The 57,671-nt window shown below is 30.0% G+C and carries 61 protein-coding genes, 1 tRNA gene and 1 other RNA gene (1 of these 63 running past the window's edge); 44 read left to right on the top strand and 19 right to left on the bottom strand.

Going from position 1 to position 57,671, the window contains the following annotated elements; translation table 11 throughout:
* The 10 genes from pglF to L8V82_RS02115 all read left to right on the top strand — a co-directional run.
* Positions 1-1,489, top strand: partial view of a UDP-N-acetylglucosamine 4,6-dehydratase (configuration-retaining) gene (pglF, locus tag L8V82_RS02160; protein ID WP_263675116.1) — the 3' portion only. Its footprint begins 275 nt before the window's first position; 1,489 of the gene's 1,764 nt are visible here — the last part of the coding sequence; the start codon falls outside the window, past its left edge; the stop codon is at positions 1,487-1,489.
* 111 nt (positions 1,490-1,600) lie between these two features.
* Entirely contained in the window at positions 1,601-1,978 is a 378-nt protein-coding gene (locus L8V82_RS02155) for a chemotaxis response regulator CheY (RefSeq protein WP_066008527.1), read from the top strand.
* 12 nt (positions 1,979-1,990) lie between these two features.
* On the top strand, positions 1,991-2,827 hold the full coding sequence (locus L8V82_RS02150) for a 50S ribosomal protein L11 methyltransferase (RefSeq protein WP_263723840.1): 837 nt from the start codon (positions 1,991-1,993) through the stop codon (positions 2,825-2,827).
* Positions 2,827-4,749, top strand: coding sequence for an ATP-dependent zinc metalloprotease FtsH (gene ftsH, locus L8V82_RS02145; protein WP_263723839.1), 1,923 nt, complete (start codon positions 2,827-2,829; stop codon positions 4,747-4,749). The genes L8V82_RS02150 and ftsH overlap by 1 nt, the downstream gene beginning before the upstream one ends.
* Positions 4,749-5,366 carry a phosphatidylserine decarboxylase gene (locus L8V82_RS02140; RefSeq protein ID WP_087699227.1) on the top strand — a complete coding sequence of 206 codons (618 nt, stop codon included), beginning with the start codon at positions 4,749-4,751 and terminating at the stop codon, positions 5,364-5,366. Before ftsH ends, L8V82_RS02140 begins: the two co-directional genes overlap by 1 nt.
* Positions 5,363-6,073: a CDP-diacylglycerol--serine O-phosphatidyltransferase gene (pssA, locus tag L8V82_RS02135; RefSeq protein WP_173787723.1), complete on the top strand. Its 711-nt coding sequence runs from the start codon at positions 5,363-5,365 to the stop codon at positions 6,071-6,073. Before L8V82_RS02140 ends, pssA begins: the two co-directional genes overlap by 4 nt.
* A gap of 63 nt (positions 6,074-6,136) precedes the next feature.
* On the top strand, positions 6,137-6,691 hold the full coding sequence (locus L8V82_RS02130) for a PepSY-associated TM helix domain-containing protein (RefSeq protein ID WP_263677721.1): 555 nt from the start codon (positions 6,137-6,139) through the stop codon (positions 6,689-6,691).
* A gap of 49 nt (positions 6,692-6,740) precedes the next feature.
* A tRNA-Ser gene (locus L8V82_RS02125) sits at positions 6,741-6,830 on the top strand.
* Between the two features lie 85 nt (positions 6,831-6,915).
* Positions 6,916-8,385 (top strand): DNA methylase, encoded by a 1,470-nt coding sequence (locus L8V82_RS02120; RefSeq protein WP_263723838.1) that lies wholly within the window; start codon positions 6,916-6,918, stop codon positions 8,383-8,385.
* On the top strand, positions 8,378-8,572 hold the full coding sequence (locus L8V82_RS02115) for a hypothetical protein (protein WP_087690067.1): 195 nt from the start codon (positions 8,378-8,380) through the stop codon (positions 8,570-8,572). The genes L8V82_RS02120 and L8V82_RS02115 overlap by 8 nt, the downstream gene beginning before the upstream one ends.
* Positions 8,573-8,590: 18 nt before the next feature.
* Here the strand turns inward: L8V82_RS02115 and ciaB are convergent, their stop codons facing one another.
* Complete coding sequence (gene ciaB, locus L8V82_RS02110; RefSeq protein WP_263723837.1) at positions 8,591-10,426, bottom strand: invasion protein CiaB; 1,836 nt, start codon at positions 10,424-10,426, stop codon at positions 8,591-8,593.
* Positions 10,427-10,490: 64 nt separating this feature from the next.
* On the opposite strand from ciaB, the gene L8V82_RS02105 reads away from it, so the two are divergent.
* From L8V82_RS02105 to L8V82_RS02095, 3 genes are all read left to right on the top strand, one after another.
* Positions 10,491-10,895: an acyl-CoA thioesterase gene (locus L8V82_RS02105; protein WP_039619080.1), complete on the top strand. Its 405-nt coding sequence runs from the start codon at positions 10,491-10,493 to the stop codon at positions 10,893-10,895.
* Positions 10,896-10,959: 64 nt separating this feature from the next.
* Positions 10,960-11,889, top strand: a complete 930-nt coding sequence (locus L8V82_RS02100; RefSeq protein WP_039619082.1) for a ribose-phosphate pyrophosphokinase — start codon at positions 10,960-10,962, stop codon at positions 11,887-11,889.
* A 119-nt stretch (positions 11,890-12,008) separates the two neighbouring features.
* On the top strand, positions 12,009-12,230 hold the full coding sequence (locus tag L8V82_RS02095) for a hypothetical protein (RefSeq protein WP_214135152.1): 222 nt from the start codon (positions 12,009-12,011) through the stop codon (positions 12,228-12,230).
* A gap of 4 nt (positions 12,231-12,234) precedes the next feature.
* On the opposite strand, the gene ssrA is transcribed toward L8V82_RS02095, so the two are convergent.
* Positions 12,235-12,593, bottom strand: a transfer-messenger RNA (tmRNA) gene (gene ssrA / locus L8V82_RS02090).
* A gap of 1 nt (position 12,594) precedes the next feature.
* Positions 12,595-13,005: a histidine phosphotransferase gene (locus L8V82_RS02085; protein WP_263723836.1), complete on the bottom strand. Its 411-nt coding sequence runs from the start codon at positions 13,003-13,005 to the stop codon at positions 12,595-12,597.
* An 87-nt stretch (positions 13,006-13,092) separates the two neighbouring features.
* Here L8V82_RS02085 and ruvB point away from each other — a divergent pair, with 87 nt between their 5' ends.
* On the top strand, positions 13,093-14,103 hold the full coding sequence (ruvB, locus tag L8V82_RS02080) for a Holliday junction branch migration DNA helicase RuvB (protein WP_039619088.1): 1,011 nt from the start codon (positions 13,093-13,095) through the stop codon (positions 14,101-14,103).
* Positions 14,093-15,136 (top strand): AI-2E family transporter, encoded by a 1,044-nt coding sequence (locus tag L8V82_RS02075; protein WP_263723835.1) that lies wholly within the window; start codon positions 14,093-14,095, stop codon positions 15,134-15,136. Before ruvB ends, L8V82_RS02075 begins: the two co-directional genes overlap by 11 nt.
* A 6-nt stretch (positions 15,137-15,142) precedes the next feature.
* On the opposite strand, the gene L8V82_RS02070 is transcribed toward L8V82_RS02075, so the two are convergent.
* Complete coding sequence (locus L8V82_RS02070; RefSeq protein WP_263723834.1) at positions 15,143-16,444, bottom strand: MFS transporter; 1,302 nt, start codon at positions 16,442-16,444, stop codon at positions 15,143-15,145.
* Between the two features lie 76 nt (positions 16,445-16,520).
* Between L8V82_RS02070 and rdgB the strand changes: the two genes are divergently transcribed.
* Positions 16,521-17,138 (top strand): RdgB/HAM1 family non-canonical purine NTP pyrophosphatase, encoded by a 618-nt coding sequence (gene rdgB, locus L8V82_RS02065; RefSeq protein ID WP_263723833.1) that lies wholly within the window; start codon positions 16,521-16,523, stop codon positions 17,136-17,138.
* A gap of 24 nt (positions 17,139-17,162) precedes the next feature.
* Here rdgB and L8V82_RS02060 read toward each other — a convergent pair whose 3' ends face one another.
* The 3 genes from L8V82_RS02060 to L8V82_RS02050 are packed head-to-tail and all read right to left on the bottom strand — an operon-like array spanning position 17,163 to position 20,893.
* Entirely contained in the window at positions 17,163-19,628 is a 2,466-nt protein-coding gene (locus L8V82_RS02060; RefSeq protein WP_263723832.1) for an efflux RND transporter permease subunit, read from the bottom strand.
* The gene (locus tag L8V82_RS02055; RefSeq protein WP_263723831.1) at positions 19,628-20,197 is read right to left on the bottom strand and encodes an ABC transporter substrate-binding protein; all 570 of its coding nucleotides are present in this window, start codon (positions 20,195-20,197) and stop codon (positions 19,628-19,630) included. Before L8V82_RS02055 ends, L8V82_RS02060 begins: the two co-directional genes overlap by 1 nt.
* Positions 20,198-20,206: 9 nt before the next feature.
* A complete protein-coding gene (locus L8V82_RS02050; RefSeq protein ID WP_263672312.1) occupies positions 20,207-20,893 on the bottom strand; it encodes a VacJ family lipoprotein in 687 nt (228 codons plus the stop codon).
* A 220-nt stretch (positions 20,894-21,113) separates the two neighbouring features.
* Here L8V82_RS02050 and modA point away from each other — a divergent pair, with 220 nt between their 5' ends.
* The 4 genes from modA (at position 21,114) to L8V82_RS02030 (ending at position 23,599) form a co-directional block, all read left to right on the top strand.
* Positions 21,114-21,860, top strand: coding sequence for a molybdate ABC transporter substrate-binding protein (gene modA / locus L8V82_RS02045; protein WP_263723830.1), 747 nt, complete (start codon positions 21,114-21,116; stop codon positions 21,858-21,860).
* Positions 21,857-22,246 carry a hypothetical protein gene (locus L8V82_RS02040; RefSeq protein ID WP_263665390.1) on the top strand — a complete coding sequence of 130 codons (390 nt, stop codon included), beginning with the start codon at positions 21,857-21,859 and terminating at the stop codon, positions 22,244-22,246. Before modA ends, L8V82_RS02040 begins: the two co-directional genes overlap by 4 nt.
* The gene (locus tag L8V82_RS02035) at positions 22,240-23,094 is read left to right on the top strand and encodes a sulfate/molybdate ABC transporter ATP-binding protein (protein ID WP_263723829.1); all 855 of its coding nucleotides are present in this window, start codon (positions 22,240-22,242) and stop codon (positions 23,092-23,094) included. The genes L8V82_RS02040 and L8V82_RS02035 overlap by 7 nt, the downstream gene beginning before the upstream one ends.
* Before the next feature lie 190 nt (positions 23,095-23,284).
* Positions 23,285-23,599, top strand: a complete 315-nt coding sequence (locus tag L8V82_RS02030) for a DMT family transporter (RefSeq protein WP_087700472.1) — start codon at positions 23,285-23,287, stop codon at positions 23,597-23,599.
* A gap of 10 nt (positions 23,600-23,609) precedes the next feature.
* Here the strand turns inward: L8V82_RS02030 and L8V82_RS02025 are convergent, their stop codons facing one another.
* Positions 23,610-25,262: a 4Fe-4S dicluster domain-containing protein gene (locus L8V82_RS02025; protein WP_263723828.1), complete on the bottom strand. Its 1,653-nt coding sequence runs from the start codon at positions 25,260-25,262 to the stop codon at positions 23,610-23,612.
* Positions 25,263-25,351: 89 nt separating this feature from the next.
* On the opposite strand from L8V82_RS02025, the gene selA reads away from it, so the two are divergent.
* The 4 genes from selA to L8V82_RS02005 are packed head-to-tail and all read left to right on the top strand — an operon-like array spanning position 25,352 to position 29,760.
* Positions 25,352-26,683, top strand: a complete 1,332-nt coding sequence (gene selA / locus L8V82_RS02020) for an L-seryl-tRNA(Sec) selenium transferase (RefSeq protein WP_263723827.1) — start codon at positions 25,352-25,354, stop codon at positions 26,681-26,683.
* Positions 26,676-28,481, top strand: a complete 1,806-nt coding sequence (selB, locus tag L8V82_RS02015; protein ID WP_263723826.1) for a selenocysteine-specific translation elongation factor — start codon at positions 26,676-26,678, stop codon at positions 28,479-28,481. The genes selA and selB overlap by 8 nt, the downstream gene beginning before the upstream one ends.
* Positions 28,482-28,532: 51 nt before the next feature.
* Positions 28,533-29,246: a thioredoxin fold domain-containing protein gene (locus L8V82_RS02010; protein ID WP_039642184.1), complete on the top strand. Its 714-nt coding sequence runs from the start codon at positions 28,533-28,535 to the stop codon at positions 29,244-29,246.
* A complete protein-coding gene (locus L8V82_RS02005) occupies positions 29,233-29,760 on the top strand; it encodes a hypothetical protein (RefSeq protein WP_258108843.1) in 528 nt (175 codons plus the stop codon). Before L8V82_RS02010 ends, L8V82_RS02005 begins: the two co-directional genes overlap by 14 nt.
* 22 nt (positions 29,761-29,782) lie before the next feature.
* Here the strand turns inward: L8V82_RS02005 and gdhA are convergent, their stop codons facing one another.
* The 4 genes from gdhA to gltX all read right to left on the bottom strand — a co-directional run bounded on the left by gdhA (position 29,783) and on the right by gltX (position 34,703).
* Positions 29,783-31,150 (bottom strand): NADP-specific glutamate dehydrogenase, encoded by a 1,368-nt coding sequence (gene gdhA, locus L8V82_RS02000; protein WP_263682761.1) that lies wholly within the window; start codon positions 31,148-31,150, stop codon positions 29,783-29,785.
* Positions 31,151-31,162: 12 nt separating this feature from the next.
* A complete protein-coding gene (locus L8V82_RS01995) occupies positions 31,163-31,828 on the bottom strand; it encodes a 6-amino-6-deoxyfutalosine synthase (RefSeq protein ID WP_039626949.1) in 666 nt (221 codons plus the stop codon).
* Positions 31,829-32,076: 248 nt separating this feature from the next.
* Positions 32,077-33,312: a malate oxidoreductase gene (locus L8V82_RS01990; protein ID WP_039628903.1), complete on the bottom strand. Its 1,236-nt coding sequence runs from the start codon at positions 33,310-33,312 to the stop codon at positions 32,077-32,079.
* On the bottom strand, positions 33,312-34,703 hold the full coding sequence (gene gltX, locus L8V82_RS01985; protein ID WP_263723825.1) for a glutamate--tRNA ligase: 1,392 nt from the start codon (positions 34,701-34,703) through the stop codon (positions 33,312-33,314). The genes L8V82_RS01990 and gltX overlap by 1 nt, the downstream gene beginning before the upstream one ends.
* Before the next feature lie 64 nt (positions 34,704-34,767).
* Between gltX and L8V82_RS01980 the strand changes: the two genes are divergently transcribed.
* A complete protein-coding gene (locus L8V82_RS01980; protein ID WP_263723824.1) occupies positions 34,768-35,595 on the top strand; it encodes a peptidylprolyl isomerase in 828 nt (275 codons plus the stop codon).
* 18 nt (positions 35,596-35,613) lie between these two features.
* Here L8V82_RS01980 and L8V82_RS01975 read toward each other — a convergent pair whose 3' ends face one another.
* Entirely contained in the window at positions 35,614-36,945 is a 1,332-nt protein-coding gene (locus L8V82_RS01975; protein WP_039619123.1) for an acetyl-CoA carboxylase biotin carboxylase subunit, read from the bottom strand.
* Position 36,946: 1 nt separating this feature from the next.
* The gene (gene accB / locus L8V82_RS01970; protein WP_039626958.1) at positions 36,947-37,396 is read right to left on the bottom strand and encodes an acetyl-CoA carboxylase biotin carboxyl carrier protein; all 450 of its coding nucleotides are present in this window, start codon (positions 37,394-37,396) and stop codon (positions 36,947-36,949) included.
* A 130-nt stretch (positions 37,397-37,526) separates the two neighbouring features.
* Here accB and dcd point away from each other — a divergent pair, with 130 nt between their 5' ends.
* The 5 genes from dcd to L8V82_RS01945 are packed head-to-tail and all read left to right on the top strand — an operon-like array spanning position 37,527 to position 43,059.
* On the top strand, positions 37,527-38,087 hold the full coding sequence (gene dcd / locus L8V82_RS01965) for a dCTP deaminase (protein WP_147574697.1): 561 nt from the start codon (positions 37,527-37,529) through the stop codon (positions 38,085-38,087).
* 50 nt (positions 38,088-38,137) lie between these two features.
* Positions 38,138-39,145, top strand: coding sequence for a UDP-N-acetylglucosamine 4,6-dehydratase (inverting) (gene pseB, locus L8V82_RS01960; RefSeq protein WP_263723823.1), 1,008 nt, complete (start codon positions 38,138-38,140; stop codon positions 39,143-39,145).
* Positions 39,142-40,272, top strand: coding sequence for a UDP-4-amino-4,6-dideoxy-N-acetyl-beta-L-altrosamine transaminase (pseC, locus tag L8V82_RS01955; protein ID WP_263723822.1), 1,131 nt, complete (start codon positions 39,142-39,144; stop codon positions 40,270-40,272). The genes pseB and pseC overlap by 4 nt, the downstream gene beginning before the upstream one ends.
* 4 nt (positions 40,273-40,276) lie before the next feature.
* The gene (locus tag L8V82_RS01950) at positions 40,277-41,542 is read left to right on the top strand and encodes a DUF4910 domain-containing protein (protein WP_263723953.1); all 1,266 of its coding nucleotides are present in this window, start codon (positions 40,277-40,279) and stop codon (positions 41,540-41,542) included.
* Positions 41,543-41,550: 8 nt separating this feature from the next.
* Entirely contained in the window at positions 41,551-43,059 is a 1,509-nt protein-coding gene (locus L8V82_RS01945) for an amino acid adenylation domain-containing protein (RefSeq protein WP_263723821.1), read from the top strand.
* Here L8V82_RS01945 and L8V82_RS01940 read toward each other — a convergent pair.
* Positions 43,045-44,049: a hypothetical protein gene (locus L8V82_RS01940; RefSeq protein ID WP_263723820.1), complete on the bottom strand. Its 1,005-nt coding sequence runs from the start codon at positions 44,047-44,049 to the stop codon at positions 43,045-43,047. The genes L8V82_RS01945 and L8V82_RS01940 overlap by 15 nt on opposite strands.
* A gap of 74 nt (positions 44,050-44,123) precedes the next feature.
* Between L8V82_RS01940 and L8V82_RS01935 the strand changes: the two genes are divergently transcribed.
* The 12 genes from L8V82_RS01935 to pseH are packed head-to-tail and all read left to right on the top strand — an operon-like array spanning position 44,124 to position 52,362.
* Positions 44,124-44,348, top strand: a complete 225-nt coding sequence (locus L8V82_RS01935; RefSeq protein ID WP_214125013.1) for an acyl carrier protein — start codon at positions 44,124-44,126, stop codon at positions 44,346-44,348.
* Complete coding sequence (locus L8V82_RS01930; RefSeq protein ID WP_263723819.1) at positions 44,348-45,127, top strand: AAC(3) family N-acetyltransferase; 780 nt, start codon at positions 44,348-44,350, stop codon at positions 45,125-45,127. The genes L8V82_RS01935 and L8V82_RS01930 overlap by 1 nt, the downstream gene beginning before the upstream one ends.
* A 14-nt stretch (positions 45,128-45,141) precedes the next feature.
* Positions 45,142-46,230, top strand: a complete 1,089-nt coding sequence (locus tag L8V82_RS01925) for a 3-oxoacyl-[acyl-carrier-protein] synthase III C-terminal domain-containing protein (RefSeq protein WP_263723818.1) — start codon at positions 45,142-45,144, stop codon at positions 46,228-46,230.
* Positions 46,227-47,300, top strand: coding sequence for a 3-oxoacyl-[acyl-carrier-protein] synthase III C-terminal domain-containing protein (locus L8V82_RS01920; protein ID WP_263675156.1), 1,074 nt, complete (start codon positions 46,227-46,229; stop codon positions 47,298-47,300). The genes L8V82_RS01925 and L8V82_RS01920 overlap by 4 nt, the downstream gene beginning before the upstream one ends.
* A 3-nt stretch (positions 47,301-47,303) precedes the next feature.
* Positions 47,304-47,537 carry a phosphopantetheine-binding protein gene (locus tag L8V82_RS01915; protein ID WP_263675157.1) on the top strand — a complete coding sequence of 78 codons (234 nt, stop codon included), beginning with the start codon at positions 47,304-47,306 and terminating at the stop codon, positions 47,535-47,537.
* A 1-nt stretch (position 47,538) separates the two neighbouring features.
* The gene (locus L8V82_RS01910) at positions 47,539-48,309 is read left to right on the top strand and encodes an SDR family NAD(P)-dependent oxidoreductase (protein ID WP_263723817.1); all 771 of its coding nucleotides are present in this window, start codon (positions 47,539-47,541) and stop codon (positions 48,307-48,309) included.
* A gap of 4 nt (positions 48,310-48,313) precedes the next feature.
* Entirely contained in the window at positions 48,314-49,015 is a 702-nt protein-coding gene (pseF, locus tag L8V82_RS01905; RefSeq protein ID WP_263723816.1) for a pseudaminic acid cytidylyltransferase, read from the top strand.
* Positions 49,006-49,692, top strand: a complete 687-nt coding sequence (locus tag L8V82_RS01900) for a class I SAM-dependent methyltransferase (RefSeq protein WP_263723815.1) — start codon at positions 49,006-49,008, stop codon at positions 49,690-49,692. Before pseF ends, L8V82_RS01900 begins: the two co-directional genes overlap by 10 nt.
* Positions 49,693-49,695: 3 nt before the next feature.
* A complete protein-coding gene (locus L8V82_RS01895) occupies positions 49,696-50,370 on the top strand; it encodes a class I SAM-dependent methyltransferase (protein ID WP_263723814.1) in 675 nt (224 codons plus the stop codon).
* On the top strand, positions 50,367-51,080 hold the full coding sequence (locus tag L8V82_RS01890; protein WP_263723813.1) for a WbqC family protein: 714 nt from the start codon (positions 50,367-50,369) through the stop codon (positions 51,078-51,080). Before L8V82_RS01895 ends, L8V82_RS01890 begins: the two co-directional genes overlap by 4 nt.
* Positions 51,077-51,901, top strand: a complete 825-nt coding sequence (gene pseG / locus L8V82_RS01885; RefSeq protein WP_263723812.1) for a UDP-2,4-diacetamido-2,4,6-trideoxy-beta-L-altropyranose hydrolase — start codon at positions 51,077-51,079, stop codon at positions 51,899-51,901. The genes L8V82_RS01890 and pseG overlap by 4 nt, the downstream gene beginning before the upstream one ends.
* Positions 51,898-52,362 carry a UDP-4-amino-4,6-dideoxy-N-acetyl-beta-L-altrosamine N-acetyltransferase gene (pseH, locus tag L8V82_RS01880; protein ID WP_263723811.1) on the top strand — a complete coding sequence of 155 codons (465 nt, stop codon included), beginning with the start codon at positions 51,898-51,900 and terminating at the stop codon, positions 52,360-52,362. The genes pseG and pseH overlap by 4 nt, the downstream gene beginning before the upstream one ends.
* On the opposite strand, the gene L8V82_RS01875 is transcribed toward pseH, so the two are convergent.
* From L8V82_RS01875 to L8V82_RS01865, 3 genes are read right to left on the bottom strand one after another with little or no spacing between them, the layout of a single operon-like run.
* Positions 52,330-53,067 carry a HisA/HisF-related TIM barrel protein gene (locus L8V82_RS01875; RefSeq protein WP_263723810.1) on the bottom strand — a complete coding sequence of 246 codons (738 nt, stop codon included), beginning with the start codon at positions 53,065-53,067 and terminating at the stop codon, positions 52,330-52,332. The two genes, pseH and L8V82_RS01875, sit on opposite strands and share 33 nt — an antisense overlap.
* A gap of 1 nt (position 53,068) precedes the next feature.
* Positions 53,069-53,680 (bottom strand): imidazole glycerol phosphate synthase subunit HisH, encoded by a 612-nt coding sequence (gene hisH, locus L8V82_RS01870; protein ID WP_263723809.1) that lies wholly within the window; start codon positions 53,678-53,680, stop codon positions 53,069-53,071.
* Positions 53,677-54,813 carry an N-acetyl sugar amidotransferase gene (locus tag L8V82_RS01865; RefSeq protein WP_263723808.1) on the bottom strand — a complete coding sequence of 379 codons (1,137 nt, stop codon included), beginning with the start codon at positions 54,811-54,813 and terminating at the stop codon, positions 53,677-53,679. Before L8V82_RS01865 ends, hisH begins: the two co-directional genes overlap by 4 nt.
* A 114-nt stretch (positions 54,814-54,927) precedes the next feature.
* Between L8V82_RS01865 and L8V82_RS01860 the strand changes: the two genes are divergently transcribed.
* Complete coding sequence (locus L8V82_RS01860) at positions 54,928-55,668, top strand: hypothetical protein (protein WP_263723807.1); 741 nt, start codon at positions 54,928-54,930, stop codon at positions 55,666-55,668.
* Between the two features lie 12 nt (positions 55,669-55,680).
* Entirely contained in the window at positions 55,681-56,460 is a 780-nt protein-coding gene (locus L8V82_RS01855) for a sulfite exporter TauE/SafE family protein (RefSeq protein WP_257942766.1), read from the top strand.
* On the opposite strand, the gene flhB is transcribed toward L8V82_RS01855, so the two are convergent.
* Positions 56,452-57,528, bottom strand: a complete 1,077-nt coding sequence (gene flhB, locus L8V82_RS01850; protein WP_263723806.1) for a flagellar biosynthesis protein FlhB — start codon at positions 57,526-57,528, stop codon at positions 56,452-56,454. The genes L8V82_RS01855 and flhB overlap by 9 nt on opposite strands.
* Positions 57,529-57,671: the final 143 nt, after the last annotated feature.

The raw sequence follows: 57,671 nt of genomic DNA, 5'->3' as shown, positions 1-57,671 counted from the left end.
AATTTATTATTTTTATGATGATTTTTTTAATCCTTTTCCAAGAAGCGTTATAGGGATAGACTTTGTTTTATCCTGTATGCTAATTGGAAGTTTGCGTATAAGCAAAAGAATGATAGTTGATTTTAGAAAGCCAAAATACAACGAAGAACACCCTTGTATAGTAGTTGGTGCTACTTCAAAGGCTTTGCATTTATTAAAAGGAGCCAAAGAAGGAAGCTTAGGGCTTTTCCCTGTAGCTGTGGTAGATGAGCGTAAAAATTTAATAGGTACTTATTGTGATAAATTTATAGTTGAAGAAAAAGAAGCTATTAGAAAATATACCGCTGAAGGTATTCATACTGCTATCATTGCTTTAAAACTTGAGCAAGAAGAACTCAAAAAGCTTTTTGATGAACTCATTGCTTATGGGATTAATGATATAAAACTTTTTTCTTTTACACAAAATGAAGCAAGAGATATAAGCATCGAAGATTTATTAGCGCGTAAGCCAAAAGATTTAGATAATGCTTGCGTGATTGATTTTATCAAAGATAAGGTAGTTTTAGTTAGTGGGGCTGGCGGGACTATAGGAAGTGAGCTTTGTAAACAATGCATTAAATTTGGTGCAAAACATTTAATCATGCTTGATCATAGTGAGTATAATTTATATAAAATCAATGAAGAATTAAGCTTGCATAAAGAAAAAATCGAGCCTATTATGATGAGTATATTAGACAAAGAGGCTCTAGAAAAACTTTTACAAGAAAAAAACATAGATTTGATTTTGCATGCAGCAGCTTACAAGCATGTACCTTTGTGTGAGCAAAATCCACACTCAGCTATTTTAAATAATATCATAGGTACTAAAAATTTAATCGATCTTGCAAAAACTTACAAGGTTGCTAAATTTGTTATGATAAGCACTGATAAAGCTGTAAGACCAACTAATATCATGGGTTGTACAAAAAGAATTTGCGAGCTTTATGCGCTAAGTTCAAGTTGTGAAAATTTTGAAGTAGCTTGTGTGCGTTTTGGTAATGTTTTAGGATCAAGTGGAAGTGTTATACCTAAATTTAAAGCTCAAATTGCAGCTAATGAGCCACTTACTCTTACTCATCCTGATATAGTACGTTATTTTATGCTTGTGGATGAGGCTGTGCAACTTGTTTTACAAGCTGCTGCTATTGCAAAAGGCGGGGAATTATTTGTACTTGATATGGGCGAGCCTGTTAAAATCATGGATTTAGCTAAAAAAATGCTTTTACTTTCTAATAAAAAATTAGAAATTAAAATCACTGGACTAAGAAAAGGCGAAAAACTTTATGAAGAGCTTTTAATCCATGAAGATGATTTAAAAACTCAATATGAAAGTATTTTTGTTACCACTAGCGAAATTAAAGATTTAAAAATTTTAAATCAAGAAATAGAAAAATTACTCCAAAGCACAGATCCTGCAAAAGTTTTAAAGGAAATTGTGCCTGAGTTTAATCATAACAAAAATGGAGAGTGATTAAATTCTAATTTTATTTTAAAATGGTATAATATATACTTTTAATTGATTAATAAAAATAAAAACGATACAATTACACTTATGTAATTACATCGAAATAAAGGAAAAAAAGTGAAGTTATTAGTAGTTGATGATAGTTCTACCATGAGAAGAATAATCAAAAACACTCTTGTAAGATTAGGTCATAAAGATGTTTTAGAAGCTGAACATGGAGTTGAAGCTTGGGATTTACTTTCACAAAATGATGATATTAAAATTTTAATTACCGACTGGAATATGCCCGAAATGAACGGCTTAGAACTAGTAAAAAAAGTAAGAGCAGAAGAAAAATACACTGATATGCCTATTATCATGGTAACTACAGAAGGTGGTAAGGCAGAAGTTATTACAGCTTTAAAAGCAGGTGTAAATAACTATATCGTAAAACCTTTTACACCTCAAGTATTAAAAGAAAAACTTGAAGATGTTTTAGGAACAAACGAAGGCTAATTATAAGTTTTTATGCAAACACATTATTACGAACTTTTTTTTCAAACAGACAAGGAATATTTAGATTTATTCCTTGATCTTATTTTTTCTCTAGATATAGACGCCATAGAAGAAAAAAACGATGGCATTTATATACGATCAGAAGAAGATATAGAACTCATTCAAATAGCCTTACAAAATTTTCATCAAAAATTATGTGAAAAATTTAACACTAAGATTTATTTTCATTCTACTTTAGAAAAAAAAGAAAATAAAAACTGGATAGAAGAGTATAAAAAAGGCATACAAGCTTTAACCATTGACAATATCCACATTCATACCACTTGGCAAAAACCTATGCAAGATAAAATCAATATCATTATAGATCCTGCCTTAGCTTTTGGCTCAGGACATCATGAAAGCACTTATACTTGTATAGAATTTTTACAAAAATACACAGATGATTCCAAATTTTGCTTAGATGTAGGCTGTGGAAGTGGGATTTTAAGTATCATCATGGCAAAGCTTGGAGCTAAAGTGCAAGCTTGCGATACAGATGAACTAGCCATAGTTGCAAGCAAGGAAAATGCAAAATTAAATCAAGTTAACTTTGACGATATTTGGGTAGGTTCTATTAATAAAAGCTTACATAAATATGATATAGTTGTAGCAAATATCATTGCTGATATTTTAATCATACTAGAAAAAGATCTTAAAGAAAAAACCAAAGAAGGTGGAATTTTAATCTTATCTGGTATTTTAAACAAATACGAAGAAAGAATTAAAGATAAATTCAAAGATTTGACTTTGTTAGAATGCAAACACAAAGGAGAGTGGTTGAGTTTAGCTTACAAAAAGGAAACAAAATAATGAATAAAAAACCAAACGAACCAAAAGATAATCCAAACAATAATAGCTTTTTCAATAAAAACCCTATTTTTATTTTTGCTATTTTTGCCATTGTGATGATTCTTTTATTTAAAGGATTTTCAGATGATGGTAGCATGGGTATTATGGGCGGAGAAAATACCAAAAAAGTTACTTATTCTGAATTAAAATCTTTAATTGAAAACAATCAAATTGCCCAAGTTAATATAGGCCAAACTACCATAAAAGCAGTGTCTAAAGCAGGAAATATGGTATATATTACTAAAAAAGTTCCAAATGATGCTACTTTTGTGCCTTTACTTGATTCAAAAGGCGTTTCTTATGGAGCTTTTAATGAAAGTAATTGGTTTATAGATATCTTGCTTTCTTGGGTTTTACCGGTATTTATTTTCTTTGGTATATGGATGTTTTTAGCCTCTCGTATGCAAAAAAATATGGGTGGATCCATACTTGGTATAGGAAGCTCCAAAAAACTTGTAAACTCAGAAAAACCAAAAGTTAAATTCAATGATGTTGCAGGTGTTGAGGAAGCAAAAGAAGAAGTTAAAGAAATAGTTGATTTTCTAAAATATCCTGAAAGATATATCAATCTTGGAGCAAAAATTCCAAAAGGACTTTTGCTTGTAGGCCCTCCAGGTACGGGTAAAACTTTACTTGCAAAAGCAGTGGCAGGCGAAGCTGATGTACCATTTTTTAGCGTCTCAGGTTCATCTTTTATAGAAATGTTTGTGGGTGTTGGAGCTAGTAGGGTTAGAGATTTATTTGAAAATGCTAAAAAAGAAGCTCCAGCTATTGTATTTATAGATGAAATTGATGCTATAGGTAAATCCCGTGCTGCAAGTGGCATGATGGGTGGAAACGATGAAAGAGAGCAAACTTTAAATCAACTTCTAGCAGAAATGGATGGCTTTGGTACTGAAAGCTCACCAGTAATCGTACTAGCAGCGACAAACCGTCCTGAAGTACTTGATGCAGCATTACTTAGACCGGGACGTTTTGATAGACAAGTTTTAGTAGATAAGCCTGATTTTAAAGGCAGATGTGATATTTTAAAAGTTCATATGAAAGATGTTAAAATTTCGCCTGAAGTAAAGGTAGAAGATATCGCAAGATTAACAGCAGGACTTGCGGGTGCTGATTTAGCAAATATCATTAACGAAGCAGCTTTGCTTGCAGGTAGGGATTCTAAAAAACATGTAGAACAAAAAGACTTAGTTGAAGCAGTAGAAAGAGCTATAGCGGGACTTGAGAAAAAATCACGTAGAATTAATGATAAAGAGAAAAAAATAGTAACTTACCACGAATGTGGTCATGCCTTAATCGCTGAAACCACAAAAGGTGCCAAAAAAGTAAGTAAAGTTTCTGTTATACCGCGTGGTTTAGCAGCTTTAGGATATACACTCAATACTCCTGAAGAAAATAAATTTTTAATGCAAAAACACGAGCTTTTAGCTGAAGTTGATGTACTTTTAGGCGGGCGTGCAGCTGAAGAAATTTTCATTAAAGAAATTTCAACTGGTGCAAGTAATGACCTTGAACGCGCAACTGATATCATAAAAGCTATGATTTCTATGTATGGTATGAGTGAAATCGCGGGTTTAATGGTGCTTGAAAAACAAAGAAATACTTTCTTAAGTGGTGGACAAACTATCAAAGATTATTCTGATAAAATGGCGCAAGATTTAGATGAGTATGTGAAGAAAACCTTAGATGAACGCTACGCGGGTGTAAAAGAAATTTTAAAAACTTATAGCGGTGCTATAGAAGTAATGGTACAAGCACTCTATGAAGAAGAAACTATTGATGGTGCTAAAGTTAGAGAGATTATTAAAAATTATGAAGAAGAAAATAATCTTCCAACGCGCTTAGAAGAAAAAGAGCAAGAAGCTACTAAGGATAACTAATGAAAACAAATTTTATTGCAAAGGCAGGCTGGAATTTACTCATAGTTCTAGCTATAGTTTTTGCAATAGCTCAATTTATATGGGGATTTTCTTGGCTTTTATGGTGTATTTTTATACTTTTTGCTTGTCTTTTTAGAACTAGTAAAATCGATTATATAGCAGATCCAAATACTATCATAGCCCCCATAGAAGGAAAAATAAAAAGCATTAAAACAAGCTCATATAAAGAGCTTGGCGAATGTATAGAAGTGCAAATTATAAACAATATCATTCATCAAGGCAACATCATAGCTCCACTTGATATGGATATAGAAGAAACTAGACTAAGACACGGACTTTTTTTATGTCCATTTATGAAAAATACAAATTTAATGGGTGAAAGAATGCTATTTTTAGCACGCTCCAAAGGCAAACAATGGGCATTACGCATCATTTTTGGCGCTTTAAATAGAAAAGCTCATATTGATGATTTTGGTCATCATTTAAACCATGGACAAAATATAGGTTTTATGTTTGATGGTAGTGTGAGTTTATTGCTTCCAAAAGATACTAGAATTTGCGTAAATGAAAATGACAAAGTACGCATTGGTGCATTGATAGGGTATTTAAATCCATGAATTTTAAACTAATTTATATTTTACCTAATCTTTTTACAGCTGCTTCTATATTTTTAGGCATTATTTCAGTGATTGCTTCTATTAATCAAAATTTTGATAAAGCATTAATTTATATCATTTTATCATTAATTTGTGATGGTTTAGATGGACGCGTTGCAAGAGCTACAAATTCAACTTCTAAATTTGGAGTTGAGTTTGACTCACTAGCAGATCTAATAGCCTTTGGCGTAGCACCTGCTATGCTTTTTTATATGAGTATAGGTTATGAATATGGTCGTTTTGGCTCCTTAATAGCAGGTTTGTTTGTAGTTTTTGGTGCCATACGCTTAGCAAGATTTAATGTTACCACAGGTACTTATGAACCTTCAGTTTTTATAGGACTTCCTATACCAACAGCAGCAGTTGTAAGCGCTTTATGGGTAAGTGCTTATTTATATTATGATTTTTTGCGTGATTTTTCTTTGATGATAGTATGTATTCAAATGCTTTTAGCTTTTTTAATGGTAAGCAATATAAGATATCCAAGCTTTAAAAAAATCGATTTAAAACGCGCAAATGTTTTAAAAGTGTTAATCCTTTTAGTAATCTTATTTTCAATGCTTTATTTGTATTTTTTAGAAAGTGCGTTAATCGTCGCAAGTTTATATGTACTTTATGGAATCATTCGAAGCTTTTTTACCCTAGCCCGTAAATTTAAAAAAGATTAAATTTTATTTTCACTTCATTTTTTAATAATATACTTTTCATTATTTTTAAAAAAGGAGTTAAAAATGAATAAAAACAAATTATTCAGACAAATTCACATTTACATTAGCTTATTTTTCTTGCCACTAGCATTTTTATATGCTGTTACTGGTTTTGCCTATATAGCTGGTTTTGATGGAGAAAGTGGAGCTAAAATTCAAAGTCAAAAAGTTCAAGCCATTATCCAAGAAGGTGCTGAAGCTGAATTTTTAATTGATTTTTTAAAGAAAAATAACTTAAAACTTCCTTCATCTTTAGAACCAAAACTTAACAAAAAAGGTGATGGTATAGAGCTTGGCACTATAAGCTATACTGCAAGTATTATTAAAATAGATGAAAACAATTATGAAATCATCACAAAAGAAAGAAGTTTACTTGGAAATATGATTTTGCTTCATAAAGACAAAGGTATGTGGTATTTTTCTGTGCTTGGGCTAGCTTTTGCACTTGCTATGATAATCCTTTATATTTCAGGACTTTTAATCACTATCATAGCTATACGTAAAGACAGAGGTAAACAAATAGCGGTTTTAGGTGCTGGTTTTGTTATAACTTTAATCATAGCTTATCTTAGTGTATAAATTTAAGGTATATCTTATAAACAATAAGATATACTTTCCCTTTTAATACGGACAGATGGGTGAGTGGCTGAAACCACACCCCTGCTAAGGGTGCAGATCTTAACGGGTCTCGAGGGTTCAAATCCCTCTCTGTCCGCCACCTTATAAAATTCATTTCCTTTCATCTATTTTAATAATTTTTACTGTTATAATTATAATAAATTTAAAGGCAAACTTCACATACTATGAAAATTTATGCTTCTATTGATTTGAAATCTTTTTACGCTTCAGCTGAATGTGTTTTAAGAAATCTAGATCCTTTAACAACTAATCTCATTGTAGCAGATGAATCAAGAACAGATAAAACCATCATACTAGCAGTTTCACCTGCGCTGAAAACTTACAATATACCCGGCAGACTAAGGCTTTTTGAGTTTAAACAAAAAATCCATTCAATCAATCAAGAAAGATTAAAACAAGCTCAAAAACACCGCTTTCAAGCTAAAAGTTTTGATACATTAGAACTTGAAAATGATTTAAATTTAGAACTAGATTACATCATCGCTAAACCTAGAATGGCAACTTATATAGAATTTAGCACAAAAATATACAGCATTTATTTAAAGTATTTTGATGCAAAAGATATCCATATATACTCTATTGATGAAGTTTTTATCGATCTTAGTTCTTATCTTGAAAAATACAAACTATCAGCTTATGAGTTACTTACTAAGGTTTTACTTGATATTTTACATACAAGTAAAATCACCGCAACAGCAGGCATAGGCACAAATTTATACTTAGCTAAAATTGCCATGGATATACTTGCTAAAAGACAACAAGTAGATGAAAATGGCTTACTTATAGCCTTTTTAGATGAAAAATTATACAGATATAAATTATGGCAGCATAAACCTTTAAAAGATTTTTGGCGTATAGGTAAAGGCATTGCCTTAAAACTTGCAGATTTAAACATTCATACTATGGGAGATCTTGCAAGATTTTCTTTAAAACACGAAGCTTTGCTTTATAAACACTTTGGTGTTAATGCTGAATTATTAATCGATCATGCATGGGGTGTTGAAACTTGCACGATGAAAGATATCAAAAACTATAAATCGCAAAATCACTCTAAAGTCATGGCTAAGGTTTTACCCTTTGCATATGATAATAATCAAACAATAAAAGTTTTAAAAGAACTTGTGGATTATTTAGTACTTGAACTTATACAAAATAACCTTAAAACAAATCATATCACGCTAGATATACAATATGATAAAAGCAATTTAGAAAATTCAAACCTTTTAGCTTCTTATAAAGGAGCTATTACTAAAGATAATTATGGAAGAACTATACCTAAAAATGCTCATGGAAGTATAAATTTAGAAAATTTTACCCATTCTTTAAAAATCATCAATAAAAAAGCCTTGGAACTTTTTTGCAAAATCAGCGATAAAAACTTAAGTATTAGAAAAATCAGTCTAAGTTTAAATAATATCACAGATAAAGCACAAGAAAATTTCCAAGAATTAAATTTATTTAGTGATTTTAATGCAATTTTGCAAGAAAAAAATCAACTTGAAAAAGAAGAAAAGATCCAAAAAGCAAGACTTCAAATCATACAAAAATTTGGTAAAAAAGCTATTTTAAAAGCTTCAAGCTTAGATAATGAAACCAAAGAAATTACTTCTTTAATAGGAGGTCATAATGCATGATGAGTATAAAGATATAATAGATAAAAAATATCAAAAATCAAAACAATTCCCGCCAATGCCAAGAGAAAAAAGAGCGGCGCAATTTGCTCCATTTTCAGTGCTAAATGGTTTTAGTAAAGCGATTTTAAAAACACAAAAAGACATGGAAAAAGCATTAGAAAATAGCAAATATCAAGAAGAAAGCTAAGGTCTTCTTGATAAAATTTTATTTTGCATTAGAGTATTTTTCAAACTCTCCACTTTCATCGATTTCATTACCATAAAGTTTGTGTAATTCATAGTAGTATTTTACAAATTCCTTACACTCTTCATCAAGTGGTAAAAACACCTCATCTTCTAAAACACAAAACTCATCTAAATAATTTTTAGCATCTTCTTTTAGCATATAATGTCTTGCTAATTTATAGTAATTTTGCATAAACACAGCCTTAAAGGCTTCATAAGCTTCCTCATCAAATTTAATGTTTAATTTCTCATTTGCAAAAGATAACACCCCTGATTTAAACAACAACGATAAATGAATCAAACCTTCTGTATAATAAGGCTTAACCTCCTCTACTCTTTGCCAAGCAATCAATCCTATAGCTCTTTTAATAAGCTCATAAAACACAGGAAGCTTTAAATCATCTTCTTCATGTAAAAAGAAATTCACAAGCCCACCCGCAGTAGCTTTAAACTCTTCTATATTTTTAAATACACCGCTTTCATTCATTTTCTTTTCACTATCATTTGCTACAAAGAAAATATGCCCAAACTCATGACCTATGGTAGAAACTTCATAAATTCTTTTCCATAATTTTTCATTATAAAATAAAATTTCTCTACCATAATCTAAAAATTCTTTTTCAAACACCATAGAAGAGAGTTTCATGAAAGGCTTGGTTTTAGCATTTTCATAAACATAATTTAAAAAAGCAAAGATCTTTTTGCCTGCTATATTGCTTACATACTCATCATTTGGCACTACTTGAGCAGAAAAAAGTCCCTTAAGCTCTGCTCCATAAAAAATCATAGGCATACAAATATAAAGCTGAGTTTTCTCAAGATTAAAATTTACCTCATCAAACAAAGCTTCATCTTCTTCATCTAAATTCACATACACCATTGCAAAGCTTTCTTTGATTTTATCTTTAAACTCACTCGCATTAAAATCACTCACATCTTCTAAGCGTATATCCCACTCAAGTGCTACTGCATGCGTATAAGAGTCCTCATAGTATTCTAAAGGATGGCCAATTTGTAATGGGCATTTTACTTCCATCCACGCAAGCTCTGCCTCTTGCCATTTTTTAACCACTTCATTATTATCTTTTTCACAAAAAGCAAATTTTAATTTTTCTATATAGTCAATATAAGCATTTTTTTCATCATCTAACGCACAATTTCTTAGTTTTTCTAAAAGTTTATCAAACTCATATTCAAGCTTTAAAACCTCATTTTCAAAAGCTTTTGCATAAGGCAAAAATCTCCAAAGTGTTCCTATTTTAACTAAAGCTCCATAACTTCTTTCACAAATTTCGCCATCTTGATTAAGCTGATAAAGCTCATTTTGCTTTAAAAACTCCAAAGCATCACTTAAATTTGGAAATTGTTCTTTTAAGATTTTATTATTTGTATCTAAAATTTGCTTGCTCCAAACAAGCTCAAAAGAATTCATAACTACGCCTATATTATGCACACCTTGAACTAAAGCCAAATAAAACTCATCAAGTAAATTTTTACTCTTAATCTCATCGATTAAATCTTGATGTTCTACTTCATAAAAGGCTCTTACTAAAGAAAAAACTTTATATTTTATTTGAGAAATTTCTTCTTCATTTAAACCTTTTTTCTCAAGCTCTTGGACTAAATTTTCCTCTTTTAAATCCACCAAACGACGTAACATTGCTAAAATATTGCTTTTTTCGTTTTCAAGATTAGCTAGTTCTAAAGCTCTATCTATCAAAGGATGACTTTGATTAGTTTGAAGTATATTATAAAGACTATTGATATTTTGTTTTCTATTTTTCACAATTTTTGCTATTTGCTTAAAATCATTCATTTTTTACCTTTCTTTATTTTTAAAACTTAATTATAATGTTTTTTTTAAAACACAAGGAGAATGTATGAAAGATATGGGAGAACCTAAGCTAAGAGTTATAGCTATGCCAAGCAATACAAACCCCGCTGGTAATATCTTTGGTGGTTGGATCATGTCACAAATTGATCTAGCTGGAGCCATTGCCGCAAGAGAACTTTCCCCACAAAGAGTTGTCACGGTTGCGGTAGATAAAATCATTTTTAAAGAGCCAATTTTCGTAGGTGATTTGGTATCTTGCTATGCAAAAATCATCAAAGCAGGTAATACATCCATCACCGTAGAAGTAGAAGTAGTTACTCAAAGAGCTAATGAATATGGCCGTGTGTATTGTATGCATGTAACTTCAGCTGTAGTAACTTATGTGAGCGTAGATAAAGATGGAAATAAATTTCCTATTGACGCGGATTTAAAAAGATTGCACGGCTTTTAATATGTTTTATTGTATTTTTAAAAAACTTTTTATATCATCACAAAAAACTTTCTAAGGCTTATATATGCGTGGATATAAAATATTTTCTGGTTCAGCAAATGAGGAATTTGCTAAAAAAATCTCAAAATACCTTTCACTACCTCTAAGCAATGCAGGTGTGAAGCGTTTTAGCGATGGTGAAATTAGCATTCAAATAGATGAAAGCGTGCGTGGTAAAGATGTATTTATCATACAAAGTACTTGTGCTCCAACAAATGATAATCTAATGGAACTTTTAATCATGACAGATGCATTGCGTCGCTCAAGTGCAAGCTCTATCACAGCTATCATCCCTTATTTTGGTTATGCTAGACAAGATAGAAAAGCAAGCCCTAGGGTGCCTATTACTGCAAAATTAGTAGCAAATCTTATAGAATCAGCAGGAGTAGATAGAGTAGCTACCATAGATTTACATGCTGGACAAATTCAAGGCTTTTTTGATATACCTGTGGATAATCTTTATGGAAGTATTATTTTTAATGATTATATTAAAAATAAAAACTATAAAAACCCTATCATCGCAAGTCCTGATATAGGCGGTATAGCAAGAGCTAGAAGCGTAGCAAAAGCTTTAGGACTTGATATAGTTATAGTAGATAAAAGACGCGAAAAAGCTAACGAAAGCGAAGTGATGAATGTCATCGGTGATGTAAAAGATAAAGAAGTGATTTTAGTAGATGATATCATCGATACAGCAGGAACCATAGTAAAAGCTGCTGAAGTATTTAAAAGCAAAGGCGCAAAGTCAGTTATAGCTTGCTGTACCCACCCTGTACTTAGCGGTGTAGCTTATGAAAGAATAGCTAAAGATGCGCTTGATGAGCTAGTAGTAACTGATACTATACCTTTAAAACAACAAATGGATAAAATCAAAGTCCTAAGCGTAGCACCTATTTTTGGCGAGGTAATACGCAGAGTTTATCACAATGAAAGCGTGAATTCTTTATTTGTATAAATTCTTTGCAAGAATTATCTTGCAAAGAAAATCTAAACTTCAAATAATTCTACAATTTTATATTAATTAAAACTATATTTTGCTATAATTAATAAATTATTATTAATTAAGGAGCTATTATGATTAAAAATTTAATCTTAAATTTTGGTAGAACTATACTTGATATAGCGGCTGCATTAAGCTTTATTATAGCGATTATTTATTCTATTGCGCTGATGTTTACTCTAGGATTTATAGTAGGTCTAGTAACACTTATTGGATCTTTAGTTGCGATATTTTTAAGCTTTTTTGTAATTTATCTTGTCATAGATATAAGAGATGCACTAGTTAATAAAAACTAATTACTGGTGGAGACGAGGGGAATTGAACCCCTGTCCAAAAATAAAACAACCACGGCATCTACATGCTTAGCAAAGGTGAAAATTTCATCTAGCCAAACTCACCTTCCAAAATTTCAAGCTAGACTAAGACTTTAACTTCAATCAAAACTTGTCAAATTTCAATCTACACTATCAAAAATGACCAAATTCTAAGCTAGATAGTATCACTTAAAATTCAGGCTCAACTGAACTTACGCAGCTTTAGCGTAAGCAGGAGCAAATTTAACGTTGTTTGCGTTTAATTTTAATTTGAGCTTTATACGCTTTGCTCAAAGCGACATGCCACCAAGGCCACTCTACTCCTGTCGAAGCCAAGTCGTCCCCATTATTTAGAAATTTTATCAGGAACATTTGCAATTTGAGGGTTAAATACGCTTAAAAAAGAAGCATTTTTTTCATAATCACTGCAATATCTATCAAGCTGCTCACCCACTAAAAACATCCAATCCACAAATTCATCGCTAGCAGGACCATCAAATTTAGCTGCTTCTTGCATAATTTCCTCACAGAATATGCAAAAATTTGCAATCTCATCTAAATTTAATCTTTTAGCAGCCCAAACCACATTGTGGATATTTTGCTCTAAGTCTTTTAAAGCTTCTTTGTATTTTGAGCTATCACTGCTTAGCTTTACTATCAAAGGCTCTAAAACATCGCAAAGACTTCTAAAAAAATACAAAAAACGCTCGATTTCTTCAAGCTCGTAATCTAACTCTAATTGCTCTAAAATTCCCATAAAAACTTCTATAATCTAAGTTTAAATGTTTATTTTAGCAAATTTTAGATAAAATTAAAATTTCTTACAAAATAAAATGGAAAAAATATGGATAGAATCGTAGAGATTGAAAAATTCTCCCCTGATGAAACTTATGAAACAAGCCTTAGACCTTCAAATTTTGACGGCTACATAGGACAAGAAAACATTAAAAAAAATTTAGAAATTTTCATCAAAGCTGCTAAAAAAAGAAATGAATGTCTAGATCATATCCTTTTTAGTGGGCCTGCAGGACTTGGTAAAACAACTTTAGCAAACATTATCTCATATGAAATGAATGCAAATATCAAAACCACCGCTGCGCCCATGATAGAAAAAAGCGGGGATTTAGCTGCGATTTTAACTAATCTTAGCGAGGGAGATATTTTATTTATCGATGAAATTCATCGCTTAAGCCCTGCCATAGAAGAAGTGCTTTACCCTGCTATGGAGGATTTTCGTCTTGATATCATCATCGGCAGTGGACCTGCTGCACAAACAATCAAAATCGATTTGCCCAAATTTACTCTAATAGGTGCTACTACAAGAGCAGGTATGCTAAGCAATCCTTTACGCGATCGCTTTGGTATGCAATTTCGCTTGGAATTTTATAAAAATGAAGAACTTGCTATCATTTTAGAAAAAGCAGCTCTAAAGCTTAATAAAACTTGTGAAAAAAAAGCTTCTTTAGAAATAGCCAAACGCAGTCGCTCAACCCCAAGGATTGCATTAAGATTACTTAAGCGTGTAAGAGACTTTGCTGATGTAAATGATGAAGAAATTATTAGCGAAAAAAGAGCTAAAGAAGCGCTTGATTCTTTAGGGGTAAATGAGCTTGGTTTTGACGCGATGGATTTGCGGTATTTAGAGCTTTTAACTGAAGCTAAAAGAAAACCTATAGGACTTTCTAGTATAGCTGCAGCATTAAGTGAGGATGAAAACACCATAGAAGATGTGATAGAGCCATATTTACTAGCAAATGGCTATATAGAAAGAACAGCCAAAGGTCGTATTGCGAGCTTAAAAAGTTTTGATGTTTTAAAATTAAAATACAACAAGGGTTTATTTGATGAAAAGTAGTAATTTTTTCTTGATTAGTTTTATTTTAATCATTTTATTTTGGGTACTTTTTTTATTTAAACCTTTTTTGATGAATATAGCCATAGCAAGCTTAATGGCTGTTTCTACTTCTAATGTTAATGTTAAATTCTTAAATATATTCAAAGGTAAAAAAGTCGTTGCTGCAGCAGCTACTACTGCTTTTATGCTGGCTTTATTTTTTATACCTTTTGTATATGCTATTATAGAGCTAGCAAAGGCTGCAAAAGGTTTTGATATAAGCTATTTTCACAATACCATAGAATATTTTAAAAATTATTCTTTACACCTACCTGAATCTTTAAGTTTTATAGAACCCAAAATCAAAGAAGCACTAGCAAGTATTGACTTAAATTCTATCTCTAAAAATGTTTTAACCTATCTTTCAAGCGCAACTAAATTTGGCACTAAATTTCTAACTGATATGGTGTTAATTTGTGTGTTTTATTTCTTTGCTAATCTGTATGGAGCCCAACTCATTGGCTATATCAAAAGCATAGTGCCTATGAAAAAAGAAGAAACTCAAGGCATTTTAAGTGAAGTGAGCAATGTAATGTCTGTGGTGTTTTATTCTATGGTGCTAAATGCCATTTTACAAGGGGTGCTTTTTGCTATTATTACTAAATTTTATGGTTATGATGCGATTTTAATGGGGATATTATTTTGCTTTAGCTCTTTAATCCCTGTGGTAGGTGGGGCCTTAGTTTATGTGCCTGTCTCTTTATATGAATTTGCAAATAACAATCTAAGTGGCGCTTTAGTGATTTTCATTTATAGCGTGGTGATGATATCTTTTATCGCAGATACTTTAGTAAAGCCTTACATCATTAAATGGATCAATGAAAAACTTGTTCAAATTCCAACACAAATTAACGAACTTTTAATTTTCTTTGCGATGATAGCAGGAATTTCAAGTTTTGGCTTTTGGGGTATTATCCTTGGACCTGCTATTTTAACTTTCTTTATTTCTACTTTAAAATTATATGTAATTTTAAAAGAAAAGCATTTTGTATAAAGGCGATTATTTTTCAATAATCGCTAAAATTTCTTCTTCGCTTGTAAGTTTTTTGTTGTATTTAATCACTAAAAATTTAGAGTTTTTATACACATCTAAAACTCCATTTATGCCTTTAATATTATTTAAATCATGTTTTGTTTCTAAAGATAAATAGACATTTTTAAAATCTGCTGGACTTTGTAAAAACAAAAGCAACACAAACCAAATCAAAGACAAAGCTATCAAAATAAAAGCAAGAGCAACTAAACTAAAATGGTGTAAAAAATACCCTCCAACAACACCACCTAAAAAGCTTCCAAAATAGCCAAAAGCATTAAACACACCCAAAGCTGCGCCTTTTTCATTTACCTTAGCAAATTTACTCGCACAGCTTTGCATAATAGGCTCATGTAAATTAAATCCTATAAAAAACACTACAACACCCACCATAAACACTAAAGCATTATGCGAAAAAGCAAATATAATATAAGCTATGATAAAAAACGCCACACCTAAAAGCAATATCTCTTTACTTAAGCCTCTTTTTTCTCCCAAAGATCCTGATAAACCCATAGCTAAAAACCCAAGCACCATAGAACTAACATAAACATGCCATAAATTCTCACTTGGGTAATTAAACTCATGTACTAAAACCAAAGGAATACTTAAAAACGCAATACTCATAAGCATTTTTTGCATACAATTAGTAAGATTCATCAAAGCTAAGTTTTTTTCTTTTAAAAGTTTTTTTAATGGGGTTTTAGTATTTTCATGTACTATTGTATGCTCTTTTGGCACAACGCTAAATAAAAGCACGATACAAATTAAACTCAAAATAGCACTTAAATCAAACAAACTTGAAAGTCCAAATTTAGCACTCATTAAAGGAGAAAGCACCAAAGAAGCTGCAAAAGAAAGTCCTATAAATGAACCCATGATAGCCATAGCCTTACCGCGATTTTCTTCATTGATAAAATCACTTATCATAGCAGTAGCTACTGCTCCTATGGCTCCTGCTCCTTGTAAAAGCCTTCCAAACATCATCGTATAAATATCATCAGCATATGAACATACCAAAGAACCTATGATAAACACCACAAGTCCTATTAGCATAGTTTTTTTACGTCCTATTTTATCTGAAATGATTCCAAAAGGAACTTGCAATGCCATTTGAGTTAGAGCATACACACCTACTAAAAGCCCTACTAAAAACTCATTGGCTCCTTTTAAATTTAAAGCATATAAACTTAAAACCGGCAAAACTATAAACAATCCAAAAAATCTAGTTCCTACAATAAAAGACAAAGGTAAAACGGTTTTTAACATCTTTTCTCCTTATAAAGGATAATTTTACTATGATTTTGATAAACTTTTTTTAAAGTCAAAACAAAAAGAGTAATTTATGAAGAAAAAATTAAAAATCATTCTAGCAACTTCTAACGCACACAAAGTAGAAGAAATCAAAAAATTTTTAACTACTTATGAAATTTATGCCTTAAATGAAATCATCACCCCTTTTGAAGTCATCGAAGATGGCACAAGTTTTAAAGAAAATGCTTTGATAAAATCTAAAGCTATTTTTAATGCTTTAGGCAAAAAGCAAGATGAATTTATCACCTTAAGTGATGATAGTGGTATAAGCGTAGAGGCTTTAGACAATGCACCAGGGATTTTTTCTGCAAGATACTCTCAAGAAGGCACTGATGAGGCCAATAGAAACAAGCTCATCCAAGCCTTACATGAAAAAAATCTACATCAAAGCAAAGCTTTTTACACTGCAGCCATAGCCATAAGCTCAAAATATGGACATTTTAGTACGCATGGATATATGCATGGCCTTGCTATTGATACTCCAAGGGGTAATAATGGCTTTGGATATGATCCTTTATTTATCCCAAAAGGTTTTGATAAAACCTTGGGCGAATTAGATGAACAAGTAAAATTAAAAATTTCACACCGCTCACAAGCACTAATGTTTGCTACTTATATTTTAAGAGTATTAGAAAAAATGGAGTATTAATGAAACAATTTATAAAATATATGCTTATTGCTTTTGGGCTTTATGTGATTTGGATGTTGCTTTATTATAATTTTGCTTAAGATAATGATAGCTTAAAATAAAACTTGGCAATAAAAAAAGCGAACCAAACAAAAGCAAACTCATAGCTAAAACTGTAAGCAAGCCAAAATAAATCGTTGGGATAAAATTACTACTAATCATCACTAAAAAGCCTAAAATAATCGTAACACTAGTATAATAAATCGCACTTCCTATACCCATATGTGAAGCTTTTATAGCCTCTTCTAAGCTTTTATGTTTTAATTCTTCTTTAAAACGATGAATATAATGTATCATATCATCAACCCCTATTCCTATACAAATAGCAGCTATGGTAATGCTCATAACATCGAGTGGTATATTTAAAATACCCATTAAGCCAAATACTAAAGCCAAAGGTATGAGATTAGCTAAAATCGCCACAAAAGCATAAACAAAACTTCTAAAAATCACCACAAACAAAGCAAAAATCACAAGCACCACAAAGGCTAAAGTGTCAAATTGTGATGAAAAAAGACTTTGAAGCATATTATTATACAAAGGCATAATACCACTGATTTTAACCTCTACATTATCATTTTGCAAAAGTTCTTTTAAGTCTTTTTCAAGCTGTTTTAAAAAAGCATCGCGTCTTAAATTTGGATCACTATCTAGCATACGCACGCTAAATCGCAACTCATTATTTTCTACATTTACAAAAGGGGTTAAAACTTGCTTTTTAAAATTCTCATCTAAATTTTCATATAAAAACGCTAAGGCAAAATCATCTAAAGCCTTGCCATTATTAATGCTTTTTCCAAGCTCTAGCAAACTTTGTAAGCTAAGCACAGAGCCTACATATTTTTGCTTACTTAAAAACTCATGAACCTTAGCAGCTATTCTTGTTTTTTCACTACTAAAAAAATACCTATCATCTTTGGCCAAATCATCAAATTCTTGTTCAAACTCATCTAAACTTTCATTTTGTTTTAGATCTTGCTTAAACTTAACAATCACATCTAAAGGCATAGTTCCGCCTAGTTCTTTATCTATAATCAATAAACCTTGTTTAATCCTAGAACTATCTTTAAAATAACTCACAAAGCTATTTTCTACTTTAATTTGTAAAATTCCATACAAAGCAAAAGCCACACAAAATAAACTTATGCCATAGATAACTTTTCTATGTTTTAAACTTACATTTGCACAAAAACTTAAAAATTTTAACGGATTTTGATTAAGCTCTTTAAAATTTAAACGCGGCATTAGTACCAAAATACTTGCAAAATAAATATAAGCTAAAATCAAACTCACACTGATACCAAGACTCATCATAATACCAAGTTTGATAATAGGCTCAATATCTGAAAAGACAAAACTTAAAAACCCAACAACTGTGGTTAAAATAGCAAAAAAACTAGGACTTGCTTTATCAAGTAAGGTTGAGAGTAAAAGCTTATAAACGCTAGCTTTTGGGTGTTTGTGTAAATTTTCTATAAAATGCACGATTAAGTGTATCACAACAGAAACAGTGATAATAAGCACTAAAGCTACATAGTTTGAAGACACTACGGTAATATCAAAGCCCAAAAGTGCGAAAATCCCGCTTGAAGTAAAAAGCGAAACCACACAAATTCCCAAAGCCAAAAACACCAAACGCAAAGAGCCAAAAAACCACCAAAGTGCTATAAATAAAAGTCCTATTAAACTAAGACCATAAATTTTTAAATCACTTTTTACATAATTAATCATATCATTAGCGATCATTTCTACACCGCCAAGGTGCAAAAAGTCTCCATTTTGACTATACTTAGATACTATTTTAGTAATTTCTTCTAATCTTTTTGCGCTAAATTCTCTTGAATTTTCTTGGTGTTTTTTAATCAAGACTCTAAAATGCTCTTTTTCATTTTCACTTTTTGCATTATCTCTTGAATTAATCAAGTCATTATAAACAAGATCAGGCGCTAGATAAATCAAAATTCCTGTTGTTTTTCCATCTTTTGAGATGATATTATTTTTATAAAAGGGTTGGTTTAAAATTTCTTTTTTAGCTAGATTAATATCCACATCTTGACTAAAAATATTAGGTATATTTTGGATAAGCTCTTTTAATTCTTTACCTTTAGAACTTGCAAGTAAAGGCGCATTAGTGATAGAAAATACCTTTTGCACACCATTGATTTTTTCTAAATCAAGAGTTAAATTTTTTATAGTTTCTAAATTTTCTTTAGCAAAAATATCTTTATCTTTAGGAGCAAAAGCAAGCATTAAAAAATTATCATTGCCATAACGTGCTGAAACTTCTCTATATAGCTTCAAACCCTCATCATGCTCTAAAAGCAAGCTTTCAGCACTTGCATCAACACTTAAATTTTTAGCAAAAAAACTAAAAAATATACAAAAGATTAAAGTAATCCCCAAAGTTAGCTTTGGGAAATTAAGAAAGATTTTTAAAATTTTACTTAGCATTATTTAGAAAAATCAACACTAGAAAGCTTTTCAAGCAAGGTTTTAAAATCGCCATTTTGTAAGACATCTTTAAATTGTGAGCGATAAGTTTGTATGATACTTATACCAAAAATATCTACATCATAAATTTGCCAATCATTATTTTTATCATAAAATTTAAAAATTACAAAATTTTCTTTGCCATCTACTATCATAGAAGTTTTTAAAAAGGCTCTTTTATTTTTTTCTTCTAAATTAATCACTTCTAATTTTTGAGAATCATACAAAGCAAGCTTATCTGTGAAACTTTTTTTAAGGTTTTTTTCAAAAGCTTTGTTAAATTCATTTTTTTCATTTTCACTTAATTTTTCATATCTTGTAGAAAGACTAAGTTTAGCCATAAGCTCATAATCAAAAACACCATCAAATAAAGCAAAAATTTTTTCCGCTGCTTTGGTTTTATCGTTTTTATTTTGATCTAAAATTTTTAAGCTCTCATCAATTTTTTCTTGCATGGTTTTAGAAATATCTTGCAAATTTAGAGCAAAAACAAATACTACACTAAAAAATAATACTATGATTTTTTTCATTTTATCTCCTTATTTGATGAGTTCTTGGCGTCTTTGTTCATACGCATCGCGTATAAAAGTATAATAATCTACACTATTTTGGTAAATATCATCTATTTTTTCATACTCAAAACTTAATTCATTAAGTTTTAATGCAGCATTTACACCCACACCAACCCAAAAATTCTCAATATACCCCTCAGGCACCATAAACCAATTTACAGGCAAAGCCAAAGCATCTCTTACATTATAAGGACCTAAAAGCGGAAGCACTAGGTGTGGTCCACTGCCCACTCCCCATTTACCCAAAGTCGTTCCAAAATCAGCCTCATAACTTTTTAAAGGAGTTTTACTTGCACTATCTAACAAACCAAATCCAAAAATCACATTCACACAAAATCTTCCAAATTCCTCGCCAGCTTTTCTAAATTCTAAACTTAAAAGGTGATTGATAAATCTAAAAGGCGATCTTGTGGTATCAAAAGCATTTTTTACCCCTGTTCTTATAAAACTTGGAGTAATACTTTTATAAGAAAGTGCAACCGGTCTTAAAAAATAAGTATAAAGATCATAATTAAACTTACTCATAGCTTTATTATAGGTATAAAAGCTATCTTTGACTTCTTTTTTTTGATATTCTTGTTCAAAATCTTCAAAGTCATTTGCTAAAATCAAAGTGTTAAAAAATAAACACAAACTTAGTATGTATTTTAACAAGCTTTTTCCTTTTAAAATTTCATAAATTAAAATCTTAAATTATACAAAAATTAAAATAAATTTTTACATTAAAATGCTTTTAAAATATTCTTTAAAAAAATTAAAATTTTTTATTTGCTTATGAAATAAGTCTTAGAAAATATGCAAAAAATACAAATTTATTTTTGCTTTTAAAAATAAGCTATAATTTTTTCAAAATTTACTACTAAAAGGATAAAAAATGAAAAAAATTTTCACCCTACTTTTTTTGTGCATTTTTGGTTATAGCGCTGATGTAAATATCGCTGCAGCTGCAAATGTAGCTTATGCTTTTAAAGCCTTGCAAAAAGAATTTCAAAAAGAAAACCCTGATATTAGTATCAATGTAAGCTTAGGCGCTAGTGGAAATTTAGTCTCACAAATTAAAAATGGAGCGCCATTTGATATATTTATGGCTGCAAATATGAAATTTGCACAAAGCTTATATGATGATAATTTTGCTAGTACAAAACCTGTTATTTATGCTCAAGGAGCTTTGGCTTTACTCAGTGTTAGAATGGATTTAAGCAAAGGATTAGACACACTTAAAGAAGAAAAAATAAAAATCATCACCATAGCTAATCCCAAAGCTGCTCCTTATGGTCAAGCTAGTATAGAAACTTTACAAAATGCTAAAATTTATGAGCAAACAAAAGCTAAAATCATCGAAGCAAAATCCATAGGAGAAGCACTTACTCAAACATTAAAAGCAGCCGATGTGGGTTTTATAGCAGCAAGTGCTTTATATGAAGATACACTAAAATCTTATAAACTCCAAGAAGGAAAAAATTATATTTTAATCGATCCAAATCTTTATGAGCCAATCAATCAAGGTATTATCATCACTTCTTATGGTAAAGATAATGCCAAAGCTAAGAAATTTTATGATTTTATTTTAAGCAAAAAGGCTAAGGAAATTTTCAAAGCTTATGGCTATAATATCCCATGATTAAAGCTAAAATAAACACTATAAAAAATCATGAAAATATAAACTGGGTAGAATTTCTTATAAAAAAACATAAATTATTTATGCTTGCTTTAGAACTTGATGAAAAAGCAAGCATTAATCAAGAAGTTTTGCTTGCTTTTAAAAGTAGCGAATGCCTGCTTAGTAAAAAAAATTTAGAAAACTCATTTTTAAATACCTTTTATGCAAAAATCATTGATATTTTTCAAGGACAAATCATCACTATCGTAAGATTAGAAAATGAAATTTGCACTTTCGAAGCTCAAATTAGCACCCATGAGTTTTTAGAGCAAAATTATCAAAAAAATGATTTTGTATTTGCTTATGTACATCCTAGTGCTTTATTTATCAAAGAGTATTTATGCTAAAACTTGACTTTGAAAAAATCTTTAAAAATAAAGAAAAAGAATTTAAACTTAATGTTAAATTTGAAGTTAAAGAAGGGGATTTTTGTGCTATTTTTGGAAAAAGTGGTAGTGGTAAAACTACGCTTTTGAGAATTTTAGCAGGTTTTGAAAAAGCACAAGGAATTTGCACTTTTAATAATACGATATTTTTTGATGATAAAAACTTTCTAAGTCCACAAAAAAGAAAGCTTGGCTTTGTTTTTCAAGATTATGCTTTATTTGAAAATATGAATGTAGAGCAAAACTTACTTTTTGCCAAAAAAGATCTAAAATTTGCTAATGAACTTTTAGAACTTTTAGATTTAAGCAAACACAAAAAAAGTCATATTTTAGAACTAAGCGGGGGACAAAAACAACGCGTAGCTTTAGCAAGAGCCATTATGCAAAAACCCAAACTTTTACTTTTAGATGAGCCATTTAGCGCCTTAGATGATGAGATAAAACTACACTTGCATGATTATCTTTTAAATATACATAAAACTTATAAAATCACTACTATTTTAATCAGCCATGATGTAAGTGAAGTTTATAAACTAGCCAATAAAGTCATCATTTTAGAAAATGGAACTATCATTAAAGAAGGCTCACCTAATGAAGTTTTTTTAAAGACACAAGGCTCACAAAAATTTGCTATAAAAGCACGCATTTTAAAACTACAAAAACAAGATAGCATATTTATAGCCATACTTGCCATAGGTAATCAAATCAGTCAAGTAGCACTAAGCCCTTTAGAAGCTAAAGATTTCAAAGAAAATGATGAAGTGCTTTTAAGTCAAAAAGCTTTTGCGCTAAATTTAACTAAGATATAAAAAACAATGCTAAAATAAGATAAATTATTGCAAGGTTATAAATGACTTATGGATTTTTTATCTTAAAATTTTATACTAGCTTATGGACAAAATGGAAGATAAAAACTGCATATGGTTATTTTTTCTACGCCATAGCTCCACCTTTTATCCTTTTGTAGTTTCATTTTTAATTAATTTAAAAGGATATAAAATGCATTGGTTAGTATTAGCAATTAGTATAGTTTTTGAAGTGATTGCAACAAGCTCGATGAAGTATGCAAGCATAAGTAAAAATAATCTTTATTTAATCGTTTTTGCGGTGTTTTTTTCATTTTCTTTAGTAGGTTTATTTTATGCTTTGAAAAAAATTGATTTAAGTATAGCTTATGCAACTTGGGCAGGTTGTGGTTTGGCATTAGTTAGTGTGGTGGGATTTTTAATCTTTAAAGAAGCAATTACTCTTAATAAAATCATTTTTATTATTTTAATCATCACTGGAGTGGTGGGATTAAAACTTAGTGCTTAAGCCTTTTGGCTTAAAGCACATTCATACTTTGTATCATTACTTTTGCTTTACATTCAGCACAGCAATATAGTGTTTTTATCTTAGCTTCATCACCCATAAATCTTGGCTTCATAATGCTAGCGATTTTCTCAATAGCTTTTTTAGTAGCAAATTCTTTTCCACACTCTACACAGGCAAAAAGTTCATCTTGGGCTAAAACCATAAAAGAAAAATACTCTTTTTCTAAATCTATCCCACTTCTTTGAAGCATTAAAGTATCTTTTTCAGCACAACTTGCCTCACAATATCCACAGGTAGTACATAAGCTTGCATTAAATTTCAAAGAATTATCCTTAGTATCAGCTACTAAAGCTCCTACATTACAAGCTCCCACGCAAGACAGACATAAGGTACAGGTATCTGTATTGATAGTGATTTTTCCATAGCGTATCCATTCTTTGCTTGGGATATTGCCTAAATTTTCTTCTTTTATAAGCTCTCTTAATCTTATAGCAAAATCTTCTCTTTTTAAAAGTGCAGGATTATAAGATATAAATTTAAGATTTTCTATAAAATGTGCTTGATTTATAGCCTCCAAAAGTTCTTTTTCATCTTTAGCTAGAAAAATTGCATTTTGTTTAAATTTTCTTTGAAAAATTTCATTCATCAAAGCTATCACTTCTAAAGCACCTTGCGATAAGCCATCACTATAAAAAACCACACTCGCACCACTTGTTTGAAGCATAGCTAAAAAATGCGCTTGATCAAGATAGTTTTCGCCTTTAATCATAAAAGGCATTACATCTTCTTTTAAAGTGATATTTAAATTTTCTATAGACATTTTCTCAGGGATTATTAAAATGATTTTATCTTCATAAAATTTTAAAATTTCATAAAAGCTATTACGTGGCATAGGTGCATAATCAAGCGCCCCGCTAGGACAAATCCCCACACAATCACCACAGCTTAAACAATCTACATGAGAAAATTCTAATTTTCTTTGCTCATCATCTTTTAAAATAGCTACACTAGGACAAATTTCAGCACATTTTCCACAATGAACACTTCTTCTTTCATGGTATTGACAAATGCTATCATCATAACTAATATAATTTCTAAATTTATATTTTGGAGAATTAGAATTTAAAAGTTTTATAATTTCTTCTTGACTTAAAGTAGTTAAATCATAGCAACCACTTTGTTGATCAAAACTTTCTTTTTTTACATCATATAAGAAAAAATCACAATCAATCTCTACTTGCTCATTATCTTTTAAAGCTATCACGCAAAGCTCGCCCACGCAACCTAAAACACCCAAGCATTGCTCATTACTTAGTTTTAAAACCTTGTATTCTTGTTTTTTTAAACTTTCTATAAGCTCATTTTGATCCTCATTGCTTACAATAATTACATTTTTACCCACTTCTTTGGTGTATTCCAAATCAAGTCCTAAATCATAAACTTTAGATCTAATCTTATATAAAGACTCAATAGTTTTAGCTTTTTTTAGCACATCATCTTGTGAGTTTTTAAGGTAAAAATTAATCTCAGGTGCATAAACCTCAGGGTTTAAAAGCTTTGAATTTCCTATAAAAACTTCTTCATTACAGGCTTTTTGAACTATACTAATATCATCACTTAAAGGAATTAAATCTTCATTTTCTAAAAATACAAAATCTTTCATAACACTCTCTTTTAAATTTTTTAATCTTAATTATATAAATTTCATTATAAAAAAGTTATAATTTTACTAATTTATTCTTAAGGTTTAAGATGAACAAATTTAGAAATTTTCCACCCATAAACACACTTATAAACAATGAAAACTTGGCTAATTACCCTTTATATTTAAGATCTCATTTTGCAAAAATAGTTGTTTCAAATTGTAAAAAAGAACTAAGTAAAAATGAAAATTTAAATTTTAGCTTGCAAGATTTGCTAAGTAAAATTACTCAAAGTATTGATGAGTTTTTAAACATGCAAAGTCAAAGTTTGATCAATGCTACTGGAGTTATCATTCATACTAATCTTGGTCGTAGTATTATTGACGAGAGTATTTTTGAAAGAACTAAAGAAATCATCTGCTCTTATTCAAATTTAGAGTTTAGCATGCAAAGTGGCAAAAGAGGCTCAAGGTATGACGCACTTAGTGCGAATTTAAAAATATTATTTGATTGTGAAGATTGCTTGATTGTTAATAATAACGCTTCAGCTGTATTTTTAATCTTAAATACCTTAGCAAAAAATGAGGAAGTTATTACTTCAAGAAGTGAGTTAGTTGAGATTGGGGGAAATTTTAGAATTCCTGAAGTTATGCTAGCAGCTGGTGTTAGGCTAAAAGAAATAGGCACGACTAATAAAACTCATTTATATGATTATGAAAAAGCTATCAATGAAAATACTAAGATGATTTTAAAAACTCATCGCTCTAATTTTGCTTTTAAAGGATTTTTTGAAGAAGTAAGCTTAAGTGAAATTCATGCTTTAACAAAAAAGAAAAAACTCATATCTTATTATGATTTGGGTGCTGGCTGGTGTGAAAAGATTAATAAACAACTTAGTAAAAATGAGCCAAGTGTAAAAGAGCTTTTAAAACATTGTGATATTTTAAGTTTTAGTGGCGATAAGCTTTTTGGCTCTACTCAAGCAGGCATTATACTTGGAAAGAAAAAATACATTCAACAATTAAAGAAAAATCAACTTCTAAGAATGCTAAGGGTTGATAAAATCACTCTAGCTTTTTTAAATGAAACTGCTAAAGCATACCTAGAAAAAGAATATGAAAAAATCCCTACACTAAAACTTTTAAATGATGATTTAAAAACCATAGAAAAAAAGGCTTTTTTTGTCAAAGAAAAAATTCCTATTAAGTGTGAATTAAAAGCTTCTAAAAGTTTAGTAGGTGGTGGCTCTATGCCCGATAAAAGCTTAGATACTTTTGTATTAAGTTTTGATGAGAAAGCTTTACCTTTACAAGAAAAATTTAGAAAAAAAGGTGTGATTGGCCGTGTTGAAAATGGACATTTTGTGCTAGATTTTAGAAGTATTTTAGAAAAAGATTTAAACCGTTTAATCCACGCTATCAAAGAGGTATTTCATGCATAGTATTATCATAGGCACCGCTGGGCATATTGACCATGGTAAAACTTCTCTTATTAAAGCTTTAAATGGTTTTGAAGGTGATAATTTAAAAGAAGAACAAGAAAAAGGTATTACGATTAATCTTAGCTTTTCAAATTTAAAAAGTGAAAATTTAAATATTGCTTTTATCGATGTGCCTGGACATGAAAGTTTGATTAAAACTATGATAAGTGGTGCTTTTGGCTTTAGAGTATGTATGTTTGTCATAGATATAAATGAGGGTTTAAAGGCTCAAAGTATAGAGCATTTAAGGGTTTTGGAATTTTTAGGCGTAAAAGATGTGGTGCTTATTTTAAGTAAGGTTGATTTATGTAAAAATTTAACACAAAAACAAGAAGAGCTTTTAAAAGAATTAAAAGCCTTTAAAATCAATATCTTAAAAGTTTTTCCAACAAGTATTTATGATGAGCAAAGTATATTAAATTTAAAAAACTATCTGCTTAGTTTAAAGCCTAAAGAAAATGATGAAAATTTGATTTTTAGATACTACATTGATAGAGTTTTTTCTTTAAAAGGTATAGGCACGGTAGTAACAGGGAGCTTAAATGAAGGAAAAATCAGTAAAAATGAAAAAATCTTTTGCCTTGAAAATCAAAAAGATATCATTGTAAAAAATATACAAATTCATGAAGAAAATGTTTTAGAAGCAAAGGCTTATAATAGGGTTGCTTTGAGTTTAAATTGTGATTATCATGAGTTAAAAAAAGGCTATGTATTAAGCAAAAAAGGTGTTTTTAAAAGCTTTAAAAGTATCGATGGGGTTGTTTTTAATACAGAGATTAAACACGGAAGTATTTTAGAATTTTGTAGTGGCTCAAAAAAGCTTAATACAAAAATTAGTGTAATCAAAGAATTTGAAGATAAAACTTATATTAGCTTAGAGTTTGATAAAAGCTTACCTTTGTGTTTTGATGATAAATTTATCTTGCTTGAAAATGGGCGTATTAAAAGTGGTGGTGTAGTATTAAATGCAGTGAGTGAGCCTTTAAAAAAAGATATAAAAGCTAAGTATTTAGCACTTTTAGAACAAAAAGATTTTAAAAAAGTATTTGAGTTTTTAAAACAAACTCACAAACTTGGCTTTGGCTTACTTTCAAGCTATCAACGCTTTAAACTCACTCATGAGCAAGCCCTAAACCTAGCAAAAAGCTTAGATCATGTTTTTGTCGATGAGCAAGCTTTAAATATATATGATTTAAATGCTATGCAAACTTTGAAAGAATTTATTGATTTTATTTTCTCTAAAAATCCCTATGCTTTAATCTCGCCTCATTCTATCGCCTTAAGGCTTAGCTGGGCAAGTGAGAGCTTTTGTGCTTATGTACTCAAGCAAATGCAAGAAAAATTAGATTTTAAAGACGGCATATGGTTTTTAAAAGGACAAAATTTTGAAAAATTACAAGAAAAGGCTCATTGTGAGCTTTATGAAATTTTAAAAAAAGAAGGCATAAAACCTACCGCACCTTATAATCTTTATGAATATTTAGAGCTTGATAGGAAAAATGGAGATCTTATCTTAAAAAAACTCACCAAAGAAAACAAAGTCAAAAGATTAGCGCATAATCTTTTTATAGAAAAAAATGCCCTTGAAAATATAATGCAAGAGTTTTTAAAGCTTTTGCAAGATCATCATTTAGATGTCGCTTTTGTAAAAAATCATTTTCAAATTTCAAGAAAATACGCCATAGCTTATTTAGAATACCTTGATAAAAACTATCCTCAAGTGATAAAAATCGAGGAAAAAAGAATGCTAAAAGTCTAAGTGTTAAAATTTACATTTTATAATGATACAAATTTAAATTAAAGGAAAAAAATGAAAAAATCTCTAGCTCTTTTAACTCTTGCTAGCTCTTTATTTGCTGCAAGTAATGAAGAAATTATTAATTTTTTTAAGAAAAATCCAAATTTATCAAATGCAAATATTAGTGTTTCTAGTAGAGAAAAAATTCCTGATACTAACTTTGAAGCTGTGATAGTTAATTTTGAAATTAGTGGTAAAAATTTCCAAGAAATCGTTTTCACTCAAGATAATATCATCACAACCGAAGTAATTGATGTAAAAAAAGGTGAGTTTTATTCTCAAGTTTATCAAGCAAAACTCATGGAAAAACAACAAGCTGAATTTTCAAAAAAAGCTTTAGTAGAACTTAAAAAAGAAAAAATGTTTGTTTCTTTAGGTGATAAAAACAAACCTTTGCTTTATGTTTTTAGCGATCCTGAATGTCCATATTGTAGAATGCATTTAGATAAGATAGAAGAAACACTAAAAACTCATCAAGTTAAATTTATCTTAACCCCTATCCATGATACAAGCGCATTTGAAAAATCTGCATTAATTTATAAAGAAAGTAAAAATGCTAAAGATGATGCACAAAAAATTGCTATCATGAAAAAATACTATGATAAAAATTTAAAAGATTATAAAAAGCCTAGTGAAGCTGAAGTTAAAGCAGTAAGAGAAACTTTTGCAAAATACTCTAAACTTGGTCTTCGTGCCGTACCAACCATAATCGATGCTCAAAAATAATTTTTTCTTACTTGTGCTTGCACTGTTTTTAAGTGCTTGCACAGGTCCTATGCAAACTTTTATCCAAACAAACAATGAGGGTATTTTCCTACATGCTAATAAAAATCAAAGTTTTTCTTTACACATCAACAATCCTTCAAAATTAAACACAAATTTAGAAGCCAAACTCACTCAAAAATTACAAAATTTAGGATTGGTTTTAGATAATACTCAAAGTGATTATAAAATTTATATCAATATAGTAGATTTTAAAAAATTTTCTTACGCACAAAGACTAATTGCTTCTAATGCGAGATTTTTTTATAATGACTTTGATAAAATAGATGATGTTTTTGAAATGGAAGTAGAAAATTATTATCTTTTGCAAGTTAATTTACAAATTAGCTCCAAAAACTCTACTCAAAGCACCTCACTTTTAGCAAGAACTGCTTATCTTAGCAATATAGATAGAGCCAAAGAATCTTTAGAAGAAAAAATTGCTAATCAAATAACAAGCTTTTTTTATATGCATTAAAGATGGCATTTAAGCCATCTTTTTAAATATAACCATGATCAATCATCGCATCAGCTACTTTTTTAAAGCCTGCTATGTTTGAACCTACTACTAAATTTCCTTCATGATTATAAGCTTTTGCACACTCATATGAATTTTCAAAAATATTTTTCATAATCTTATGCAATTTTGCATCAACTTCCTCAAAACTCCATTGACACATACTTGCATTTTGTTGCATTTCAAGTTGAGAAGTCGCTACACCGCCTGCATTTGCAGCCTTAGCTGGAGCAAATAAAAAGTCTTTTTGATTTAACATAAAATCAATCGCTTCAAGTGTGCTTGGCATATTAGCTCCCTCTGCTACCATACGACAACCATTGTGATATAAGGTTTTAATATCTTCTAAATTTAACTCATTTTGTGTAGCACTTGGAAATGCTATATCACAAGGTATACTCCATACTCCATTACAACCTTGTTTATACGCACTTTTTGGAGTAAAAATAGCACCTTTTTTAAGCGCTGCATAATCACTCACCCTAGCTCTTTTTACTTCTTTAATTTCTTTTAATAAATCTAAATCTATCCCATCTTTATCATAAACAAATCCATCGCTATCGCTTATTGTGATTGCTTTTGCACCAAGTTGGTGTAATTTTTCTATGGTATAAATTGCCACATTTCCACTACCTGAGACTGCACACTCTTTTCCTTCTAATGCATTGTTATATTTTGCTAGCATTTCTTGGGTAAAATACACGCAACCATATCCTGTTGCTTCTGTTCTTGCTAAACTTCCACCCCATGGAATTTTCTTTCCCGTTAAAGTTCCATCAAAATTAGAGCTAATTTTCTTATAAGCTCCAAACATATATCCAATTTCCCTAGCACCAACCCCTATATCGCCTGCTGGCACATCAGTGCTTGCACCTATGATTTTTGAAAGTTCAGCCATAAAAGCTTGACAAAAACGCATAATTTCTGCTTCGCTTTTACCTTTAGGATCAAAATTTGCTCCACCTTTAGCACCGCCTATCATCAAACCCGTTAAAGAGTTTTTGAAAATTTGCTCAAAACCTAAAAATTTTAAAACATCCAAATTTACACTAGGATGAAATCTAAGTCCACCTTTATAAGGACCTAAACTAGAATTAAACTGCACTCTATAGCCAAAATGTGTTTGAGCTTTACCTGCATCATTGATATATACAACTCTAAATATAGTTGTTTTTTCAGGCATTACAATACGCTCTAATATTGCATGATCTTGATAGGTTTTATTAGATTCAAGTAAAGGTTCTAAAGAATTTAATACCTCAGTTGCTGCTTGAAAAAATATAGGTTGTCTTGGGGAAATTGTTTGAATTTTTTCTAAAGTTTCATTGATATATTGTTTAGCCATACTCATAAATTGTCCTTTTTATAGTATCTTGCTGTTTGTTTTAGCTAAAAATTTTTTTAGCGCCATTTGCTCCTTTGTTCCTATTTTGTAATAAATTAGCTTTAAGTATGCGCTAATTTCCTTTTGAGAAAGATTTCTTGATTTAGAATAATCTAGCAAAATATATTGTGGAATGAAAATTTTACTTTTTGTGAAATTTTTCATCATTTTTTTATAAATAGAAAAATTTTTAACACAAGAAAAACGTGCAAAAACAAAAGGTAATTTTGTTTTTTCATACCATAATTCACACAAATCAATATAATCTTTTGGATTTTGCAAATAAAGTTTTAAAGCCTTATCACCGATGATAACCTCCCCTTTTTGCTTTAAAACTTTTGCAAGAGCATTAGAAGTTGCAGAACTTGCATCTTCTTTGCTTTGAGAATGTTTTTTCACTAAAACGCTTTTTACCTTTTTGCTTGCGCAAATTCCCACATTTAAGGTTTTGTATTTTTTTCTACGACTTTCAATACTTGAAATAATCGCTGCGTCAATGCGTCTAAAATACAAATGGCGATTTAGCTTACTAGGAACCCCTTTTTTGTATTCTGTAGTTTGCTTAACATAGCTAGGAAAAGCTGTTTTTTTAAGATAGATATGCAAAGGGAGTAAATTAAGATAATCTATCTTTCCAAAAACCATCTTAGCCTTTCTATGATTAAGTATTAGTATCCTATAAAAAAATATCTTAAATATAAATTAATTTAATTAAAAATATAATCAATACTAAAATTTATATCAAAATTTAACATTTATTGTAAAAAATTATTTTGTAATCTTAGATTATTAAGTAAAAAATTAAAATAATAGAAAAGTCAAATTGAAAGATTAAAAATAAAAATTAAGTTTTATTCAAAAAAATATTTTAAATAAAACTTAATCTATAAAAACTATTGTAAGCTTGCTAGATATTTTTGATAGTCAAATTCTTTCACCAAAGCCACTCCATCTTCAACTGCAGCTTTTGCCACAGCAGCACTAACTACAGCTTTTACCCTACTATCAAATGGTTTTGGTATCACATAATCTCTACCAAAGCTAAGCTCCTCTACTCCATAAGCTTGTTTTACCTCATCAGTTACTTCAAGCTTAGCTAAATCAGCCAAAGCTTTAGCAGCAGCTACTTTCATATTTTCAGTGATTTTAGTCGCTTTTACATCTAAGGCTCCTCTAAAAATAAAAGGAAAACCTAAAACATTGTTAATTTGATTTGGATAATCACTTCTACCTGTTCCAACTATAGCATCATTTCTAACCCTTTTAACATCTTCAGGCATTACTTCAGGCACAGGATTAGCTAGTGCAAAAATCACAGGATCTTTAGCCATACTTAAAATCATCTCATCATCTAAAATCTTAGGTGCACTTAAACCCAAAAACACATCAGCACCTTTTAAAGCCTCTCTTAAAGTGCTATCTTTAGTATCACTTACAAATTCTAGTTTGTATTTATTTAAATCATCTCTTTGGGTATTAATCACGCCTTTACTATCTACTAAAACGATATTTTTAACCCCTAAATTTCTATACATTCTAGCACTTGCAATACCTGCTGCACCCGCACCACTTACTACTACTTTAATATCTTCAAATTTTTTACCACTAATTTCCATAGCATTCATTAATCCTGCTGTAGAAATGATCGCAGTACCATGTTGATCATCATGCATTACAGGAATTCCAAGATCTTGTAAAGCAGCTTCTATTTCAAAACATTTTGGTGCTGAAATATCTTCTAAATTAATTCCTCCAAAAGTAGGTGCTATAGCTTTACAAAAGGTAACAATCTCATCTACACTATGAGCATTAATTTCTAAATCATAAGCATTAACATTAGCAAATTTTTTAAACAAACAAGCCTTTCCTTCCATCACGGGCTTACTTGCACTTGCTCCTATATTGCCAAGTCCCAAAACTGCACTACCATCACTTACTATGGCAACTAAATTAGCTTTATTAGTGTATTTATAAGCTAAGGTTTCATCTTTTGCTATCTCAACACAAGGTTCAGCAACCCCTGGAGAATAAGCTAAAGACAAATCATGCGCACTATCCATAGGCTTTCTAGCAATAATATCTACTTTACCACCTAGGTGGTACTCTAAAGCCTCTTCTTTTAAATTCATTATTTCTCCTTCATGTAAGTTAGTAAATTTTCTATTCTAAGCTTAGCTTTTTGCACTCCTAAAAATTCTAATACTTCAAATATACTAGGACTTACCGAGCTTCCAGTGAGTGCAATGCGTATAGCTTGGGCTAGATCTTTTAACTTAAGATTATTTTCTTCTAAGAATTGATTAGTTAATTCTTCAAATTCGCAAGCATTTTTTTGCTCACTTAAAACCATAGCGTATTTTTCCAAATAAGTTAAATTTGTTACATTAAGAAATTTATCTACAGCCTTTTGATCATATTCTTTTGGGTCATTTAGTAACACTTTAGCCCCGCTAATAATATCATGCAAAGTTTTAGCTCTCTCTCTTAACATATCTAGCAAAAAGCCTGCTTTTTCATACTGACTTAAATCAAAACCTAAATCTTTTAATTGTCTATTGATTTCTTCAAAAGGCAAGGTTTTAATATAATGAGCATTAAGCCATTCTAGCTTTTTAAAATTATAGCAAGAAGCACTTTTATTAATATGATTTGGATCAAAAAGCTCTTGCATGCTTTCTAAAGAAAAAATTTCATCATCGCCATGACTCCAACCAAGACGCACTAAGAAATTTAGCAGGGCTTGAGGTAAAATCCCCATATTTTTATACTCCATCACATCAGTTGCTCCATGACGCTTAGAAAGTTTTTTACCATCTTCACCATGTATCATAGCCACATGATAAAATTTAGGTATTTTAAAGCCTAGTGCCTCATAAAGAACGATTTGTTTTGGAGTATTTGACAAATGATCATCCCCTCTTATAACATCACTCACACCCATTAGCGCATCATCAATTACAACGGTTAAATTATAAATTGGGCTACCATCGCTTCTTGCAATTACAAAATCATCCAAAATATCTTCAGCCTTAAAACTAACCTCGCCTTTAATACCATCTATAAATTTAATCTCTCCGCTTTGTGGTGCTTTTATACGCACTACAGGCTCAATACCACTTGGGGGAGTTCCTTTAAAATCTCTATATCTACCATCATATTTTGGACGCTCTTTAGCTGCTTCTTGCTTAGCTCTTAACTCATCAAGCTCTTCTTTGCTCATATAACAATAATAAGCCTTGCCCTCATCTAGTAATTTTTGAATGTATTTTTTGTAAATATCAAATCTTTGGGATTGATACTCAATCGTCCCATCATAATCAAGCCCACACCATTTAAATGCTTCTATAATAGCTTGTGTAGCTTCTTGTGAATTTCTTTTTAAATCCGTATCTTCAATACGCAATAAAAATTTACCCTTATTTTTTCTTGCATAAAGATAATTATATAAAGCCGTTCTAAGCCCTCCTATGTGCAAATATCCTGTTGGAGAAGGAGCAAAACGCGTTGTGATTTCTTGCATATTTTTACCTTTTTTAAATTTTTATTGTTATAATGCTATATTTACACTTAAATAAAGGTTTTATATGAGAAAATTTTTAATATCTTGTTGTTTTGCTGCAAATATTTTATATGCTCAAACCCTTGGTGGCGTAGCAATGGTAGTAGAAAATCAACCTATTACTCTTTATGATATAGAACAAACCATGAAAGAATTAAAAACCAACGATAGACAAAAAGCTATAGCATTTTTAGTAGATGATAAAATTCAACAAAGTGAAGCTAAAAAGTTAGGAATTTATGTAAGTACTTTTGAACTTAATGAAAAATTAGCCCAAATAGCAAAAGGCAATAAAACTGACATTAATGGTTTGCAAGCAAAGATAGAAAAAGACGGTTTAAGTTTTGAAGTTTTTAAAAACAAGATTAAAAAAGATCTTGAAAGAGAAAAACTTTATAGAAGTATAATGCAAAATGCAAAAATCAATATCGATGATGAAACACTAAAACATTTTTATGAAAGCAATCTTGATAAATTTAGCACTTTTTCAAATATAGACTTAGTTGTTTATAATTCTACTAATCCAGAACTTTTACAACAGCTTGCACAAAATCCTATGTATAAAAATTCTCAAATTAAATCAAAAGCCATTAGTTTAAACGCAGCTAGCATAGATCCAAGATTACTTGCTTTATTAAACAATACAAAAATAGGAGAATTTACTCCGGTATTAAATGGCGAAAATGCTTATATAGTGTATTTTGTAAAAGAAAAATATGGTAAAAATCCTATCGAATTTGACTTAATCAAAGATCAAGTTAGCAATGTCTATACTCTAACCCAAAGAGAACAAGCCTTAAAAAATCATCTTGATAAAATAAGAGCAAATGCTCATATAGAAGAATTAAGATAGGTTTAAAACCTATCTTAATTAATGTCTTGAAAGATAATTTGTATCATAATTATTATTGATAAAATCTGCATTATCCATCATCGCTAAATGAAAATCTTTAGTTGTTTTTATCCCACCTACAATAAGCTCTTGCAAGGCTATTTTCATTTTAGCTATAGCCGTGTTTCTATCTTCTCCCCAAACGACTAATTTTCCAATCATAGAATCATAATAAGGAGGTACGCTATAATCTTGATAACAATGGCTTTCCATTCTTACATTGCGTCCTGCTGGAGCTACGTATTTTGTGATTTTACCTGGACAAGGTAAGAAAGTTTTAGAATCTTCGGCAGTGATTCTACATTCTATAGAATGGCCTTTAAGTTTAATTTCTTCTTGTTTTGGTAAAGGATACCCTTCTGCTACTTTAATCATAAGCTCGATAATATCTACCCCGCTTACCATCTCACTCACACAATGCTCAACCTGCAAACGCGTATTCATTTCAATAAAATAAAAATCTAAATTTTTATCCACTAAAAATTCAAAAGTTCCCGCACCCTCATAATCAATAGCCTTAGCAGCTTTAACTGCTGTTTCATGAAGTCTTGCTCTTGTTTTTTCATCTAGTAAAATTGCAGGAGATTCTTCTATAAGCTTTTGATGGCGTCTTTGCATAGAGCAATCTCTCTCACCCAAATGTATCACATTACCAAAGCTATCTCCTATGATTTGCACTTCTATATGGCGTGGGTTTTGGATGTATTTTTCCATATACATAGTGCCATCGCCAAAAGCACTCATAGCTTCACTTTCTGCCGACCAATAAGCTTTTTCCAAATCTTTTTCATCTTCAACTACACGCATACCACGGCCACCACCACCTGCTGCTGCTTTTAAAATCACAGGATAGCCTATTTCTTTAGCAAGTTTTTTAGCTGCTTCAACCCCACCTAAAGCTCCATCGCTTCCTGGGATTACAGGCACGCCTGCTCTTTGCATTACTTGTTTTGCTTTGCTTTTATCACTCATTAGTGCCATAGCAGCTACTGAAGGGCCTATGAATTTAATATTATGTTTTGCACAAATTTCAACAAAATTTTGATTTTCACTTAAAAATCCATATCCTGGAAAAATCGCATCCGCTTCGCTAATTTCAGCCGCACTAATAATAGCTGGGATATTTAAATAGCTTTCTGAACTTCTAGCATTTCCTATACAAATACTCGCATCAGCATATTTTAAATACAAAGCATCTTTATCTGCAGTAGAATACACACAAATTGCTTTTTTTCCCATTTCTTTTACAGTTCTTAAAGCTCTTAATGCAATTTCTCCACGATTTGCTATTAAAACTTTTTTAATTTCCATTTTATAATTTCTCCACCACAAATAAAGGCATACCAAATTCTACAGGCTGACCATCTGCAACTAATACTTCTACTATCCTACAATCATATTCAGCTTCGATTTCATTCATGATTTTCATCGCTTCAATAATTGCTATAGTACTTCCTTTTTTAATAGTTTGTCCTGCTTTAGCAAAAGGTGCTGCACCCGGACTTGGAGCTTGATAGAAAGTACCTACCATAGGACTGTTGATAGTTGGTTTATTAGAAGAGTTTGAGCTTGCTTTGGTTTCATTAACTACATTTACATTAATTGGCTGTGGAGCTGGAGCAACAGGAGCTGGAGCTGGTAATTCACAGCACATATCTCTTTCAAGTTCTATTTCAAATCCGTCTTGTTCTTTTATTTTAATCTTGCTTATATTTGCTTCTGCAAAAAGTTGCATTAGTTCTTTGATTTCTTCTTTTGTCATATATTCTCCTTGTTTATAAGACTTAATTTATAATTATATATAAAAATACTAAAAATAACTTCAATTATTTATTTTTTACTTTTATTTTAAGATATAATTTAAAAATTCACTTTAATTATAAAGGACAAAAATGGGCTTAAAAGCAGATAATTGGATCAAAAAAATGGCATTAGAGCACAATATGATAGAGCCATTTTGTGAAGCAAATATAGGTAAAGGTATAGTTAGTTATGGGCTTTCAAGCTATGGATATGATATAAGAGTTGGAAGAGAATTTAAGATTTTTACTAATGTAAATTCCACTGTTGTAGATCCTAAAAATTTTGTAGAAGAAAATGTAGTAGATTTTATAGGCGATGTATGTATAGTACCTGCAAATTCTTTCGCGCTTGCAAGAACGGTTGAGTATTTTAAAATGCCAAATGATGTTTTAGCAATTTGTCTTGGCAAAAGCACTTATGCAAGATGTGGTATTATAGTAAATGTAACCCCTTTTGAGCCAGGTTTTGAAGGACATATCACTATAGAAATTTCAAACACAACCCCACTACCTGCTAAAATTTATGCTAATGAAGGTATAGCTCAAGTTTTATTTTTACAAGGAGATGAACCTTGTGATGTAACATATGCTGATAAAAAAGGTAAATATCAAGCTCAAACAGGTATAACTTTACCAAGAATTTTAAAATAATTTTATTTTCAGCCGATATAAAAACTTAGTCAAGTAATAGGAAAATAAATATGTTTAATGGAAAAAGCATTTTAATCACCGGTGGCACAGGAAGTTTTGGAAAAACCTATACTAAAACTTTACTTCAAAAATACAAACCTAAAAAAATCATCATTTATTCAAGAGATGAGTTAAAACAATTTGAAATGGCAAGAAAATTTAATGATAATTGCATGCGTTATTTTATAGGCGATGTAAGAGATAAAGAAAGACTAAATATAGCAATGAAAGATGTTGATTTTGTCATTCATGCAGCTGCTATGAAACATGTGCCAATTGCAGAATATAATCCAATGGAATGTATAAAAACTAATATCCATGGAGCACAAAATGTAATCGATGCGTGTTTGGAAAATAATGTAGAAAAATGTATCGCTCTTTCAACCGATAAAGCATGCAATCCTATTAATTTATACGGAGCTACAAAGCTTGCAAGTGATAAGCTTTTTGTAGCAGCAAATAACATCGCAGGAAATTCTCATACCAAATTTAGCGTTACAAGATATGGCAATGTAGTGGGCTCAAGAGGCTCTGTTATACCATTTTTTAAAAAGCTAATTAATGAAGGTGCTAAAGAACTTCCTATCACAGATGAGAGAATGACAAGATTTTGGATATCTTTAGAAGATGGGGTTAATTTCGTGCTGAATAATTTTGCCTATATGCATGGAGGGGAAATTTTCGTACCAAAAATTCCTTCTATGAAAATTGTAGATTTAGCTAAAACCATGGCTCCTAATTTAACTCATAAAATCATAGGTATAAGAGCAGGTGAAAAACTACATGAAATTATGATTTCAAGTGATGATAGTCATTTAACTTATGAATTTGAAAATTATTATGCCATTAGTCCAAGTATTCAATTTAATAATATTAATGTTGATTTTAGCATAAATGCAAAAGGGCAAAAGGGCAAAAAAGTTTCTAATGGCTTTTCTTATAGCTCAGATAATAATCCATCATGGATTAGCCAAGAAGAGCTTTTAAATATAATAAATCATACAGAGCTTGAAAAATGATAACTTATTCTCATCAAAATATCGACGAGCAAGACATACAAGTAGTTTGCGAGGCTTTAAAAGATGATTTTTTAACCGGTGGAAGAAAGGTTGAAGAATTTGAACAAGCCCTTTGTGAATATGTGGGTGTAAAATATGCTTGCGTGCTAAATTCAGCCACTTCTGCTTTACACCTTGCGTATTTATCTTTAAAAGTAAAAGAAAAAATTGTCTTAACAACTCCCATTACCTTTGCTGCAACTGCAAATGCTGCTTTAATGGCAGGTGCTAGGGTTGAGTTTATAGATGTAAAAAGTGATGGAAATATTGATGAGAAAAAACTTGCTTTAAGATTAAGCCAAGATAGCTCTAATATAGGAGCAATTTGCGTGGTTGATTTTGCGGGAAATAGCGTAGAAATGGATGAAATTTTAGCCTTAGCTAAACAACACAACATCCCACTAATTGATGATGCAAGTCATGCCCTGGGTGCTATTTATAAAGATCAAAAAGTAGGTTCTATGGGGGATTTGAGCATATTTTCTTTTCATCCGGTTAAACCTATTACAACCTTTGAGGGTGGTGCAGTCGTTAGCAATGATGAGGAATTAATCTCAAAAATCAAGCTTTTAAGAAGTCATGGCATAGTCAAAAAAAGGCTTTGGGATAGTGATATGATTGAACTAGGCTATAATTATCGTTTAAGTGATGTTGCTTGTGCTTTAGGTATAAACCAACTTAAAAAACTTGATAATATGCTAGAAAAAAGAGAAATCATCACAAGTTTTTATGATAAAGAATTTGAAAAAAATCCTTATTTTAGCACTATAAAAATCAAAGATTATAAAAAAAGCTCAAGGCATTTATACCCTATTTTGCTTTTTCCTGAATTTTATTGCCAAAAAGAAATCATTTTTGAAAAATTATTAAATTTAGGCATAGGTGTACAAGTGCATTATAAGCCAACTTATGAGTTTAGTTTTTATAAAAATTTATATGGAAATTTATTTTTAGAAAATGCAGATAATTTTTACAAAGCCGAGCTTAGCATACCTGCTCATCAAGAAATGAGTTTAAAAGAAGCACAATTTATTAAAGATAATTTATTTAAGATCTTAGAAGAAACTAAAAAGGCTTGTTGTGAGTAAAAGTATGTATGAGCTAGCTTGTGAGCTTTTTCCTATATGTAGAAGTATTACAGGGGCTGGCTTTAGACAAAGCTTAAAAATACTTGATGAAGCTATGGGGGGGGGTATATTAAAAATTCACTCTATAGCAAGTGGAAGTAAAGTGTTTGACTGGGAAGTACCTGCTGAATGGGAGATAAATGATGCTTATATCATCACTCCAGATGGAGAAAAAATTTGTGATTTTAAGCAAAATAATTTACATGTATTAAACTACAGCACAGGCATAGACACAGAGCTTAATCTAGCAAGCTTACAAGAACATCTTTACTCTATAGAGGATATACCTGATGCCATACCTTATGTGACAAGCTATTATAAAAGGCGTTGGGGTTTTTGCATAAAACATGAAGATAGAGTTAAACTAAAAGAAGGAAAATATAAAGTTTTCATAGACGCAAAGCACCATGAAAACGGGGTTTTAAACTATGCTGATTTACTCATACCTAGCACGCAAGAAACAAAAGATGAAATTTTAATCTCTACTTACCTTTGTCATCCATCTATGGCAAATAACGAGTTAAGTGGCCCTGTGGTAGCTGCATTTTTAGCTAAATGGCTTTTAGAACTAAAAGAGAGAAAATACAATTATCGTTTTATTTTTACCCCTGAAACTATAGGAAGTATAGTTTATCTTAGTAAACATTTAAAGCACTTGCAAAAACATATCAAAGCAGGTTTTGTACTCTCTTGTATAGGTGATGATAATGCTTACTCGCTCATTCACACTCCAAGTGAAAATACCCTAGCAGATAAAGTAGCCTTGCATACTTTAAAAGATAAAAATAATTTTAAAGAATTTAGCTTTTTAGATAGAGGAAGCGATGAAAGACAATACTGCGCTCCTTTAGTAAATTTACCTGTAGTTTGTGTATGTAGGACTAGATTTGGCGATTATAAAGAATACCACACTAGCAAAGATGATTTAAATTTCATCAGCGAAGAAGGATTGCAAGGTGGCTTAAAAGCCATGCAAGAAATCATTATGAATTTAGAAGTGAATGAAATTTATCAAAATACAGTATTTTGCGAACCCAATTTAGGCAAAAGAGACTTATATATAGACCATTGCAAAAGAGAAGGAAGAGTTGAAAATATACTTAGTTTTTTAGCATATTGTGATGGCAAAAATGATGTTTTAGATATAGCTTCAAAGCTTAACATACAAGCTTATGAGTTAAAAGATTTAATAGAAAAATTAAAAACCAACCAACTGATAAAGATTATCTAAGGAGGCTCATGATAACCCACATCAATGATTTTTTACAAGAAAGCGTTGCTAAATTTGGAAGTAAAAATGCTTTTGTTGAGTTTAATGGTAAAAGTATAAGTTATAAAGAATTTGATGATTTAAGTAAAAAAATATCAAGTAAAATTCTTTCTAAACTTCCCACTAAAAGTACACAAGATCCTGTATTAATCATACTTCCTAAAGGGATTGATTGTTTGCTTTCTTTTTTTGGTGTAGCAAAAAGTGGGAATTTTTATACACTTTTAGATGAAAAAAGTCCTAAAGAGCGTGTAGAAAAAGTTATAGAAGTTTTAAAACCAAAACTTTTAATTACTTCTAAAAAATTAAATTTAGATTTTAATCTTGATACTATCTTCACAGAAGATTTTGAAAGTTTTGATATAAATGAAAATGCTTTAGAAAAAGCTTTAGATAATCACATAGATACAAACTTACTTTATGTGCTTTTTACAAGTGGAAGCACAGGAACTCCAAAAGGAGTAAGTATAAGTCATAAAAGTGTGATTGATTATACTTTTTGGGTATGTGAGACTTTTAAACTAAATCATGAAGATATACTTGCTAATCAAGCACCATTTTACTTTGATAATAGCATATTAGATATATTTAGCTCTGTTAAAATAGGAGCTACACTTCATATACTGCCAAATCATCTTTTTGCCTTTCCAAATAAAATTTTGGAGTATCTAGAACAAGAAAAAATAACAACAATTTTTTGGGTACCTTCAGTGCTGATTTATTTTGCTAATACTAATGCGGTAGATAGCACCAAATTAAAAAATTTAAATAAAATTCTTTTTTGTGGCGAAATCATGCCAAATAAACAACTCAACATTTGGCGCAAATACCTTCCTAGTGCTTTATTTGCTAATCTTTATGGACCTACTGAAATTACCGATGTATGCTCTTTTTACATAGTTGATAGGCAATTTAGCGATGATGAGCTTTTACCTATAGGAAAAGCTTGCAAAAATACTCAGCTTTTAGTATTTGATGAAAATTTAAATTTAATTACTCCAAGTCAAATAGGAATTAAAGGCGAGCTTTATGTAAGAGGAACTTGTCTTTCTTTAGGGTATTACAACGATAAAGAAAAAACAAAGCAAGCTTTTATGCAAAATCCTTTGCATGATAATTACCTAGACTTGCTTTATAAAACAGGTGATGTGGTAGCTTATAATGAATTTGGCGAACTTTTATGCTATGGAAGGATAGATCATCAAATCAAATATATGGGTCATCGCATAGAGCTTGGAGAGATAGAAAGTATTATAAATTCTCATGAGAATATAAAAAATTGTGCTTGTATTTTTAAAGAAGAAATTATTTGTTTTTATGAAAGCAAGGAAGAGTTAGATTTTAAAAACTTTTTAAAAGACAAACTCCCTGTTTACATGATACCTAAGAAATTTGTTAAAATAGAACAATTTGCTTTAAATGCAAATGGAAAAATTGATAGGAAGATTTTACAAAAAGCTTATTCAAAACTCCTTTAAAAATTTAATAGTATTGTTTTTTAAACGCACAATTTCTAAAACAAAATCCACAATATCATCATAATCAATATCTTTAAAACCAACTCTATCATTTGCTTCCACAATACCTTGATTTTTAAATAATTCTTTTTTATGTGGAAAAAAATTACACCTTACCCATTTATTGGAATTACTAAAAAATTTTTCATAGTTTTCACATAATTGCGCTTTTAATGAAAACTTCAAATGAGAATGAAACGAGTCTAACTCAAAATATTTTTCTATTATTTTGGATAAAAATTTTATTGTATTAGGATCTTTGCTTTTTTGATTAATTCTTTTTAACAATTCTATCCCTAATAAATTCAAGCTTTTGTTTTGATTTTGAGGAATTAAAAACTCATTCTTATTAACTTCCAAATCAATACAGTGTAAAAAATCTTCTATTAAATCTTGATTAAAAAAATCATCTTTTTCAAAAATTCTTATCTTTAAGTTTTCTATACCAAAAACACTTGCATAACTTTGACATAACCATTTATAATCAAAGATATGTTTTTTAGAATGCATATTAGGATCTATAGGTGTTAAATCAATCTGTAAATTATTTTTTATCTCTTGTGAATATAACGAATTTAAAAGATCACTGATATTGCGCAAATATAATATAATATATATTTTATCAAAACCTAAATTTTCTAAAAAAATTTTCAACTGCTGTATATACTCTATTTTAGAAAATTCCCATACAATACCCTCACAGGAAAATATAAATTTTTTATCACAATGTGCTTTAAACTCTTTTCCGTTCAACCCTTTTAGCACTTGCACATTTTTATCTTTATTAGGACTTAAAATTTGCTCCACCAAACCCCAATGTCTAGAAGTAATACGAAAGGATTGAGGGTAAATACAACCTTTTTCTAATAATTTATTTTCATTCAATGCACAAAAATTTTGTATAGTAGTAGTTCCTGTTTTTACATTACCTATATGCAAATAAGCTACCATTTTACCTCATTTTAAGTTTATAAAAATTTTTTTTAAATATAATATCATAAATTGCTTTCAAAAAAAGGTCAAAAATGAAAATTATTCAACAATTTTTTATTAATATAGAAAGAGATGATATTGACTCTTCTATGAAAAATTTAGTGAGTGATGGTACTATTAATAGTATAGATATAATGTCTTTAGTGATGGAGATAGAAAAATACTACCAAAAACCACTAAATGCTGATTTTATTACTCCTGAAAATTTTGATAATTTTGAAAACATAAAAAAAATGCTAGATGAAGCCATGAAATAATGCAAGCTTTATTTAAAAATCAAGATAAAATATTTTATAAACAAGACCTTATCAAAGCACTTAAAAATTTAGGAATTAAACAAGGAGATATATTATTTGTCCATTCTGAAATTTATAATTTTGGAATTCCTCTAGTAGCTCCTAAAGAATTATTGCGTATTTTTTTAGATTGTTTTTTTGAAGTTATAGATAAAGAAGGTACGCTGATCATGCCTACATTTACATATAGCTTTTGTGATGGAAAAGATTATGATAAAATAAATTCTAAAACAAAAGTTGGCGTATTGAATGAATTTTTTAGGCTTCAGCCTGGAGTTAAACGCACTAATGATCCTATTTTTTCTTGTGCAATAAAAGGAGCTCAAGAAAATCTTTTCCTCCAAGAGTGCGATAGTTGTTTTGGCAAAAATAGCGTATTTGATATACTCACAAAAAATAACGGAAAGATTATTCTTTTTGGAAATGAAAATTTAGGTATTACATACATACACCATATTGAAGAAAAATTTAATGTTCCTTATAGATATTTTAAAACTTTCTATGGAAATATAATAGATGAATATGGCATACAAAAACAAAAAAATATCAAATACTACGTTAGAGATATAGACAAAAAATCAAAAGCACAACCCAAAAAATATTTTGAAATTTTAAGAGAAAACGATATAATAAGGGAAATTCAGTTTGCAAATGCAAAGATAGCATCTATTAATGCAAGGAGTTTTTTAAATATTGCTATTGAATATTTAAAAAACGATGAAAATTATTTTGTAGTATAAACATAGGATTTATCATGAAAACTTCTTTTTCACATGCTAAGATTTCAGCCATGGCTATGGTGGTTCCGCAGAATAGGTATAATATCGATGATGAACTTCATACAAGATATCAAGGAGATATTAAGAAGTTAAACCGTATTAAAAAATCTGTAGGATTGCAATATAAGTATATAGTAGATGAAGAAACTTCTGTAAGCGATCTAGCAGAGTATGGAGCAAATATATTATTTAACGAGTATGGACTAGATAAAAATACTATTGATGCTATAGTAGTTATTACCCAAACTCCTGATTTTTTTATACCTGCTACAGCTTGTTATCTTCATGGTAAGCTAGATTTACCACAAACAACTTTAGCTTTTGACATCAATCAATCATGCGCAGGTTTTGTATATGGACTTTACACGCTTTTTTCTATGATAGAAAATGGGGGATGCAAAAGAATTTTGATGGTATGTGGTGATGCCAACAGTAAAAGTGAAACTGAAAAAATACGTGAAAAAAACAAATTTAAAACTAATGTTACAGGTGATGGAGTAAGTATTAGCTTACTAGAATATACCCAAGAAAAAACGCAAAGCTTTTTTGAACTTGGAAATGATGGCAAAGGTGTAAAGTATCTTTTTAAACCTTTTGGTGCTTTTAAAAATCCCAAACCACATGAATTTGACGAACCTGAATGGTATAATACAGAACCTAAAGAATCTTATATGAATGGTTTGGAAATTTTTAATTTTGCCACACAAAAAGAACCTGAAGCTTTTGAGTCTATATTAGAATATGCAAAGTGTAAAAAAGAAGATCTAGACTATATTTTCTTGCATCAAGCAAATAAAAGCATAGTTGATACCATCATAAAAAAACTTGAACTTGATCCATTAAAAACTCCAAATGATACCATCACAAAATATGGTAATGTAAATGGAGCGACTATACCAGCTACCATATGCGATACCCTAAATACCGTTATAAACCCTTTAAGTAAAAAACTAAAAGTAGAATTAGGCGGTTTTGGAGCTGGACTTAGCTGGGCAAATGCTATATTAGAACTAGATCAAAACTTTTGGTGTAAACAAACTCAAATTTATAAGAAATATTTATGAAAACTTCTTTTTCACATGCTAAGATTTCAGCCATGGCTATGGTGGTTCCGCAGAATAGGTATAATATCGATGATGAACTTCATACAAGATATCAAGGAGATATTAAGAAGTTAAACCGTATTAAAAAATCTGTAGGATTGCAATATAAGTATATAGTAGATGAAGAAACTTCTGTAAGCGATCTAGCAGAGTATGGAGCAAATATATTATTTAACGAGTATGGACTAGATAAAAATACTATTGATGCTATAGTAGTTATTACCCAAACTCCTGATTTTTTTATACCTGCTACAGCTTGTTATCTTCATGGTAAGCTAGATTTACCACAAACAACTTTAGCTTTTGACATCAATCAATCATGCGCAGGTTTTGTATATGGACTTTACACGCTTTTTTCTATGATAGAAAATGGGGGATGCAAAAGAATTTTGATGGTATGTGGAAATACTTGCTCTAAAATAGAAAAAGATGCTCCTCAACACCATACCAGAATTCGTGGCGATAGTGTAAATGTTAGCTTACTAGAATATACCCAAGAAAAAACGCAAAGTTTTTTTGAGCTCAATAATGATGGAAAAGGCGTAAAAGACCTATTTGTCCCTTTTGGCGCCTATAAAACTCCAAGACCACATGAATTTGACGAACCTGAATGGTACAATAACAAACCAAAACAAGTATATATGAATGGATTAAGTATTTTCAACTTTGCCACACAAAAAGAACCTGAAGCTTTTGAGTCTATATTAGAATATGCAAAGTGCAAAAAAGAAGATCTAGACTATATTTTCTTGCATCAAGCAAATAAAGGAATGATAGACCTAATCATAAATAGATTAAAACTAAACCCTAGCAAAACACCAAATAATACCATCAGCCTTTATGCAAATCTAAGCCTAGCTTCTATACCAGCTACCATTTGTGATACTCTAGACACTGCCACAAACCCTTTAAGTAAAAAGCTCAAAGTAGAATTAGGCGGTTTTGGAGCTGGACTTGGCTGGGCAAATGCTATATTAGAACTAGATCAAAACTTTTGGTGTAAACAAACTCAAATTTACAAGAAAGGATAAAAAATGACAAAAGAAAAATTTTTAGAACACTTAGAGGATGCTTTACAGCTTGATTATAAATTATCCAAAGATATGATTCTTGAAGATATTGAAGAATATGATAGTTTGGGATTGATCTCTGTTATAGCCTTATATAACCATCTTTTTAATGTCAATATACCAGGTAAAACACTAAGAGAATGTAAAAATATAAACGATCTAATCGCTCTAATACCTAGCGAACATTTAGAGTCTTAATATGATTTTCAAAGAAAATTTATTTAAAGATAAAAGCTATGTCGTTACTGGAGCTAGTAGTGGCATAGGAGCTCATGCAGCTTTAATGCTAAATGAGCTTGGTGCTAGAATCATAGCCATAGGTAGAGATGAAAATAAGCTCTTAACTCAAAAAGAACAAGCTAAAAACCCAGACAACTTCATCACAATCTCAAAAAACTTATCAAATTTTGAGTATCTAGACAAATGGACTTTAGAACTTGCTAAAGAATATGGTAGTTTTGATGGTTGCTTATTAAGCGCTGGAACAGTAAATACCATGCCTTTAAGTGCTCCCAATTTTGCTAATTTTGGAGTCAAACTATTTAATATTAATTATTTTGGAAATTTGCAAATTCTTAAAGGTTTAACGGATAAAAGGGCTAAAAGCAAAGATGGCTCTAGCTTTGTTTGGATAAGTTCTGCTGCCTTCGATAGACCTGGAGCTGGACTTGGAAACTATGCAGCTAGTAAAGGAGCTATTGTCTCTGCTATAAAATCCTTTGCTTTAGAATTTGCTCCAAAATATAGAATCAATGCTATATGTCCCGGTCTTGTTTTAACTCCAATGATTGATGTTTCAGATAGTACAACAGGAAAAGATTATGTTGCTATTGCAAATTCAAGATATCCTTTAGGTGTTGGAACTACCGATGATACTTCAAATTTAATTTGTTTTTTACTTAGTGATGCATCAAGATGGTTTACCGGGCAAGAGTTTATTGTTGATGGCGGGGGTCATTTAAAATTTTAATACCATGAAGAATCTTTGTGTTATCCCTGCGCGCGGTGGATCTAAACGTATTCCTAGAAAAAATATCATTGATTTTTTAGGAAAGCCTTTAATTGCTTATAGCATAAAAAGTGCTTTAAATTCAGGTATTTTTGATGATGTGATCATTTCAAGTGATGATGATGAAATCATCGAAGTAGCTTTAAAATACGGAGCCAAAGCTCCTTTTGTACGTAAAAAAGAACTAAGTGATGATTATGCAAGCTCAACCGCTGTAATCCAAAATGCCATTACTACTCTAGAAAAGCAAGGTAAAACCTATGAAAATGTGTGTTGTTTATACGCTACTGCACCGCTTATAGATGAGTTTATCTTACAAAAAGCTTTTGAGCAATTTAGTCAAGAAGAATGTAAATTTTTATTTTCAGCTTGCGAGTTTGAATACCCTATACAAAGAGGTTTTTACCTTGATGAACAAAACAAAGTTTATATGTTTGATGAGTCAAACTATAACAAACGCTCACAAGATCTTACCAAAGCTTATCATGATGGTGGAGCATTTTACTTTGGTAAAAAAGAAGCGTGGCTAGAAGAAGATTTTATGTTTAAACCTCACTCTAAAGCTTTTTTGCTTCCTAGAAATAAAATTTGTGATATTGACACTTTTGAAGACTTAGAATTTGCTAAAATACTATATCAGTTTCACAAAGGCAATAAATGTTTATAAATAAAATCAAAGGTTTTAAGTATCCTGATATGGAGCTTGTAAGATGGTTTTTTAAAAACAAGCTTGATACCTTAAAAAATGCAAAAGTCTTAGAATTTGCCTCTCATAATGGCAATAATCTTTCTTTATTTGCAAATTATGATTATGAGTGTATTGGTGTAGAACTTAGCAAGCAAAATCATGAAAATGCTATTTATAATTTTAAAGAAATTATGCATTATCAAAAGGCAAGTTTTTTTAATGAAAATATGCTTGATTTTGCTAAAAATCATCAAAATATAAATGCAGATGTATTTTTAATACCTAATGTAATTAATTACATTAGCAAAGATGAATTTAAAAATTTACTGCAAGATGCAAAACAAAATAACTTATATCAAACAAATAAATTAGGATATACTCATTTTTTCTTAAGAGCAAGAAGCGTTAAAGATCATCGTTATGGACTTGGAGAAAGATTAAAAAACGATAGTTTTATTTTAAGCTATGATGAATTTAGTGGCGAGAAAAATTGTCTTTGCACCGCTTATCAAGAACATGAACTTGTAGAAATTTTAAAAGAATATTTAAATCTATATGATTTTGAAGTTATCACAAGTGAAAATATCAATATAAAAAATAAAGTTTATATCAAAGATAGCGATATAATCATCTATGGTAAAATCACTAAGGAGTAAAAAATGTACTTAAGAGATTTAAAAGGTTTAAAATTTCCAGATTTAGCTATAATTAAATTCTTTTTTAAACAAGAACTACATCAAAAAAGCAACCAAAAAGTTTTAGAATTTGCTTGTTCTAACGGCAATAATCTTTCTTTGTTTGCAAATTATGATTATGAATGTATCGGAGTTGATTTAAATCAAGAAAATATTAACAATGCTAATTACAATTTCAAAGAAGTAATTCAATGCAAAAACTATCAGTTTTTTCATGATAATATCTTAGAATTTCCTTTAAAAAATCCAAATCTTAATGCAGATATTTTTATGATTCCTAATGTGATTAACTATCTTTTGAAAGAAGATTTTTTAAAATTATTAAAAATTTCCAAAGAAAATTCTATGTATAAAGAAAATGCTTTGTTTTTTTTAAGAACAAGAAGTATAAAAGATTATAGATATGGCTATGGAGAAAAAATAGCTCATAATTGTTTTAAAATCACAAATGATAATACCACAGGAGAGCTTGGATGTATCAATACTCTCTACCAAGAATACGAACTTGTAGAAATTTTAAAAGAATATTTAAATTTATATGATTTTAAAGTACTTACTTATGAAAATACCAATATCATGGGAGAAGATGAAAGATTAGTTAATGATAGTGATATTGTAATTTATGGAAAAATTAAGTGAAAATAGCCATCATGCAGCCAACCTTTAATCCATGGCTTGGCTACATGTATATGATACAAAGTGTTGATACTTTTGTCTTTTTGGATAATGTTCAATTTGAACGCAGATCGTGGCAAAATAGAAATAAAATCAAATTACAAGATAAAACCTTTTTACTAGGACTAAACTTACAAAAAGCACCACAAAAAACATCACTCCAAGATATATTATTTGAAAAAGATGACAAATGGAAAATTAAATTTTTAAAAACCATTCAACATGCCTATTCTAAAAGTGCTAATTTTGAAAAATATTACAGTGTCTTAGAAAAAGCTTTATTTAAACATACACATTTGGTACAATTTAATATGGAGTTAATCAGAATTTACTGTGAGCATTTAAACATCAAAACACCCATTTTGCAAAGTTCTTCTTTAAACTTAAAAAATGAAAAAAAAGAAAAATTACTACTTGAAATTTGTCAAACATTAAAAGCTAATTATTATCTTTCTCCAGAAGGTTCAAAAAATTATCTTGAGAAAGACACAGCAAAAGAAATTTTTAAAAATGCAAATATAAAAATTGAATATTTTGATTTTATCCATCCAACCTATACACAATTAGGTGCAAATTTTATAGCTTATTTGGGAATTTTAGACTTTTTATTTAATGAAAAAAATCCTTGTATAAAATTTCAAGAATGTATCAAAATAAACGAGCATAATATATGAAAGTTCTTTTTAGAAGTGATAGTTCTAGCGCTATAGGACATGGACACATTAAAAGAGATCTTTTACTAGCTAAGCAATATCATGATGTATCTTTTGCTTGTTTGCCACTAAAAGGCTCTTTAATAGATGAAATTCCTTATCCTGTATATGAACTAACAAGTGCTAGCATATATGAGCTAATCAATCTCATCAAAAAGGAAAAATTTGATCTTTTAATCATCGATCATTATGAAATTACCGCTGATGATGAAAAACTCATAAAATTAGAAACAGGAATTAAAATTCTCAGTTTTGATGATGAGTTAAAAGAACATTTTTGTGACATTTTATTAAATGTCAATGCTTATGCTAAAGAAAGTGATTATGAGAATTTAGTGCCAAGATATTGTGAGTTAAGATGTGGCTTTTCCTATGCTCTAATACGCGATGAATTTTATGAAGAAAGCAAGATAAAAAGAGAAAAAATTTATGATTATTTTATCTGTATAGGAGGAAGTGATCCAAAAAATATTTCCTTTGATATAGCAAACAAGCTTAACAAAAACAAAACCATCATCATAGCTACCACAAAAGCAAATTCCCATCTAAACTTGCTTCAAAAATTAAGCCAAAAAAACCCTAATATACAAATTCTAATAGACCATCCTAATCTTGCTAGATTGATGAATGAAAGCAAAAAACTCATCATTAGTGCAAGCTCATTGGTGAACGAAGCTTTGATTTTAAAAGCAAATTTTAAAGCCATAGCCTATGCTAAAAATCAAGAAAAACTTGCAACATGGCTTGCTAAAAAAGGTTATGAGGTGGAGAGTTTTATATGATAGTTTTAAAAGATTTTATCCACTTAAACCAAGAAGAAATAGAGCTTGTTTTAAAATGGCGTAACGATGAAAATATTGCTAAATTTATGAAAACGCAAAATATCACTTTAAAAGAGCACTTAAGTTTTTTATCTAGTCTAAAAACGGATACAACTAAAAAATATTTTTTAGTTTATGATGATAAAAATATCATAGGTGTAATTGATTTTATTAATATAACCAACCATTCATGCGAATTTGGACTTTATGGCATAAAAAAAGGCGTAGGCAATCTTTTAATGCAAGAAGTTAAAAACTATGCTTTTAGTGTTTTAAAAGTTCAAACTTTAAACGCTTGTGTTTTTAAAGAAAATACAAAAGCTTTAAATTTATATTTAAAGCATGGTTTTAAGGTTATTAAAGAAGATAATAATTTTTATTTTGTAAATTTAAACAATCCTCACAGGGATATTATTTTTTAAAAGCTCATTTTTAACATCATTTGGAGTATATTGACTAAAATGAAATATAAAAGCACCAGCTAATGCATTTGCACCAAGTTGTATAGCTTTTACCCCATCTTGAGGCTTAGAAAGCCCTCCATTGATAATAAGTGGAATTTTTAATTTACCTTTGAAATACTCTAATAATTCCCAATCATATCCCAAAGAACTTCCTTCTTTATCAACACTTGTTAAAAGTATCTCCCCTGCTCCTAAAGATTCGTATTTTAATGCAAGTTCTAGGGGATCAATATCTAAAATTTCATTATTAAAAACTTTAAATTTATTTTTATCTTTTTTTACATCAACCGAGCATACTACACAAGAACTTCCAAAAGTATTTGCCACCTTTTTGACAAAATTTGGATCTTGCAAAGCCATAGAATTAATACTAATTTTATCAGCACCTATATCTAACACTTTTCTAATATCTTCTAAAGTTCTAATCCCACCTCCAATAGTTAAAGGCATAAAGCACTCATTAGCTATATCTTCTAAACTTTCAAAATCTATAACGCCGTTTTTATTAATATCCAAAACTATAAGCTCATCAACATTTCTAGCATTATATATCCTAGCTGTGCTTATTACATGCCCGATAGTTCTAAAAGAAGAAAAATTGATACTTTTTACAAGCTGATGATCTTTTAATAACACACAAGGTATAATTCTTGTTTTAAGCATATTAGACCTTTAAATTTGCAAAATTTTCTAAAAGTTTCAAACCTACATTTTGGCTTTTTTCAGGATGAAATTGCACAGCAAAAATATTATCTTTTTCAAAACTTGCACAAAAAGGTTTTTCATACTCACAAAAAGAAGTTTCCACTCTCTCTAAACATTCTACATAATAAGAATGCACAAAATAAAAATCACTTTTTTCTAAAATTCCATCAAATAGCTTGCTTTTTTTATCACTAAATTGCAAATCATCCCAACCACTGTGCAATAATTTTTCTTTACTTAAATCAAATTTCAAAACCTTTGCTTTTATAAAATCAAGCCCTTCACACTCTCCGCCCTCATATCCCTTGCTAGCAAAAAGTTGCATACCAAGACAAATCCCCAAAATAGGCTTTTTATCTTTTAAAACACATTCTTTTAAAAGCTCATCTAGTGCAAGTTTTTTTAAATTTTCCATACCTTGCTTAAAAGACCCAACACCTGGTAAAACTAATTTAGAGGCATTTTTTATATCTTCTTTTTTAGAACTTATAATCACTTCTTGATTAAGTTTTTCAAAAGCTTTTAAAACAGATTTAAAATTTCCAAGATGATAATCAACAATACAAATCATTTCAAAATAAACTCATCTTTTTTTATCAATGATCCATCGCTATCTCTTAAGAATTTACCATTTTCATCGCGTTTAAATATCTTTTTATTAGTATAAGAATCTACAATTTTTTCAAATTCTTTTTCACTAAAACCACTAAATTCCAAATACTTCTTAATAGCCTTTTTAGGTGGCTTTCCATCATATTTATTTACAAGTCTCACACCCTCTTCACGGCTAATATAGCCAAGTCTTATATCCAAGCACGCATTATCCGTAGCTCTTCCAAAACCATATTTGCAGTATTTTAAATAATCATGCACATGGTTTGAATAACAATCTAAATTTTCAAAATTCTCATAAGTAGTTTCAACTGGTTTTGTACTAGTTTTAAAGCCATTTTCTTGAGCTAATTTTAAATTATACTTATAATCCCATTTAAAATAATATCCCAAAAATAACCCTGTAACTCCTACTCTTTGAAGCTCTTCATTACTTGGATAAGTATAAAAATATAAATCCTTTTCTCTAATACCATCAACACCAATCATATCAGAAATTCTATTACCCAAAAGTCCGCCAAATTCTTCAAGCCACTCTCTACCTAAAGTGTTTTTTTCTTTAGAACTAGCTGGCCCACCATACTCAATCTGCGGACTTTCCCCCCAAATAATCAAAGGAATACCAAAAGCAACAGCTACCTTTGGAACACAAGTAAAAATTCCCAAATGGTTTTGCCATTCATTATCGCCCGTTCTTATAAAAGCTTCGCGGGCTAATTTTTTATACACCAAAGGATTTCTTTTAATATGAATTAAATCAACACCAAGATTGTTTAAATTTTTTAAATTTTTTTTACCTATTTTAGTAGGAATACTTGGTTCAAAACAAACACACAAAGGATTAAGCCCAAGCTCAAGACATTTTAAAACTTGAAAAGTAGAATCCTTACCACCACTTACCCCTATCACACAATCATACACAGGATGTTTTTTATATTTTTTCACAAGTTCTAGAAATTCTTTTTCACGCTCTTGCCAATTTATCTCATGATTTTTAGCTTCTTGCGAGCAACACGCATCGCAAATCCCCTCATCATTAAAATGCAAATCAGGCTTAGTATCTGGCATAACGCATTTTTTACAAAATTTCATATTAACTCCAAAAACTATTTATAGTCATCATAAATCGACTATGATTATATTTTCTAAAGCTAAATAAATTTTTCTTTTGTTACAATAAAAGCAAATTAAACTAAGGATTAAAATATGAATATATTTAAAAAAATACATTCTATGGAATTTATCTTTACAAAGGAATGTTATAAAACTTGCAATAGTTATTGTTGTAAAAACCCTTATTTTAAATATTTATCATCTGCCAAGAGTGATAATATAGTTTTACCCATGTTAGAAACTGAATTTCTAGCATTAGATAATCAAATACAATTTAAAAACACAAAGAATGTAATTTTTACTTTAAAAAATAATAAAAAAATAAAAATATATTTCGTTGAATGTGATTTTAAAGGTTTATGTTCACCACATAATCTAAGACCATTAATATGCAAACTATATCCTTATTTTCCTATAGTAAGTAATGATGGTAATTTTATTAGAGTCAGAGAATCTACAATATATGATTTATTCTATAAAGATGAAAAAAACCATCCCTGCACCTTGATACGAACAAATAAAATTAATGTAATTGATCAACTTAAAATAACCACAGAAGAAATAAGAAAAGTTCCTATCATGATTTTTATTTTCAAATCTCTTCAATATATAGATAAAGCTCTACAAAAATATTTTAAAAATATATTTGGCAAAAAAATATTTATAGATACATTAGATAGGGGGGGGGTTATAGAGTTTTTCAAACATTATGAAAAAAATTCCTTCACTATGCAAGCTTTTAAGGAACAAGAATTTATAGAAAATATAAATTCTTTATATAATACACTAGAACAAAAATATGGCGAAGAATTTACTCAATATTTTTTTGATTAAAGCGTATAGAATATGGATTTAACTTTACTTCCTTATATGATTATAGGGATTTTTTCAGGTATGGCTTCGGGGGTTTTTGGCATAGGTGGTGGTATGATTATCGTTCCTTTCATGCTTACTTTAGGGCTTAGCTCTCACCATGCTGTTGCAATTTCTGTTGTACAAATGATTTTTGCTTCTATTTTTGGTTCTTATTTAAACTATAAAAATAAAAATTTAATCTTAAAAGATGGTCTTATCATAGGCTTTGGAGGCTTTTTGGGTGCAATGTTTAGCGGGCTTTTACTCTCTTATTTTTCAGATATAACCTTAACAAGTATTTTTCTATGCGTGAGTATTGTATTCTTTTTAAAATTTGCTTTTAATCAAAAAAGCACCATTGGAAACATCAACCACTCTAATATCTTAAAAAATTCTATTTTGCTAATTTGTGGTGTATTTACAGGAATTTTTGCTATATCTTTAGGGATTGGTGGTGGGCTTTTAATCACCCCTATTTTAGCTTATTTTTTAGGCTATGATACTAAAAAAGTAGTGCCACTTAGTTTATTTTTTGTAATATTTGCTTCCATTTCAGGAATTAGTTCTTTTGTATATAATGACATCATTGATAAAGAAGTCTTGCAAAATGGAAGCTTAGTAGGACTTAGCTCTATGCTAGGGGTTTATCTTGGTATTAAAATCATGGAAAAAATCAACCTTAAATCCCACCGCATAGCACTTTTGGGCATCTACACTCTTTCTATAACTATGACTATTATAAGTTTGATTAAAAAGCTAAATTTATTTTAATCTATCAGCAAATTTTTGTCTGTTAGAGGTATAGACAAAACTTAAAACCTCTGCCACTGCTTTAAAAAGCTCTGGTGGGATAAGATCATTAACTTCACAAGTTTTATAAAGCTCTCTTGCTAAAGGAGGATTTTCATAAATCATCACATTATACTCATAAGCCATATCTTTTATACGCAAAGCTAAAAAGTCCACCCCTTTAGCTAAAACTTTTGGCGCAGCTTCTTTAGAACTATCATAACGTAAAGCAACTGCATAGTGGGTAGGGTTAGTAATCACCACATCAGCACTAGCAACATCTTGCACCATTCTACGCCTTGCTGCTTCCATTTGCAAACGACGAATTCTTCCTTTTACTAAAGGATCTCCTTCGCTTTGCTTGTATTCATCTTTGATTTCTTGTTTACTCATACGTAAATTTTTAAAATACTGATACCTTACTAAAAGCACATCTAAAAGTCCAATAATCAAAAAAGCTATAATCACAATAGCCGCAAGAATAATAGCTTTATCTCTAAGCCATAAAAGTTGTGGATAAATCGTATAAAGTTCTACCCTAGGAAGCTCTTTCATAAATTGTAATAAAAAAATAAAAGCTATGCCAAAAACCACTCCAACTTTAAGAGTAATTTTTAAAGCTTCAATGATTTTTTTTAAAGAAAAAAGATTTTTAAGTCCATTAATAGGATTAATTTTATTAAAATTTGGAGTAATGGGCTTAGTGGTAAAAATAAAACCAAATTGCATTAAATTACCAAGCACACCTGCAACCATAATCGTTAAAGTAATAGGTAAAACCATAATAAACATTTCTATCATAGTTTTTATGATAATTTTTTGTAAAATTTTTAAATCAAGTTCTATACCTATAAAACTTTGATAAAACCTATACAAACCACTAATTCTCTCACCTATAAAAGGCATCATAAACAACACCACAAGCACAGCTATAACAAGCACAGCCACAGCAGATGCATCTTGGCTTTTTGGGACATTACCCTCTTTACGCGCATCTTCTATTTTCTTGGACGTGGGTTCTTCTGTTTTTTCTTGATCATCAGCAGCCATAAAAAACCTTTAAAAATTTAAAGTAAAATTATAGCATTTAAATCCAAGTATAAACAAATTTGAATACTTGGATTTATTTCTCATTCAATCCTTAAAACTTCTTCTTCCTAGCATCCTCTAAGATATCATTAGCTATTTTATTT

Origin of the sequence: Campylobacter sp. IFREMER_LSEM_CL2151, assembly GCF_025771725.1 — a bacterium.
Lineage (GTDB): Bacteria > Campylobacterota > Campylobacteria > Campylobacterales > Campylobacteraceae > Campylobacter_D > Campylobacter_D lari_C.
Note: the sequence above shows the minus strand (reverse complement) of the source record. Positions and strands in the feature narration are given on the sequence as shown.

Bases quoted from the DNA above. Each gene is read 5' to 3' on its own strand.
- L8V82_RS02150 (WP_263723840.1), top strand. From the start codon at position 1,991: ATGCAAACACATTATTACGAACTTTTTTTTCAAACAGACAAGGAATAT.
- ftsH (WP_263723839.1), top strand. From the start codon at position 2,827: ATGAATAAAAAACCAAACGAACCAAAAGATAATCCAAACAATAATAGC.
- L8V82_RS02140 (WP_087699227.1), top strand. From the start codon at position 4,749: ATGAAAACAAATTTTATTGCAAAGGCAGGCTGGAATTTACTCATAGTT.
- pssA (WP_173787723.1), top strand. From the start codon at position 5,363: ATGAATTTTAAACTAATTTATATTTTACCTAATCTTTTTACAGCTGCT.
- L8V82_RS02130 (WP_263677721.1), top strand. From the start codon at position 6,137: ATGAATAAAAACAAATTATTCAGACAAATTCACATTTACATTAGCTTA.
- L8V82_RS02120 (WP_263723838.1), top strand. From the start codon at position 6,916: ATGAAAATTTATGCTTCTATTGATTTGAAATCTTTTTACGCTTCAGCT.
- L8V82_RS02115 (WP_087690067.1), top strand. From the start codon at position 8,378: ATGCATGATGAGTATAAAGATATAATAGATAAAAAATATCAAAAATCA.
- ciaB (WP_263723837.1), bottom strand. From the start codon at position 10,426: ATGAATGATTTTAAGCAAATAGCAAAAATTGTGAAAAATAGAAAACAA.
- L8V82_RS02105 (WP_039619080.1), top strand. From the start codon at position 10,491: ATGAAAGATATGGGAGAACCTAAGCTAAGAGTTATAGCTATGCCAAGC.
- L8V82_RS02100 (WP_039619082.1), top strand. From the start codon at position 10,960: ATGCGTGGATATAAAATATTTTCTGGTTCAGCAAATGAGGAATTTGCT.
- L8V82_RS02095 (WP_214135152.1), top strand. From the start codon at position 12,009: ATGATTAAAAATTTAATCTTAAATTTTGGTAGAACTATACTTGATATA.
- L8V82_RS02085 (WP_263723836.1), bottom strand. From the start codon at position 13,005: ATGGGAATTTTAGAGCAATTAGAGTTAGATTACGAGCTTGAAGAAATC.
- ruvB (WP_039619088.1), top strand. From the start codon at position 13,093: ATGGATAGAATCGTAGAGATTGAAAAATTCTCCCCTGATGAAACTTAT.
- L8V82_RS02075 (WP_263723835.1), top strand. From the start codon at position 14,093: ATGAAAAGTAGTAATTTTTTCTTGATTAGTTTTATTTTAATCATTTTA.
- L8V82_RS02070 (WP_263723834.1), bottom strand. From the start codon at position 16,444: ATGTTAAAAACCGTTTTACCTTTGTCTTTTATTGTAGGAACTAGATTT.
- rdgB (WP_263723833.1), top strand. From the start codon at position 16,521: ATGAAGAAAAAATTAAAAATCATTCTAGCAACTTCTAACGCACACAAA.
- L8V82_RS02060 (WP_263723832.1), bottom strand. From the start codon at position 19,628: ATGCTAAGTAAAATTTTAAAAATCTTTCTTAATTTCCCAAAGCTAACT.
- L8V82_RS02055 (WP_263723831.1), bottom strand. From the start codon at position 20,197: ATGAAAAAAATCATAGTATTATTTTTTAGTGTAGTATTTGTTTTTGCT.
- modA (WP_263723830.1), top strand. From the start codon at position 21,114: ATGAAAAAAATTTTCACCCTACTTTTTTTGTGCATTTTTGGTTATAGC.
- L8V82_RS02040 (WP_263665390.1), top strand. From the start codon at position 21,857: ATGATTAAAGCTAAAATAAACACTATAAAAAATCATGAAAATATAAAC.
- L8V82_RS02035 (WP_263723829.1), top strand. From the start codon at position 22,240: ATGCTAAAACTTGACTTTGAAAAAATCTTTAAAAATAAAGAAAAAGAA.
- L8V82_RS02030 (WP_087700472.1), top strand. From the start codon at position 23,285: ATGCATTGGTTAGTATTAGCAATTAGTATAGTTTTTGAAGTGATTGCA.
- L8V82_RS02025 (WP_263723828.1), bottom strand. From the start codon at position 25,262: ATGAAAGATTTTGTATTTTTAGAAAATGAAGATTTAATTCCTTTAAGT.
- selA (WP_263723827.1), top strand. From the start codon at position 25,352: ATGAACAAATTTAGAAATTTTCCACCCATAAACACACTTATAAACAAT.
- selB (WP_263723826.1), top strand. From the start codon at position 26,676: ATGCATAGTATTATCATAGGCACCGCTGGGCATATTGACCATGGTAAA.
- L8V82_RS02010 (WP_039642184.1), top strand. From the start codon at position 28,533: ATGAAAAAATCTCTAGCTCTTTTAACTCTTGCTAGCTCTTTATTTGCT.
- L8V82_RS02005 (WP_258108843.1), top strand. From the start codon at position 29,233: ATGCTCAAAAATAATTTTTTCTTACTTGTGCTTGCACTGTTTTTAAGT.
- gdhA (WP_263682761.1), bottom strand. From the start codon at position 31,150: ATGAGTATGGCTAAACAATATATCAATGAAACTTTAGAAAAAATTCAA.
- L8V82_RS01995 (WP_039626949.1), bottom strand. From the start codon at position 31,828: ATGGTTTTTGGAAAGATAGATTATCTTAATTTACTCCCTTTGCATATC.
- L8V82_RS01990 (WP_039628903.1), bottom strand. From the start codon at position 33,312: ATGAATTTAAAAGAAGAGGCTTTAGAGTACCACCTAGGTGGTAAAGTA.
- gltX (WP_263723825.1), bottom strand. From the start codon at position 34,703: ATGCAAGAAATCACAACGCGTTTTGCTCCTTCTCCAACAGGATATTTG.
- L8V82_RS01980 (WP_263723824.1), top strand. From the start codon at position 34,768: ATGAGAAAATTTTTAATATCTTGTTGTTTTGCTGCAAATATTTTATAT.
- L8V82_RS01975 (WP_039619123.1), bottom strand. From the start codon at position 36,945: ATGGAAATTAAAAAAGTTTTAATAGCAAATCGTGGAGAAATTGCATTA.
- accB (WP_039626958.1), bottom strand. From the start codon at position 37,396: ATGACAAAAGAAGAAATCAAAGAACTAATGCAACTTTTTGCAGAAGCA.
- dcd (WP_147574697.1), top strand. From the start codon at position 37,527: ATGGGCTTAAAAGCAGATAATTGGATCAAAAAAATGGCATTAGAGCAC.
- pseB (WP_263723823.1), top strand. From the start codon at position 38,138: ATGTTTAATGGAAAAAGCATTTTAATCACCGGTGGCACAGGAAGTTTT.
- pseC (WP_263723822.1), top strand. From the start codon at position 39,142: ATGATAACTTATTCTCATCAAAATATCGACGAGCAAGACATACAAGTA.
- L8V82_RS01950 (WP_263723953.1), top strand. From the start codon at position 40,277: ATGTATGAGCTAGCTTGTGAGCTTTTTCCTATATGTAGAAGTATTACA.
- L8V82_RS01945 (WP_263723821.1), top strand. From the start codon at position 41,551: ATGATAACCCACATCAATGATTTTTTACAAGAAAGCGTTGCTAAATTT.
- L8V82_RS01940 (WP_263723820.1), bottom strand. From the start codon at position 44,049: ATGGTAGCTTATTTGCATATAGGTAATGTAAAAACAGGAACTACTACT.
- L8V82_RS01935 (WP_214125013.1), top strand. From the start codon at position 44,124: ATGAAAATTATTCAACAATTTTTTATTAATATAGAAAGAGATGATATT.
- L8V82_RS01930 (WP_263723819.1), top strand. From the start codon at position 44,348: ATGCAAGCTTTATTTAAAAATCAAGATAAAATATTTTATAAACAAGAC.
- L8V82_RS01925 (WP_263723818.1), top strand. From the start codon at position 45,142: ATGAAAACTTCTTTTTCACATGCTAAGATTTCAGCCATGGCTATGGTG.
- L8V82_RS01920 (WP_263675156.1), top strand. From the start codon at position 46,227: ATGAAAACTTCTTTTTCACATGCTAAGATTTCAGCCATGGCTATGGTG.
- L8V82_RS01915 (WP_263675157.1), top strand. From the start codon at position 47,304: ATGACAAAAGAAAAATTTTTAGAACACTTAGAGGATGCTTTACAGCTT.
- L8V82_RS01910 (WP_263723817.1), top strand. From the start codon at position 47,539: ATGATTTTCAAAGAAAATTTATTTAAAGATAAAAGCTATGTCGTTACT.
- pseF (WP_263723816.1), top strand. From the start codon at position 48,314: ATGAAGAATCTTTGTGTTATCCCTGCGCGCGGTGGATCTAAACGTATT.
- L8V82_RS01900 (WP_263723815.1), top strand. From the start codon at position 49,006: ATGTTTATAAATAAAATCAAAGGTTTTAAGTATCCTGATATGGAGCTT.
- L8V82_RS01895 (WP_263723814.1), top strand. From the start codon at position 49,696: ATGTACTTAAGAGATTTAAAAGGTTTAAAATTTCCAGATTTAGCTATA.
- pseG (WP_263723812.1), top strand. From the start codon at position 51,077: ATGAAAGTTCTTTTTAGAAGTGATAGTTCTAGCGCTATAGGACATGGA.
- pseH (WP_263723811.1), top strand. From the start codon at position 51,898: ATGATAGTTTTAAAAGATTTTATCCACTTAAACCAAGAAGAAATAGAG.
- L8V82_RS01875 (WP_263723810.1), bottom strand. From the start codon at position 53,067: ATGCTTAAAACAAGAATTATACCTTGTGTGTTATTAAAAGATCATCAG.
- hisH (WP_263723809.1), bottom strand. From the start codon at position 53,680: ATGATTTGTATTGTTGATTATCATCTTGGAAATTTTAAATCTGTTTTA.
- L8V82_RS01865 (WP_263723808.1), bottom strand. From the start codon at position 54,813: ATGAAATTTTGTAAAAAATGCGTTATGCCAGATACTAAGCCTGATTTG.
- L8V82_RS01860 (WP_263723807.1), top strand. From the start codon at position 54,928: ATGAATATATTTAAAAAAATACATTCTATGGAATTTATCTTTACAAAG.
- L8V82_RS01855 (WP_257942766.1), top strand. From the start codon at position 55,681: ATGGATTTAACTTTACTTCCTTATATGATTATAGGGATTTTTTCAGGT.
- flhB (WP_263723806.1), bottom strand. From the start codon at position 57,528: ATGGCTGCTGATGATCAAGAAAAAACAGAAGAACCCACGTCCAAGAAA.